Source organism: Vreelandella aquamarina (assembly GCF_020075495.1).
GTDB classification, from domain to species: domain Bacteria; phylum Pseudomonadota; class Gammaproteobacteria; order Pseudomonadales; family Halomonadaceae; genus Vreelandella; species Vreelandella aquamarina_A.
Genome location: NZ_JABYQT010000013.1, coordinates 1 through 55,325 on the forward strand (window position 1 = coordinate 1; position 55,325 = coordinate 55,325).

A 55,325-nucleotide genomic window follows, 5' to 3' on the forward strand; every position below is an offset into this window, starting at 1 on the left:
TACGCCTGACGACCATAGCGAGCGTGAACCACCTGATCCCTTGCCGAACTCAGTAGTGAAACCGCTTAGCGCCGATGGTAGTGTGGGGTCTCCCCATGCGAGAGTAGGTCATCGTCAGGCACTTATTCAACGAAGAACCCAGCCACCCGGCTGGGTTTTTTGTATGCGTGAAAGAAAGCTCAAGCACCATGAAGTTAAACGAATCAAGCACCATGAGGTTAAACGAAATCCATAGTGTCGGATAAATGCTATGATGCGCTCCGAATGAGTATATCGAATACCGGCTGCTTGGCGCGCTGGACGCGAATTGAGGTGAGAAGGTGAGTGAAACGGTCCCTACGTCATGGCTGGTCTATTGTCGGCCTGGCTTTGAAAGTGACGCACTGGCAGAAATGCAGCATCATGCCAAACGCCACGGCGTTTCCTGCGAGCCGGTCTATGGAGAAGGGTGGGCGAGCCTGACACGCACAGACGGCGAGCCGGTAAATGATCTCCACCGCCAGGCTGCATTCAATCAGTTGATTTTTGCTCGCCAAAGCCTTGCCGCATTACCGGCACTAGCGCTTTCACGTGATGACCGTCTGACGGCTATTCTTGAGCAGATCAAGAATAGCCGCTGGAGCTTTGAAGAGATCTGGCATGAAACGCCGGATACTAACGACGGTAAAGCGCTGGCTGGCTTGATCAAGGCACTGACCAAGCCACTACAGAGCATGCTGAAAAAGCGTGGTGCGCTGCGCGGCAAGGCCGGCGGTCGGCGCCTGCATGTTTTCTGGACCGACGGTGACCGGGTACAGCTGGGCATGAGCTTTCCCGGTAATCGCAGTGAGTTGCTCAACGGCATTCGACGCTTGCGCTTTCCCTCGCGTGCACCTAGCCGCTCGACGCTGAAACTGGAAGAAGCCTGGCACGAGTTTATTCCTCGGGAAGAGTGGGATGCCCGGCTAGGTGAGCATATGCAGGCGGCAGACCTGGGGGCAGCCCCCGGCGGCTGGACATGGCAGTTGGTGCAGCGCGGCATGTATGTATACGCTATCGATAACGGGCCTATGGACAAGCAGCTCATGCAGACCGGCCAGATCGACCATCTAAAAGAGGATGGCTTTATCTGGGAGCCGCCTCAGCGACTGGATTGGCTGGTATGTGATATTGTCGATAAACCCGTGCGCGTGCTGGCGATGATAGAGCGCTGGCTGACTCGCAAGTGGTGCCGAGAGGCTATCTTCAATCTCAAGCTGCCCATGAAAAAGCGTTGGGACGAAGTGACCCGCTGCCTCACAACGCTGGAAGACGCGCTGGAAAATGCTGGCGTGCGCGGCAGTATCACCTGTCGGCACCTTTACCACGACCGGGAAGAAGTCACCGTGCACGTTCGGTTGACGAACTAAGGCTTTAGTAACCTGTTTCATAGATACGGATAGTTTCATCTTCCGTCAGTAATGGCAGAATGCGTTGCATGGCAGTGGCGCGCGCTTCGCTGGCGTGCCACTCTTTCCAGGCGCGTAGATCGCGCCACTTGGTAATCATCAAGCGGCGATCGGTATGCCCCAGTTGAACCAGGGTTTCGCCACCAACAAAGCCGCTGATGCCAAGCGACACGCGCATCGCCTCTAAAGCTGCCTGTTCATACTCATCTTCCAGGCCGGGCGTAATACGTCGTTCGATGATAACTTTAATCATGCTATCTACTTCCTAGACCGAGGACATGAATGGCCGTCACTACCGATGCCTTACCCCCGCACGATACCGAGCTCGATACCAGTGGACTCTACTGCCCTGAGCCAATCATGCTGATGCATAACAAGGTGCGCGATATGCACTCAGGACAGGTGCTGAAAGTCGTTGCGACCGATCCTGCGACAACGCGGGATGTGCCTAAATTCTGCCAATTTCTAGGGCATGAGCTTATTCAGCGCGATGAGTCGGCAGACGGCTACGTTTACTTTATACGTTTAGCATAGCGTTGAGCAGCCCGCTCACGGTCTTGATCGACTAATGTCGAAGGCCGCTGCGGGCTGGCGATCATGCAGAGGCAACCGAAAAGCAGCTTATTCGCTGGGCACTATCATCATGGCAAGTGCTTCGAGCGTGGCCGGGTCCTCCTCCAGAATACGATTGGCGATATGACGCTGGAAGAAGTAGACGCTTTGGTGGCGGGTGCGAGCGCTGTAAAGGCATGCATCGCCCAGCAGAATAGGAGTCATGGTGGCTTTTAGCTCATCGGCGAGCAGAGCATCAATCGAGCCATCGCTGTAGAGCCGCCAGCCGTACACGGGCTTCATGCTCCAGGGCGCGTCGGGGTCATTCATGCACAGCGCGTGGGTGCCCAGGGTATCGGGAATCTGCTGGAGAAGCGTCACTTCACCTGAGGCCTCGTACTCGAAATATTCGGCCGCCGCAGTCAGTTCGTGATACTTGTGATCGGGAGGCGTATCGAATATTTCCTCGGTTTCAGGGTCACGGTAGCCAATGAAATAACCGTTCTCCTGACTGTCCACTTCATGGCAGGCTGTCAGGGTTTCCATCCACGGAACCAGCCCGATTACATGGCCATCTTCTCTCAGCCCCCAGGCCAGAACAGGCATCCCGTAATAGGTATCAGGGCTCGCAGCGAGCTGATATACCATCTCCAGCCCATCCAGTTCAGGGGCCAGGCGAACCAGATGCTTCTGCGCCTGTTGACGCTTACGCATGGCGTCCAGGTCAATGACCTGGGCAGAGCGGGGTGACTGGGAAGCGCCCATGATGTCCCTCCTTGTACTGCGTGGTCATGACATTGGCAAACAGTCATTGATGCCTGCTGCATGGTTCACCAATAGCACAGGTTGCCTACAAGGTTAAAGGGGGAGTGTGAATTTTAATCGTCTGCACATTGAGGGTAGGTGCTTCTTGTCGCCTCGTGATGTGCTCGGGCTTTCTGGTAGGCCGGCCACGGGGCCTGGTCATTTTCAAGCGAAAGCCAGCGTTCCCTATAGTGGCTTATCGCATCGGGCGGTTCGATAGTCTGGCTTGTGATCAGTCGATTGACGGCATCAAGCCACGTCTTGGCATTCTGCTCGAACTGGTCCAGAGAGGCGCTTTCCCAGGCTGACAGGCAGACAGCTGATTGCGGGTCGTGGTTGACCAGATAAGCACTCGCCTCGTTCAGTCGCTGGGTAGCAAGCATCAGCGTGCGCAGAAACTCGGCGGTCAATGGACGCTGATGCAGACCTTTCAGATGGTTCTCGAGCCGCGAGGAGTCCTGCTGCCAGCGATGACTGAACTGAGTATCCATCATCTGCTGAAGGTAGCGTATGGCCGCAAGGGGCTGGTCGATGGAAGGCAGCATGCCAATATCCAGCGCGCTGCTTGCCCGTGAAAAGCTCCTTTCCCACTCCTCGGAGCCCATCAGAGCATTCCAGCTGACCGCGGGCAACTGCTCGGTCTTTAGCTGGGTCAGCTGCTCGAGACGTGCGCGATGTTCAGAACTCAAGCCATCGGGAATATCGCTGTTCAAGCAGGTATCCAGGCGTTGCCAAAGCTCGCGCTCGTAAAGCCAGTGCTGACTGGGTGGCGCTACACGGCCAAGCTGATTGTTGCGCGCAGCAATCAGCGATGTGATCTGGCACTCGCGCAGCGCATAGATATTGAGCATTCCCTCGCGAGTCTCCTCGACGGGAATGAGCCGTTCGCGCTGTGGTGGAAATGCACCGATATTGTCGATGGCGGCACGCTCAATGGGCGATGAGGAGAGATCCTTGGCTATCTGCTGATGATACGCAACCCAAGACTGCTCGGCGTCGTCCCCCTGGCAGCCGGATAATACCAGGCTGGCACCAAGCGTAAGCAGGCTCAGTATCCTCATCGCGTTGCTCATTTTACCCCTGCCGACTGATCCATTTTAGCCGCCAGCCAAGTAGAAGCGTGGCAGTGCTTAACCCGATAATCAGGCCCATCCAGTAGCCATGAACTCCCAGTGGTCCAGTCACGCCGTCTATGCCTTGCGTGCCTAACCAGTGGCCCCCGCCAAGACCCACTATCCAGTAGGAGAGCACGGTGATGACCATGACGATGCGTGTATCCTTGTAACCACGTAGCGCACCGGCCAGGTTGACCTGGAGTGAATCGGACAGCTGGAAGATGACGGCCAAGGCAATGATCGAAAGTGTCAGTGCCTGTATCTCGGCATTCGAGGTATATAGCGCAATTACCGGTTTGGCGGTGACCCACAAGAACAGGCTATTGAAAGCCGCGATGAGTATGCTCACCACGACGCCATTCCAGGCGACCTGCCGCGCCAGTGACAAGCGGTGCTGGCCCAGAGTATTGCCTACGCGTACCGTCAGCGCCATGCTTAACGAAAGCGGCAGCATGAACAGGATGGAGGTATAGCTGAGAGCGATCTGGTGCGCACCCACGGTAACCTCTCCCAAGCTTGCGATAAACAGGGCGATCAGGGTGAACAGAGTCACCTCAACAAAGATGGCCACCCCGATCGGCATGCCTACAAAGATGAGTTCCTTGATTCCTGCAAGCTTGGGCGGCGTAAAGCGATGCCATAGCGACACGTTTTTATAAGCACGCCCGCGACGGGTGTACAGCAGCATGATCAACATCATGGTCCACATGGAGATGGCAGTGGCAATGCCGCAGCCAAAGGCACCCAGGGCCGGAATTTGCTGCAGGCTCTCGGGAACAGCGTTGCCCAGAAGGCTGACCAGTCCCTCGCCACCGTAGATCAACAGATAGTTGGTCGGAATGTTCACGCCCAGGCCGACCACACTGATCCAGAGTGAGGGCCGAGTATGGTTCATTCCGTCGGAAAAAGCGCGTAACGCCTGAAAAAGAGCGATTCCAGGCATGCCGAACGCCACGGCCGAGAGGTAAGCTGCCGACTCCTGCGCCACCTGAGCGGGTACGTCCATCAACTCGAAAATGGGCATGACGCTGGTCTTGAGCAAAAACGCGGCGATAAGACCTAGTACCAAGGCCACCCATAATCCTTGGTGCACTGCCGGGCGTATGGCGTCGCTGCGCTGTCCACCCAGATGATACGCCACGATAGGGGTCAGTCCCATCAACGTACCGGTCATGAATAACATCAAGGGGGCCCACAAGCTATTGCCCACGGAGACCGCCGCCAGTGACGTCGCGTTGAAGCGCCCCGTCATCATGACATCGACAACCCCCATGCCTGCCTGGGCAAGCTGCGCCCCGCAGATAGGCAAGGCCAGAAGGATCAGGGCGCGCGTTTCGGGCCAGTAGGTGGTCTTGAAGTCGTTAGCAAAGCCGGCCAAGGAAGGGCTCTCCGTCAATAAGATGATCTAGAAATGTCGCTAGGTTAGCAGGACTCGCTGGATTTTGCCGATCACGCTTCAGCCTGCTCCGGGCGGGCCGCTATACTAGGCAAATTGTGCTTGAATAACGAGGATATTGTGACCGACGAACGTGACCGCTGGACCCTTGAGGATATAACGGCGTTATTTGATGGACTGTTCATGTCGCGCTATCAGACTCGGCTCGTGCGCGGCGATGACGAGCCTCTCTATCGACCGGCAAGCCAGGCAATGCCTTATCATCAGGTGATCTTCGCACGCGGCTTCTACGCCAGTGCCCTGCATGAAATCAGCCACTGGTGCATTGCAGGTGCCAAACGCCGCGAACTGGAAGACTACGGTTACTGGTACCTGCCCGATGGGCGCAATGCCGAGCAGCAGCAGGCGTTCGAGCAAGCCGAGATCGCCCCCCAGGCGCTGGAGTCACTGTTTACAAGAGCTTGTGGACGAGTGTTTCACGTCAGTGTGGACAATCTCGGCGGAGACGTGGAGGTTGACCGGGAAGCATTTGCAGCCAAGGTGCTTGCTCGCGCACAGCGTTATCAGCGCGAAGGGTTGCCTCTGCGCGCCAACGCCTTTTTCGAGGCGCTGACGGCGTTTTATCAGCGAAATGAACCGCTTAGGGATGCCATCGCGCAAGGCCTGGACATTCTGGAGCAAATACCGGAGCGCTCGAGCAGTTGACCGCCAGCCTCTAGTCCTGCTCCGTCAGGCGCTGATGCAGCGAGAGCATCACTTCAAGCTCGTGTTCCGGGCGCATGGGCTCAAGGCCCAGCTCGCTGAAGGTTTCACGCCGCTGGCGGTGCCATTCACCGGGGGCAAGCGAAGGGTAGAGTACCGGGGCGGGGGCGAGCTCGACGAACGGGTCCAGCCCGTAGGTATCAAACAGCCGTGCAAGCGCGGCTTCTTCATCGCCATTGTCGCTTGTATAGAGCGTGGCTGAGAAGTGGTCGTTCTCGAGTTCGCGAATCACTTCGAGAGGGCTTACGCCCAGGCTCTCCAGCTCCTCGATGCTGTAGGCGCCCATGGCATTGGTATCTTCCTTGATCCAGCTGTCATCGGGCTGAATCAGTGTCTCCTTGACGCGCCCATCGGGCAGCGACCAGGCAATGGCCAGTGGCAGGCCATCATCGTCGCCGGTTTCGATGGCAATGAATCCTGGGTAATCGGCCACGCTCGTACTCCTTTCAAGATTGGGTGGGCAGGCGGAAAAAACGCTGCGCTGTTTGGGTGGTGGCCCCGGCCAGCTCGGCTTCGCTGACGCCATGCCACTGGGCAATTTCCTTGACGATCCACGGCAGCAGAGCAGGCTCATGGCGGCGACCCTTGAGCTTGGCCGGCAGATTGCGAGGCAGAAGGTAAGGGCAGTCGGTCTCGACCATCAGCCGCGCAAGCGGAATATCCTTGACCAGCGGGCGAAGGTGATGACCGCGGCGCTCATCGCATATCCAGCCGGTCAACCCGATGTGCAGGTCCAGATCCAGGTAGCCATAGAGCGTATCGCGCTCGGCGGTGAAGCAGTGAATCACGGCGTCGCTGATATCATCACGCCAGGCGGCGAGCATTTCACGCATCCTCGAGCCCGCATCGCGCTCGTGAAGAAACAGCGGCAATCCGCTCTCCGCCGCCAGGCCAAGCTGCGCTTCAAACGCTTGCTCCTGCTCTTTGGGGGTCGAGAAATTGCGGTTGAAGTCCAGCCCGCACTCGCCCACGGCCACTACTTCCGGCTGCTCGTGCAGGGCCGCCATCCTTCCGGCAAGCTCGGTATTCCAGCTGCTGGCATCATGGGGATGAACGCCCGCGGTGGCGTAAAGGCCAGGGAAACGTCTGGCAAGCTCGATAGCCTGTTCAGCATGAGCAAGGTCGGTTCCGGTGACGATCATTGTATTGACTTGTGCCGCCTGAGCGCGGGCAATCACGTCATCAAGGTCACGATCAAAACTTTCGTGCGTCAGGTTCGCGCCGATATCCACCAGAGTGGCCGGCGAACGAAACCGAAGCGCCTCGGGTAAAAAGGTATCCACCGTTGATGCAGCCAAGCGTCACTCCTTCAGCGCAGGGATAAAACGCCATTGTAACGCCAAGCGCAAACATCGACTAATAGCTGAGATGCCAAGCGTGGCACAACATGCCACTCTGCGTGCAAAGGCCAAGGGTTCAGGCCCTGACCCAATAGACTTCAACGAGCACGTCAAGGAGCGCTGCATGTCGACGAAAACGCCGAAAATTCTACCTGCCACGTCCAGCGCGACGAACCCGCCGCTCATGATTGGTGATCTGCTGGACGCCGGATTGAGCGTGGCGGGCGATAACTCAATCGTCTACCGTGACCAGCGCCGCCACGACTACCCTACGTTTCGTGAACGTGTTCACCGGCTGGCCCACGTGCTCACCCAACAAGGCGTCGGGGCAGGGGACGTAGTGGCAGTGCTCGATTGGGACAGCCATCGTTATCTGGAGTGCTTCTTCGCGATCCCCATGATCGGTGCCGTTTTGCATACCGTGAACATTCGGCTTGCGCCCGAGCAGGTGCGCTATACCATGGACCACGCCGAAGACGTGTTCGTGCTGGTACACGAGGATTTTCTACCGCTTCTCGAACCACTCGCCAGTGATTTACCCCAGGTGCGTGGCTACCTGCTTTGCCAGGAAACGCCAGCCGAGGTGGAAACGACACTGCCGCTGGCGGGCGAGTACGAGCGCCTTTTGAGTGAACAGCCCGCGCACTTCTCCTTCCCGAGCTTCGATGAAAACGCGGTGGCGACGCTGTTCTACACCACAGGCACCACGGGCAATCCCAAGGGCGTCTTTTTTACCCATCGCCAGCTGGTGCTGCACACTCTGGGCGAGGCCAGCGCGTTTCAGGCCCCGGGGTTTGCGCTGCTCAATCGCGACAAGGTCTACATGCCGATCACGCCCATGTTTCACGTTCATGCCTGGGGTGTGCCTTATACCGCGACGCTTCTGGGTGCTACCCAGGTGTATCCGGGGCGCTACGAGCCCGAGATGCTGGTGTCGCTTTTGGTCAAGGAGCGGGTCGACTTCTCCCACTGCGTGCCGACGCTTTTGAACATGATCGTCAACGCCGAGGCGGTGACATCACGAAAGGTGGATCTGGCCGGCTGGAAAGTGCTGGTCGGAGGCAGTGCGCTGACGCCATCGCTGGCGCGCCGAGCATTGGCGCTGGGCATTGATACACGCAGCGCCTATGGCATGTCGGAAACCTGCCCACTGCTGACTGCCACCATCCTGCCCCGCCATATCGAGCAGGCAGATACCGAGGCACAGCTTCCCTGGCGCTGCAAGGCGGGCCTGCCCGTGCCGCTGGTCAAGCTGCAGGTGGTCGACCCCGACGGCCAGCCGCTGCCCCACGACGGCGAAAGTGTAGGCGAAGTGCGTGTACAGGCGCCTTGGTTGACCCAGGCCTACTACAAGGAAGAGGCGCGCAGTGAAGAGCTCTGGCGCAACGGCTGGCTGCATACTGGCGATGTGGCAACCCTGGACCAGCACGGCTATCTCACCATCAGCGATCGTATCAAGGATGTGATCAAGACCGGCGGGGAATGGCTCTCCTCGCTGGAGCTTGAAAGCTACATCAGTCAGTGCCCTGACGTTGCAGAGGTCGCGGTGATTGGCGTGGCAGACGACAAATGGGGCGAGCGCCCGGCCGCACTCATCGTGCCTGCCGATCTCAACTGCCCACCGAGTAACGAAAGTATTGCCGCCTTTCTGGAACAGTTCGTCGATCAGGGCAAGCTCAACCGTTGGGCCATCCCCAAGGTGATGCGGTTTGTCGACGTGATCCCCAAGACCAGCGTCGGCAAGCTCGATAAAAAACGCATTCGTCGCGAAATATAGCCGGTCGGTGACCTGTTGGGCATCGCGTGGCAGGGTCGGCAATTCTGCGTATATGGATCACACGGGCGGGGGGTGCATGCGTTACACTGTGCGCCTCACGATTAAGGAGGACACCGCGTGACCCTGCTACGACTCGAACAGCTGCAACTCGCCTACGGCACCCATGTACTGCTCAATCGCGCCGACCTGACGGTGGAAAAGGGCGAACGGCTGGCACTGGTCGGGCGCAACGGCACCGGCAAGTCCACGCTCCTTAAACTGGTGGCCGGCGATATCGTGGCCGATGACGGAGCGATCTGGCGCGCGCCGGGCCTGAAGATCGGCGTGCTGGCACAGGAACTTCCCGAGTCATCGGGAATGACCATCTTCGACATGGTGGCCCAGGGCTTGCCGGAAGCCGGTGAGCTTCTATCCGAATACGATCACCTGATCAACGACCCCGACCCGGACATGGACCGCATGGCGACGCTGCAGACGCGCCTGGAAGCCATTGACGGCTGGTCGTTTCATCAGCGTATCGACACGGTGCTGACCCGCCTGGGCCTGCCGCCCGCCGCCGAGATGAACTCGCTCTCCGGTGGCTGGCGCCGCCGGGTAGCACTGGCCCGCGCGCTGGTGTCCGAGCCGGACCTGCTGTTGCTCGATGAGCCCACCAACCACCTGGACCTGGACACCATTGCCTGGCTCGAGGAGCAACTGCTGGCGTTCAACGGCGCGGTACTGCTGATTACCCACGACCGGGCGTTTCTCTCCAAGCTTGCCACCAACATTCTTGAACTCGACCGCGGCCAGCTGGGCCGCTACCCCGGCAAGTACGAGGAGTATCAGGCGCGCAAGCAGCACGAGCTAGAAGTCGAAGCCCGTGAGAACGCCGAGTTCGACAAGAAGCTCGCCCAGGAAGAGGCCTGGATTCGCCAGGGCGTCAAGGCGCGGCGTACCCGCAACGAGGGCCGCGTGCGCGCACTCGAGGCCATGCGTGCCGAACGCAGCCAGCGCCGCGAGCGCCAGGGCACGGCCAATCTGACCGTGGATCGCGGCGAGCGTACCGGCAAACGGGTGGTCGAACTCAAGGGCGTGACTCAGCGCTTCGGTGATGAGGTGATCCTGCGCGATGTGAACCTTGAGGTGATGCGCGGTGATCGTATCGGCTTTCTGGGCCGCAACGGCGCGGGCAAGACCACGCTGCTCAAGATTCTGCTGGGCGAGCTTGAACCCACCGAGGGCAGCGTTCAATTGGGCACCAACCTCAAGGTGGCCTATTTCGATCAGCTGCGCGCCGGTCTCGAGCTCGAAAAGACCGTCTATGACAACGTGGCCCAGGGCAGCGACCGGGTCAGTATCGGCGGGCGTGATCGGCATGTGATGAGCTATCTGCAGGATTTCCTGTTCACCCCGGAGCGCGTTCGCCAGCCGGTCAAGGCGCTTTCAGGTGGTGAATCCAATCGTCTGCTGCTGGCCAAGCTCTTTACCCAGCCCGCCAACGTGCTGGTGCTGGATGAACCGACCAACGACCTGGACATGGAAACTCTGGAGCTTTTGGAAGAGCTGCTGCTCGATTTCGACGGCACGCTCTTGCTGGTTTCCCACGACCGGACCTTCATGGATAACGTGGTCACCAGCATGCTCGCCTTTGAAGGCGACGGCGTAGTGCGCGAGTATGTGGGCGGCTACACCGACTGGATTCGCCAGGGCGGGACGCTCCCGCCCGCTCCCTGGGAAGGCGCGGCGCGGCAGAAGACCGAACCCACCTCCAAAGCGTCCAAGCCTGCTGCCGAAACGCCGGCCGCGGCCCCTGCCAGGAAATCGGTCAAGCTCTCCTACAAGCTGCAGCGCGAACTCGATGCGCTGCCTGCCGACATCGAGCGTCTGGAAAGTGAAGTGGAAGTGCTCGAGCAGGAGATAGGCGACCCGGCATTCTATCAACAGGAGGCAAGCCGAGTGACCGCCAGGCTTCAGGCGCTTGAAACCGTACAGCAGCGCCTTGAAAGCGCCATGGAGCGCTGGATGGAACTTGAGGCAATGGCGGCAGGCGACTGACGCTAGAACCCAAGCAAGGCGCCCAGGGGCGCCTTGCTTGGTAAAAGGGTGGGTGGATTACTCGTCGCTTTTCTCGCCTTTCTTGCCAACCCGAACCGCCAGCACATCGCACTGGGCTCCGTGCAGCACGCCGGTCGAGGTCGAGCCCAGCAGCAGGGCAAAGCCATGGCGGCCATGAGAGCCGACCACGATCAGATCAACGTTGTGCTCGTCGGCAAAACGGTGAATTTCCGTATCCGGCATGCCCACCACCACGTGCTGGTCGGCATGAGCAATATGAGGGGCGGCAATTTCAGCCAGGCGCGCCTTGGCGTGGTCATCCAGTTGATCCTGAATGCTGGTCAGGTCCATGGGGATATCGCCACCGTAGGCAAAGCCGAGCGGCTCCAGGGTATGCATGATGGAAATCTTGGCGCCATCGTTGCGTGCTGCAATGGCAATGGCCCGCTCCAGCACCTTGTGGGAGTCCTTGGTTAAATCAACGGCAACCAGAATGTGATGGTAGCTCATGACCTTTCTCCTCAGCAGTGAGTAACAAGAGAAACTTCTTGTTTAATAATTATTACTTTAGGCGGCGCATCTGGTCTTCACAACGATCTGCGTCATGGTTTTACGTGGTTTTATTCAACACCCGGCAAGTGTGACTTAAGTGAGGTTGGAGTAGCAATGGAATGGTTGATTATCGGTTTTATCCTGATGTTCGTCATGGCACCGGTCATGTGGCTAAAGCCCAGCCCGCGCCAGAAGCGTCAAGGAAGGCTGCGCGCCAGCGCCGCTGGGCAGGGCGCCAGCGTCAAGCTCGAGAAGCCGCCGCTGCACCATTTCAAGGGAGTGATGCCCGCCTATCGTTGGCTCTACCCGCAAGCCAACCCCGGTCCGGATTTCCTGCTGGTTCGGGATAGCCATGCAAGCAGCGCGCTTCAAGCCTACTGTGCTGGATGGCGCTGGCGAATTGCCCCGCTGCGCCCACTGCCTGACGCCGCCGAGCAGGTGCTGAAAGAGCTTCTGGAAAGACTGCCGCAAGATGCGCTGGTGGTAGAATCAACGTCTTCAGGGCTGACGCTATGGTGGTGGGAGTCGCAAACCGCCGAGCGATTTGGCGTGTACGCAACATCCTTCAACGCGCTGCGTGACATGCTCGGCGGGTTGGCCGATCAGGCGGCGAAACCCTCGGTTGCGCCATGAAAAAGGCGCCTCTGTGAAGAGGCGCCAGCGCGGTTCTGCAATCGGTGGTCATCAAACAGGCACTAGCCAGGTGTTTCCTGATCACGAGCCTGAATCGCCAGTCCGTTTGACTCGATGATCGCAAGCCATTCATCCAGCTGTTCGATATTGTCGGCACTGAGTCCTTCAAACATCTCCGCACGGGCTTCCTGGGCAACGCTGTCGATCTTTTCAAGCAGCGGCATGGCCGCCGGAGTAAGGTGAATACGCTTGCTGCGCCGATCATTATCACACGCGCGGCGCTCCACCAGGCCCTGCTCTTCAAGCTGACCAAGGGTGCGCACTAGAGAAGGTGCCTCGACGCCAATCACTCGCGCCAGGTCGCACTGCGGGTGGCCTTCGCCCAGCCGCCAGATATGATAAAGAGTGACCCAACGGGTCTGGGTCAGCCCCAGCGGGGCCAGCCTTCGGTCCAGAATGGAACGCCACAGGTGGGGCAGGCGTGCAAGACGAAAACCAATCGATGAAGCCATGGGCAACTCGCTACCAATAAAGAAAGTAAGTGGATTGTCATTAGCTGCGACGTTGAATGCAAGCCATTGGCACGCTAGTCATCCACAGGCTCGTCAGTACGCTTTCGATTTCCCGGCACGAAGCGGCGCAGATTCAATGCACTCAAGCCGCTGGGCATGATCGCGCTGTCGGCCACGGTAGCCAGTTGCGGGTCATCTGAAACGGTAAAGCGGATCAGTCCCAAGCGTTGACCACTGTCGGTCAGTATATCCACTCGCCAGTCACCGGTGGGGTCGCTTGGAAAATTGAGCTTGTGACTCCAGGCTCGATATCCTTGCTCTCGTCCGCCATTGATGTCGAGTTCGACGGTATCCAACGCTACGCCATTATGACGCCAGGCATGGTAAATAGTTTCGCTCAACCCGCGAGGGGCGCGGATGGCGGTATACACATAAAGCCCGTTTTCACGGATAGCCTGGGGCGTCAGGGCGATCTCGCCCTGAGGCGTTCGTTGCTGGATATCCAGCGAAGGTGAAAGGGCGGTGCTGGTCATCCAGAGCGTTGCCGGCGGCACCCAGATGCGTCCAAGCCAGGCCCCATAGGCCAGCGCCAGCGTCAGGGCGAGAAAAGCACACCAGCGCTTCAAGGAGCGGCGCTTGAGCAGATGCCAGAAGCTGGGAGCGGCGATGAGTACCATGAACGTCATGGCCAGCAGCAGGCTCTGTCCAGTGGTCAGGTGAAGCATGATGGGTAGCGTCACCAGTACGACCAGAAAGACGCACAGCGCGTGAAAGGCAAAATAGAGGCTGCGCCATCTGCCTGCTACCTTGTAATAAAGCGGATCAATGATCGAGAGCAGGGCCATGCCGATCACCATTACGGCAAACAGCGTCTGGCCGCTGTTCCATACCGTGGTGATCAGAATGAAGGGCAGGGTAAAGAACAGCGTTTCCTGGTGAATCATCTGGGCGATGAAGGTGGTGATACCTCTTGAAAGCGTCGGATGGCCGCGCTTCGCAAGCCAGCGACCGATCAGGCTTTCAGAAAGCAGTAATATCCAGGTTAACAGCAGCCCCAGTGCCAGCGCCGCGCCCAGCCACTGTTGGCGGTCGACCAGAAAGAAGCTGCCCAGGCCTGCGCCGAAGGCCATGGGCGGCCATAGCCAACTCCAGGGTTTGAGCCGCTCGATCCCGCGTTCGACAAAATGTTGTATCGCCTTGACGCGTGACGGTGTCAGAAGTGCACCCATCGATGGTATACCCGTGAACAAAAAAACATATGATCCTAGGCTTTTTGATAAATGTCGACGAACGTTGCACAAGCGCTCGAAAGCTAGGTGGTTCACTGAACGCTGAACGCACTTTCGACATCGTATCAGGACGGGGATTAGCCAAAAGTCAGGGGTTGACGTTGTTCATCAACTCAACCAAGCTTACGCTATCAAACGACCGTATGAAATGCCGGCGAGCCGGTAGGGGCGCCAGTCCAAACTTGTGGAGAGAGCACGGATGATCTATCAAGGCAACGCCATCACGGTGGAGCGTCGTGACACCCTGGGTGGCCATCACATTGCAAGGCTTACTTTCGATCTGAAGGATGAGTCCGTCAATAAACTGTCAAGCGCGGTAGTCAACGAACTCGGTGAGGCGGTAAATGCTCTGCAGGCGGAAAACGATCTGCAGGGGCTGGTGCTTGCCAGCGGCAAAGATGCCTTTATCGTTGGCGCCGATATTACCGAATTTCATAGCCTTTTCACCAAGGGCGAAGCGTATCTGGAAGAGATGAACCTAAAGGTTCACGATATCTTCAATGCGATAGAGGATCTTCCTTTCCCGTCGGTTGCGGCCATCAACGGGTTGGCGCTGGGCGGTGGATGCGAGGTTCTGCTGACCGTTGATTTTCGCGTCATGAGTGAAAAAGCCAAGATCGGCCTGCCGGAAACCAAGCTGGGCATCTTGCCTGGGTGGGGGGGCTGTGTGCGCCTGCCGCGCCTGATCGGTGCCGATAACGCCGTCGAGTGGATCGCCGGCGGTAGCGAAAACCGCGCCGACGCTGCGCTGAAAGTCGGCGCGGTAGATGCGGTCGTGACGCCCGAGCAGCTTGACGAGGCGGCGCTGGACATTCTCGACCGCGCGATCAGCGGTGAGCTCGATTACCAGGCGCGCCGCGCCGAGAAGAAAGCGCCGCTGAAGCTCAACGCCATCGAACAGATGATGGCCTTCGAAACCGCCAAGGGCTACGTCGCCGGCAAGGCCGGGCCGCACTACCCGGCGCCGATTGAAGCCATCAAGGTCATCCAGAAGGGCGCCGGCGAAGAGCGCGGTCGTGCTCAGGCCATCGAGGCCAAGGCGTTTGCCAAGCTTGCAATGAGCGGCGTGGCATTCAATCTGGTCGGTCTGTTCATGAACGATCAGGTGGTCAAGAAGAAAGCCGGCAAGTATGAAAAGCAGGCCCAGCCGGTCAAGCAGACAGCGGTGCTGGGTGCCGGCATCATGGGCGGCGGTATTGCCTACCAGAGCGCTTCCAAGGGTACGCCCATCCTGATGAAGGATATCAAGGACGAGGCCATCGAGCTTGGCCTCAAGGAAGCACGCAAGCTGTTTGCCAAGCAGGTAGAGCGTAACAAGCTCACCAACGAGCAAATGGCGGAAAAGCTGTCCAACATTCGGCCGACGCTCTCCTACGGCGACTTCGGCAATGTCGATCTGGTGGTTGAAGCCGTGGTGGAAAATCCCAAGGTGAAGGATGCGGTGCTCACCGAAGTGGAAGGCATGGTGAGCGAGGACACGATCCTTGCATCAAACACCTCGACGATTTCGATCAATCGCCTGGCCAAGAATCTCAAGCGCCCCGAGAACTTCTGCGGCATGCACTTCTTCAACCCGGTGCACCGCATGCCGCTGGTAGAGGTCATTCGCGGCGAAAAGACCTCCGACGCCGCCGTGGCCGCCACCGTTGCCTACGCGCGAGCCATGGGCAAGACGCCTATCGTGGTCAATGATTGCCCCGGATTTCTGGTCAATCGCGTGCTGTTCCCCTACTTTGGCGGCTTCAGTCATCTGGTCGAGCAGGGCGCCGACTTCCAGCGCGTCGACAAGGTGATGGAGAAGTTCGGCTGGCCCATGGGCCCGGCGTACCTGCTCGACGTGGTGGGCATGGATACGGCGGTTCATGCCAACGAGGTCATGGCGGAAGGCTTCCCGGACCGCATGGCGCGGGAGGGCAAGACCGCCATTCAGGTAATGTATGAAAACGATCGCCTGGGCCAGAAGAACGACAAGGGCTTCTACGCCTACGAAGAAGACAAGAAGGGCAAGCCCAGAAAGGTCAGCGACGAGCAGGCTTACGCGCTGATCAAGGACGTGGCCAAGCAGAGCAAGGAGTTCTCCGACGAGGACATCATTGCCCGCATGATGGTGCCGTTGTGTCTCGAGACGGTGCGTTGTCTTGAAGACAACATCGTGGATACGCCGGCTGAAGCCGATATGGCACTGATCTATGGCATCGGTTTCCCGCCTTTCCGCGGAGGCGCACTGCGCTATATCGACGCCATGGGCGTTGCCGAATTCGTCAAACTGGCCGATGGCCTGGCTGATGAGCTCGGTCCACTTTACGCGCCCACCGAGAAACTGCGCCAGATGGCTCAGAATGACGAACAGTTCTACAGCGCCTCGGCCAAGGCCTGAATCACCGCGAACAGGAGCAATACGATGAGTTTGAATTCCCGAGATATCGTGGTGGTCGACGGTGTACGTACCGCCATGGCAAAAGCCAAGAATGGTGCATTTCGCAACGTACGAGCGGAAAATCTGTCCGCGGCGGTCATGCAAGCGCTGTTTACCCGCAACCCGAATCTGGACCCTGGCGAAGTGGACGATGTGATCTGGGGGTGTGTCAATCAGACCCTCGAACAGTCCATGAACATTGCCCGTAATGCGGCCATCATGACCGGCATTCCACGTTCGGTGCCCGCCCAGACGGTCAATCGACTGTGCGGCTCATCAATGACTGCGCTGCATATCGCTGCAGCCAACATCAAGGCGGGCATGGGTGATTTCTATGTGATCGGTGGTGTCGAGCACATGGAGCACGTCCCCATGGCGCACGGGGTGGACGTCAACCCGGCCATCAGCAAGTACGCCGCCAAGGCGTCCATGATGATGGGGTTGACCGCGGAGCTTCTGGGCAAGATGCACGGCATCACCCGTGAGGACCAGGACGCGTTTGGCGTACGCTCTCACCAGCGTGCCCAGGCAGCGATGGAGAAGGGGTACTTCGACCACGAAATCATCGGGGTGGAAGGCCATGACCAGCGCGGCTTCAAGGTGATGGTGAAAAATGACGAAGTCATTCGCGCCGATGCCAGTCTCGAGTCCATGGCACAGCTCAAGCCGGTATTCGACCCACGAAGCGGCACGGTGTCGGCAGGCACCTCTTCCGCGCTTTCGGTCGGCGCCTCGGCCATGGCCGTCATGAGCTACGAGCGTGCTCAGGCGCTGGGCCTCGAGCCGATCGCTCGCGTACTCTCGACCGGGGTGGCTGGCTGCGATGCGTCCATCATGGGCTACGGCCCGGTACCTGCCTCGAAGAAAGCGCTCAAGGCGGCCGGTCTCTCATCCGGCGATATCCAGACCGTCGAACTCAACGAAGCCTTTGCCGCGCAGAGTCTCCCTGTGCTGAAGGATCTGGGCTTTCTGGACGCCATGGATGAAAAGGTCAACCTGCACGGTGGTGCGATTGCGCTCGGCCATCCGCTGGGCTGCTCGGGCTCGCGTATCTGCACCACGCTGCTGAATGTGATGCAGCAGCAGAATACCACGCTGGGGCTTGCCACCATGTGTATCGGCATGGGGCAGGGGGTAGCGACGGTGTTCGAGCGGCTTAAATAGCGCTGGTAGCAAATCCTGTCGCAGTGAAACGGCATCCTTCGGGATGCCGTTTTCTATTGTTCGGGGCAAGAGTGTCTAGAACAGGCCGTTGTCCAGCCCTGCGGCCATGTACATCCCAAGCTCCTCGGCCTGCTCGATAAACGTCTCATCCCATGTGCCGCGCAGTATCAGCGGCGCCTGTGCCCAGCGCCAGCCAAGCCCCGTGACGATGCTCTCGATGCCACGCTGTGTGCCCGTGCCGTCATGCCCTGCCCGCACGTATAATCCGCAGGGCAGGCCCTGCGTGCGATCACACAGTGCGTAGAAGCTTCGATCAAAGAAATCCTTCAGGGCGCCGCTCATGTAACCCAGGTTCTCCGGCGTGCCCAGCAAGATGGCGTCGCAAGCCAGCACGTCCTGTGGGCCTGCCTCGAACGGGTTCATGACGCGGCAGGTAACCATCTCGATAGCCTGGTGGTTCGCCCCACGCTCGACGGCCTGGCGAAGCGCGAGCGTGTTGGAAGAGGGCGCATGGGCTACGATCAGCAGCTGTTTCATGGTAAACCTTGGTGTTGTTTGCGTCGTGCAGATGAAGTGCCAAACTGGATAGATGTCACCTACCCTGAGCCTATATGTCGACTCACGCTTGTATCAAGGTATATTACGACGCGGTCTGCCCTAGCTGCCGCAGGGATCGTCGGCGTTACGCGCGCTGGGCTGGTGAGCGCGCGAGCGATATTCAGTGGTGTGATGTAAGCGAGCATCACGATGAACTACGGGCCAGGGGCGTGGCACCCGATGAGGCGCTCAAATCACTGCATCTAGCGCTGCCCGATGGGCGTCTTGTGCAAGGGATCGATGCTTATCGAGTGTTGATGGCGCGCGTGGCATTGCTGCGCCCGATCGCCTGGCTGATCGGGTTGCCACTGGTCAAGCCGGCGCTGCGGGCGCTTTACGATGGTTGGGTGAAACGGCGCTTGAAACAGCAGGGCCGTTGGTCTTGAAAAAGTGCAAAGTGCATAGAGGGTATTGGAGCATGACGACGCAGCAAGCAGTAAGGTATATGTTGATTGCAGGGTGCATGGCCCTGGCCGGCTGCGCAGGTCATCAGCCCGAACGTACACCGTCTGCCAGTACGGCTGAACCGGCAGCGGCGCCTGCATCGGTCGCTACGCCAGCGGGTTACCCTACCACGGGGACGGCAACCGACTGGGTGCCGCCGCTTTATACAAGCCCTGAGGAGGAGGCTTATTACTACGTCAGCCGACTGGCAGATCGACGGTTCGTGTCAACCTACGGTGATCGTGCCAATCCGCGGATCTGGTATCTTGCTGCCGAGCGGCTGGGCGAGATTGGCATGCCCGCCGTCCCTCTGCTGTTTGCCCGCCTGGATACACAGGATGATTACGAACTGATGCTGGCGCTCTACGCGCTGCAGCTGGCTACCCAGGACCCGCTGCTGATGGCACGAACCGGTGGGAATTACGTGCAGCTACCCAGCGTTCTGAACGCTTCGAACAATGCTGACAATGTGCAGGTTGCCCGTCAGTGGTGGCAGCAGTACGCAGGTTATCTGGATTAATCTTTCCGGGCAGTATTGCTACGCTGTAGGGTGTCTTTACCAGACGTAGATATTTGACTTGTGATTGGCTCAATCAAGGAGGCCTTTATGGCATTTGCGCTCTCTTCCATGCAGGTAACCAGCACAGCATTTGGTCAGCTCGAGGCCATTCCTGCCCGTTACACCGGTGAAGGTGATGACGTTTCCCCGCCGCTTGCCTGGCACGGCGTGCCCGAAGGCACCAAAGGCTTTGCCGTCATCTGTCATGATCCGGATGCACCGCTGGTCAAGGAGGGCCGCTACGGTTTCGTGCACTGGATGCTATACAACTTGCCAGGCGATATCACCGGCCTGGACGAGAATACGCCCATGGGTACGGCGGGCCGCAATGATTTCGACAAGCCGGGCTACGGCGGTCCCATGCCGCCGGAAGGTCACGGCAAGCACCTTTACTACTTTCTTGTGCTGGCGCTGGATCACCAGACCTCACTCCCTGAAGGGCTGAGCGTGGCCGAGCTTCTCGAAGAGGTGGAGCCCCACTTGCTGGGTATTGACCGGTTGGTCGGCTTTTATCAGCGCAACTGAAGCTCCCGGCGCTGGACATTTGGCGCAGGGCGTGTAGGCTCCATCGCTTTCCAATGACCTGCGATGGAGCCGTCCATGAACGAACTGCCCAACTGTCCTGCCTGTACCTCCAGCTTTACCTACGATGATGGTCTGCAATACGTGTGCCCCGAGTGCGGTCATGAGTGGTCGAAAACGGCTGAAGCGGATGCATCGGATGAGGCTTTGAGCGTGCGTGATGCCAACGGCAACCCGCTATTCGACGGTGACAGCGTAACGGTCATCAAGGATCTGAAGGTCAAGGGCAGCTCGCTGGTGGTCAAGGTGGGTACCAAGGTGAAGAGTATCCGCCTGGTCGAAGGTGATCATGATATCGACTGCAAGATAGAGGGGATTGGCCCCATGAAGCTCAAATCCCAGTTCGTCAAGAAAGCGTGAAACCGGCAGATACTGCCCGTTCACAGCCTGTCCCGAAAGGACAGGCTTTTTTTATGCGAGCAAGCCAATAAAAGTTTTAAATGATAATGATTGGCATTTTTGATGGTATCTGCGTCGAACGTGCGCGGATCGAGGGCGATTTGCCAATGATTTCGCGAAAGGGCTTCACATCGATTTTATACAGGACTAAAATGGTACCCAATTGATACGCACGCCAGCACGATGATTGACTGGCCAAGGGGGGTCCATATGCTCAAGCTTTCCCGGCTGACAGATTACGCCGCTGTCGTGATGGCCCAGATCGCCCGTCATCCGCAGGCTTCACATGCTGCCGCGGATTTGGCTGAAACCGTGCAGTTGCCGCATCCAACGGTCAGCAAGACGCTCAAGATGCTGGTCAAGGCAGGTCTTTTAACCTCCCAGCGCGGCGCACAGGGTGGCTACCGGCTCGCTCGGTCGGCCTCGCAGATTACCGCTGCCGATATCATTTCGGCCATTGAAGGCCCGGTGGCGATGACCGAATGCAGTCAGGCCCAGGGGGAGTGCGAGCTGGCGGCCACTTGCGGCGTGGCAGACAACTGGCAGCGTGTATCGCTTGCCATCCGCACGCTGCTGGAGAGCGTGACCCTGGCCCATCTGGCCGCGTCTACGCCGATCAAGCTGCCCGTGCAACTGCCGATCCAATCTATCAGCCTGTCGGCGGTGTCAGCGTAAAACCGGATGACCAGGCAATTTATCCCTATTGACGGCGAGAGTACTCGCCACCAACTGCCCGGAGGGTAACACCATGGCAAGCGAAGAAATGGAACAGTTGGTTCGTCGCGAATACAAAGATGGTTTCGTAACCGACATTGAAAGCGACACCCTTCCACCCGGTCTGGACGAGAATACCATTGCGTTCATTTCCAAAAAGAAGGGCGAGCCGGAATGGATGCTTGAATGGCGTCTCGACGCCTACCGCCAGTGGCTGAAGATGAAAGAGCCTTCCTGGGCGCATCTTGACTATCCGCCGATCGATTATCAGGAAATCTCCTACTACAGTGCTCCAAAGCGTCCTGAAGACCGTCCGCAAAGCCTGGATGAAGTGGACCCCAAGCTGCTGGAAACCTACGAAAAACTGGGTATTCCGCTGCACGAGCGTGCAGCGCTTGCCGGGGTTGCCGTGGATGCGGTATTCGACTCGGTATCCGTGGCCACCACGTTCAAGAAGGAGCTTGCCGAGGCGGGCGTCATCTTCTGCTCCATTTCCGAGGCAATTCGCGATTACCCGGAGCTGATCAAGCAGTATCTAGGGACCGTGGTACCGGTAGCGGATAACTATTTCGCCGCCCTCAACTCGGCGGTCTTTACCGACGGCTCCTTCGTATTCGTACCTGAAGGCGTTACCTGCCCGATGGAGCTGTCCACCTATTTTCGTATCAACGCTGCCAATACCGGACAGTTCGAGCGTACCTTGATCGTGTGCGAAAGCCGCGCCCAGGTTTCCTATCTCGAGGGCTGCACCGCGCCCATGCGCGATGAAAACCAGCTGCACGCCGCCGTTGTCGAGCTGGTAGCGCTGGACGATGCCTATATCAAGTACTCCACCGTTCAGAACTGGTACCCCGGTGATGAAGAGGGCAAGGGTGGTATCTACAACTTTGTGACCAAGCGTGGCGACTGCCGCGGCGAGCGTTCGCGCATCAGCTGGACCCAGGTGGAAACCGGCTCGGCGATCACCTGGAAGTACCCCTCCTGCGTACTGCGCGGCAAGGACAGCATCGGCGAGTTCTACTCCGTTGCCGTTACCAACGGCCGCCAGCAGGCGGATACCGGCACGAAGATGATCCATATCGGTGAAGGCACGCGCTCTTATATCGTGGCAAAAGGGATTTCGGCGGGTAAAAGCGACCAGTCCTACCGCGGTCTGGTCAAGATTGGCCCGCGTGCCAAGGGCGCGCGTAACTTTACCCAGTGCGACTCGCTGCTGATTGGCGACACCTGTGGCGCGCATACCTTTCCTTATCAGGAGATCGGCAACAGCACGGCGACCATCGAGCACGAGGCAACCACCTCGAAGATCGGTGAAGATCAGCTGTTCTACTGCCGCAGCCGGGGGATCAGCGAGGAAGACGCCGTCAGCATGATCGTCAACGGCTTCTGCAAGGATGTCTTCCAGGAGCTGCCCATGGAGTTTGCGGTCGAGGCCGAAGCACTGCTGAATGTGACGCTTGAAGGCGCGGTGGGTTAAGCGTTTAACCGGTTTTTACAACAGGTTTTTACAACACTACTTTGATTAGCGTCGCACCAGCGACTCGCCAGAATTGGAAGGTTGATAACTATGCTGCAAGTTACTGATTTACATGTCACCGTTGAAGACAAAGAGATTCTCAAGGGTCTGACCCTGACCATCAATGCCGGTGAAGTACACGCCATCATGGGCCCCAACGGCGCGGGTAAATCGACCCTGTCAGCGGTGATTGCCGGCAAGGATGGCTACGAAGTCACCCAGGGCAGCATCACGTTCGAAGGCCAGGATGTACTGGAAATGGAGATCGAGGAGCGCGCCCAGGCGGGCCTGCTGCTGGGTTTCCAGTACCCGGTCGAAATCCCGGGCGTCAAGAACATCTATCTGCTGAAATCCGCGCTTAACGCTCAGCGCAAGGCCCAGGGCCTTGACGACATACCGGCGCCGGATTTCATGAAGCTGGTGAAAGAGAAGCTTGGTTTCATGAAGATGGACGCCAGCTTTTTGCAGCGTGCCGTCAACGAAGGCTTCTCCGGTGGTGAAAAGAAGCGCAACGAGATCCTGCAGATGCTGGTACTCCAGCCCAAGCTCGCCATGCTCGACGAAATCGATTCCGGCCTGGATATCGACGCCATGAAGGTCGTGGCCGATGGCGTCAACAGTCTGCGCGCTGAAGAGCGGGCGATTCTGCTGGTCACCCACTACCAGCGTCTGCTCGATTACATCGTGCCGGACAAGGTGCACGTTCTGGTAGACGGTCGCATCGTCAAGACCGGTGACGCCGAGCTTGCCAAACAGCTAGAGGCCAACGGATACGAAGGTATCGAGGAGTCCGCGGCATGAGTGATACGCAAACCTTTCTGGACACGCTGAAAACGCGCAGCCAGCAGCGTGAAACGGAGCCTTCATGGATCGCGGCACGCCGCCAGGCGGGCGCTGCGCGCTTTGAAGCGCTCGGGTTTCCGACCCGTCGCGATGAAGAGTGGAAATACACCGACGTGCGCAGCATCGCCCAGGGCAACTTCGCCCTGACCGACAATGCGGATTTTTCGCCGGCCCAGGCCGCCGCGCTGACGCTGCCCCTCGATGCCTACCGGCTGACGTTCGTGGATGGCGTCTATGCACCGGCGCTCTCGGATCTTGACGCGCTGCCTGACACTGTGCACGTGCTGCCGCTCTCCAAGGCGCTGAGCGAAAACCACGAAGCGGTCGGCGGCCCGCTGGGGCGTTTGACGGGGGTGGATTTCTCTCCTTTCGCGGCGCTCAACACCGCGTTTATGGAAGAGGGTGCCGTGGTGCGTATCGCCCCCGGTGCGGTGATCGAAAAGCCCATCCTGCTGCAGTTCCTCTCCCGGGCCAACGCCACGGCGGTGATGAGCCATCCGCGTATTCTTGTCGAGGCAGGCGGGCGCAGTGAAGCGACCCTGATCGAGCACTACTGCGGCGATCTGGAGGCAGCCAACTTCACCAATGTCGTCGGCGAGTTCATGCTGGACCGTGGCGCCATTCTGAATCACTACAAGCTGCAGGAAGCGCCGCTCAATGACATGCACGTGGCCAGCATGCATGTCGAGCAGGGCCGCGACACGCGCTACACCTCCTATAACCTGAATCTGGGCGGTGCGCTGGTGCGCAATGACCTGATCAGTGACCTGAACGGGCAGGGCGCCGAAACCAACTTCTTCGGTCTGTTCTTCGGTCAGGGTCGCCAGCACGTGGATAACCACACCAAGGTCAACCACAATGCGCCGCTGACGTTCTCCAACGAGAACTACAAGGGCATTCTGGATGACCGCGCTCACGGCGTCTTCAACGGCAAGGTGTACGTCAAGCGCGACAGCCAGAAGATCGAAGGCTTCCAGAGCAACCAGAACCTGCTGCTCTCGGATCGCGCTCAGATCGATGCCAAGCCTGAACTCGAGATCTATGCCGATGACGTGAAGTGTTCTCACGGCACCACTACCGGCCAACTGGATGAAGAGGCGATCTACGCGCTGCGTACTCGCGGCATTGATGAGGCGACCGCGCGTGGGCTTCTGACCCTGGCGTTTGCCGGCGAAGTGCTGGAGAAGGTGACGCTGGACGCCGTGGCCGAGCGGGTAGAGCTTGCCGTTGCCGGCAAGCTGCCCGAGCGTTTCAATCTGGCCGGGCTGGTGGAAACCGCCGTCGCGCTTAACGACTAGGCCTTTGCCTGTAAAGGAGTGAATCATGCCCTCGACTGTCCTTGAAAAGGCCAACGCGTTTGCCCAGGCGCCCTATGACGTGCTGGCGCTGCGTCAGGATTTCCCGATCCTTGATCGGGAGGTCCACGGCAAGCCGCTTGTCTATCTGGACAATGCGGCGACCAGCCAGACCCCGCGGCAGGTGATCGAGGTCTTCAACGCTTACTACTCGCGCTGCAACGCCAATATCCACCGGGGGCTGCATACGCTGGCTGATGAAGCAACGGCGGCCTTCGAGGGCACGCGTCACAAGGTCAAGGCATTTCTCAACGCAGAGGATGCACGACAGATCATCTTCACCCGCGGTACTACCGAGGCCATCAATCTGGTCGCCCAGACCTGGGGACGTACCCACCTGGGCGCGGGCGATGAAGTGCTGATTTCAATGCTCGAGCACCATTCCAACATCGTGCCCTGGCAGTTGCTGGCCGCCGAACGTGGGTTCAGCATCAAGGTCATTCCGGTAGACGAGCACGGTGCGCTGGATATGCAGGCCTACCGTGAGCTGCTAAACGAGCGCACCAGACTGGTGGCCGTGAACCATGTTTCCAACGCCTTGGGTACCATCAACCCGGTAAAAGAGATGGCGGCGTTGGCGCATCAGCAAGGTGCCTTGATATTGGTAGACGGAGCGCAGGCCACGCCACACCAGGCGGTAGATGTACAGGCCATCGATGCTGACTTCTACGCCTTTTCGGGGCACAAGGTTTACGGACCCACCGGCGTTGGCGCGCTCTACGGCAAGAAGGCGCTGCTAGAGGCCATGCCACCCTGGCAAGGCGGTGGTGAGATGATCAAGACCGTCTCGTTCGATGCGGGCACCACCTTTGCGGGCATCCCGCACAAGTTTGAAGCGGGTACGCCGGCAATCGCCGAAGTAGTCGCCCTGGGGCGCGCCCTTGAATGGTTGCAAGAGGTAGGCGTGGGCGCGATTGGGCAGTGGGAAAACGTGCTGCTTGAGCATGCCACGCATGCGGTCTCGTCCATTGATGGCTTGCGCATTCTGGGAACGGCGCCTGACAAGGCGGGGGTACTCTCGTTTGTGGTGGAGGGCGCGCATTCCCAGGATATCGGCTTGCTGATCGACCAGCTGGGTGTGGCGATTCGCACCGGCCATCACTGCGCTCAGCCGCTGCTGCATCATTTTGGTGTGGATGCCACGTGTCGTGCGTCATTTGCCGCGTATAATACCCTTGATGAGGTGGATACCTTCGTGGAAGCTCTCAATCGGGTCATTGGTATGGTGCGTTAAGGAATCCTATGAATATCGAGCAAGTCGCAAGCCTTGAGCGAGGACAGAAACTGCCGCTTCAGCGTGATGTCGAGGCGATTGCGATTCCGTTTGGCAAGACGGAAACCCTGGCCGAAGATAGCGTGGTCAGCGTTATGCAGGCGAAGGGCAGCTCGGTCAGCGTTGGTCATGAAGGGCGTCTGTACCTGGTGGAAGGGCGCAACCTGGACGCGCTGGGCCTTGAATCGCTGCCGCGCCCGACCCTGCATGAGGACGCCAGCGAAGAAGAGATCGAGCAGTTCGTGTGGGATCAGTTGCGCACCTGCTTCGACCCGGAAATTCCGGTCAACATCGTGGACCTTGGGCTGGTGTATGGCTGCCGGATCGAGCGTCTGATCAGCGGTGAGCGCATGGTTACCATTCGCATGACCCTGACAGCCCCGGGCTGCGGCATGGGGGATGTGATCGCCGCTGATGCCCGCAACAAGATTCTGGGGGCGCCGCAGATCAATAAGGTACATACCGAAATCGTCTTCAGTCCTCCCTGGAGTCGTGACATGATGAGCGATGAGGCAAAACTTGAGCTTGGCATGTTCTAAGCGCCATTGGGCTGCAAGATGCACAACGTGCTGTTGATCTGGGCAAGGCGTCTGTTGATGTCGCTAGGAGCGTTACTGCTGCTGGCGGCATTGCTGTTTTTGGCCGGTAATTTATGGGTATTGGCGACCACGGCGCGCTATATCGACAAGCAGGTGCTTGAGTGCCGGCCAGCCGATGTGGGCATCGTGTTCGGTACCTCGCACTGGACACGCAGCGGGCTGCGTAACCCGCATTTTCACGCGCGCATGCGCACCTCCGCCTCGCTGATTGCCGAATCGCGCGTATCGCATCTGCTTCTTTCCGGGGATAACCGGACTCAGGCCTATAACGAGCCCCGTGCCATGTGGCGCGACCTGCACCGGCGCGGTGTGCCCGCCCAGAAACTCACCATGGATTTCGCCGGGTTCAGTACCTACGACACCCTGGTGCGAGCTCGCGACGTGTTTCAACTCGAAAAAGCGCTTTTAGTGACTCAGAGCTGGCATCTACCGCGCGCCGTCTTTATCGGCCGTGCCCTGGGCATGGAGGTAACCGGATGTGTAGCGGAAGATAAGCCCGCAGCAGGAGAATGGCGCTTGAGAATGCGCGAATGGGCTGCTCGGGTGGCAACGCTCGGCGATATCTACGTCTGGTCCCGAAAACCTTATTTTCTGGGCCCGGCCGAGCCGATCGAGCTTGACAAGGTGCTGGAGGATGCCGAGCCGGCCGTCATGCCGACGCTATACCCTCTCCCTGCAGGGGAACTCGAGGTGCATGAGTCCATGGTAGATGAACGCGAGCAAAGCGAGCCCGGAACAGGCAGCCCCTGAGCCATCAGCGGTGCGGCTTGCGTTTTTGCAAGGCGTAGAGTTCACGAATCAGCTGGCGGCATCCCTGCATGCACTCATCTACCACCGGTTCGATGGGGTCGGGCAGCGGGTGGGTGAAAAGGGTGGACAGCGCCTGCATCAACACACGTTCCTGCTCCAGAAGCTCGTTGATCAATACCTGGCTGTCGTTACCGACAAAGCTCTTCAGCCGGCTCCAGAGCCACAGGAAGTCATCGCGCTCGACATCAGCATCGCGGGGTAGCATCTTCAGGTGCGCACGGGCAAGTTCCTGCAGCTTGCGCATCTGTTTCAGGCGGGCCGTATAGTGGGGTTTCAGCGCATCGCGCAGCGATGGGCGCAGGCGTTCGATATTGTCCTGGAAATAATCAATGCTGTCGGCCAGCGCTTCCAGCACGCTGTCCATCGCCACTTGGCGATTGTCGAGAAACATGAGCGTCTACCTCCTTCGGTGACGCAGATTGTGGGGGTGGCAGCGACGATTTGCCACCCCTAATGCGGATTATTTTTCGGTTTTGCTCTTAGCCTTTAGGCTTGGGGGGCGCTTTGCGCATGGGGGAGGCGTTCTTCTCGATATGCTCGATGATCATGCCCGCGATATCCTTGCCCGTGGAACTCTCGATGCCTTGCAGGCCGGGCGAGGAGTTGACCTCCATGATGACCGGACCGTGATTGGAGCGCAAAAGATCCACCCCGGCAACGCTCAGCCCCATGGCCTTGGCGGCACGAATTGCCGTCGAGCGCTCCTCGGGAGTAATCCGGATGACGCTGGCGGTTCCGCCACGATGCAGATTGGAGCGAAATTCGCCTTCGGCGGCCTGACGCTTCATCGAAGCCACCACCTTGTCACCGATCACGAAGCAGCGAATATCGGCGCCACGCGCCTCCTTGATGTACTCCTGCACCATGATATTGGTCTTCATGCCCATGAAGGCCTGAATGACCGACTCCGCCGCCTGATTGGTTTCCGCCAGTACCACACCGATGCCCTGGGTCCCCTCCAGAAGCTTGATGACCAGCGGTGCCCCCTTGACCATGGTGATCAGGTCGGGAATATCGTCAGGGGAGTGGGCGAAGCCGGTAATGGGAAGCCCGAGTCCCTTGCGCGAAAGCAGCTGCAGCGAGCGCAGCTTGTCTCGCGAGCGAGTAATGGCCACCGAGTCGTTGATCACGTAGGTGCCCATCATTTCAAACTGACGCAGCACCGCGCAGCCGTAAAACGTGACCGAGGCGCCAATACGTGGAATGACCGCATCGAACGGCTCGATCTCCTGGCCCTTGTAATGAATCGAGGGGTGATGCGAGGCGATGCTCATGTAGCAGCGCAACGTATCCACCACGCGCGCCGTATGCCCGCGCGTCTCGGCCGCCTCGATAAGGCGTCGCGTGGAGTACAGGTTGCGATTACGAGAAAGAAGAGCGATGTGCATTCAGGACTCCGGGCCAAATAAAGGACTGATCATTGTTGAGTTAAGGCTCGCCATGGAGAAATGCGGCGCCTGGAGCAACCAGCAGGCGGCGCATGGCGCGGCGTCCAAGTAACATGGGATGACGCATATTGCTGCGATCGGTCAGGGTCAGCTCAACGAAGAAGTTCAACTGGCCCATCTGCATGGGTGTGCGAATCACGTAGCGCCACTCGCTGTGCCCGTTTGAACTGGTGACTCGACGCCGGTCATGAAGATGCAGCTTGAGACGGTGTTCAGGCGTTGCTGGCCCGCCACTGTGAGTAATGAAGCTCACCCAGAGCTGGCCCTGTTCATCTTCATGAGTTTCAATGCTTTCGGCATGCAGCGCTGACGTCCGGGCACCCGTGTCTGCTTTACAGCATAGGTGAAGACCCAGTTCAGGCAACGTCACCATTTCACGGCGGCCAATGACCGCTTTAGCCTGATAGGGGAGTTCCTTCACGATACACTCCTTCCTTGCAATTCGTTGAACATGTCCAGGGTCAGCGTTTGGCCGCCTGCGTCATGGCGGCGAGCCTGCGTCGCACAGCCGAGCCTTCCGGGGCGTCGCGCAGTGCCAGCATGACAGGCAGACGCAGACGGGGAATCAGAGCGATATCGCGAACCACGCTGGCAAAGTTGGTGCGTTCGTCTTCAGCCAGGCGATCAAGAAAAAGCGGCAGCCGGTTCGCATCTTCGAGCAGTGGCCAGCCCCGTCCGGCAATGGCTGCCAGAACATCAGGGCCGCAGGCATGCGGATCCTCCAGCAGGCTCGAGTACCACGTGGCAACGTCTGAGGAGTCAGAGCTTCCCACTGCACGAATGCAGGCGCACAGTGTTTCCATGTCGCCTTCATCCGCTGCTTGTTCACCGCGCAGGCGAAGCGCCGCTACCAGCGCCGGGGCAAGCGCCTGATGCTCTAAACAGTAGCAGAGTGAATGGACAACGCCAGCAGGCAGTGCAGCAAGCCTTGATGCCAGTACCTCTGCCTGCTCGGCGTCCAGGCGCACCGCGTAATCGGCGATCCCCTGCAGCCCCAGGGCCTGCCAGTCGATGGCCTGTTGACCGGTCAGGTAGGCATCGACCGGTTCGAAGTGCTGGCTTGCCGGCAGCTCACGCTCGCGGGTGGCATGTGCGTTCAGCATCGCCTGGAAGGTCACGCTGGGTGTAAACGCGAGCGGATTATCCTTCATAAAGTGATCCGCGTCTTTAGCGTTTTGACCTATCGTGGAAACATTTTTACCCAGTGTTTCCATGAGTCGATTCAGAAAGCCATCGCGCTGGGCGGGGGAGAGGAGCCCCTGCTCATCCAAGGGCAGCGCCAAAAACCAGATGGCAGGCTCTGGCATGTCGCCCAGGGTGAATATGGCGGCCAGGCGCGCCTGACCTTGCCAGGGTTCGGGCCATGGACGTTGGCCCTGTTCGAATTCGGCGAGTATCTGGCGTGAAAGAGGCGCCACGCGACGGCCCATATGGTAGAGCGAAACGTCAGCGCCGCTGCGTGTAAAGAATTCTTCAATGGTCTGAATTGGTTGCATGATGTCCTTCCGCATTGCAAGTTTGCACTCTACCTTGCCCCTTTCCCGGTGTCAGCCGAAATGGCTGATAAATCCTTGCCTTGTCTGGTGAGCGATCAAAAATTGAGCAACCTTGCGAAAACCTTCTGAGAGTAGCGTTAGCGAGACCTTTCCATAGTTTATCCACAGGCTCTTGCAGGTTTTCTGTGAATCTGTGAGTAAGGATCTTCTGACTGGGTATAAGTGGCAACTCGGCTGCAGAGTTGGGATAATGGAGCAACCGAAAACGATCTGATCAAGGTGTCTATGAGCGTCCATCAACAGCTTCAAACCGCACTCATCGAGCTTGAAGCCGCCATGAAGGCCGCCAATCTGTGGCGTGTCCCGACTCCCGACCCCAGTGCTTTTGCAAGCCATGAGCCATTTTGCATCGATACCATGTCGCTGCCCCAATGGGTACGCTTCGTGTTCGTCGCTCGGCTCAACGCGCTTGTAGACGCGCAAGCGCCCATGCCCGCCAAGTGTGATGTTGCCCCGGCCATGGTCGCCTACATGACGCAGGAGAAGGTGCGCGCCAGCGACCAGGTGCTGGTAGCGCGCGCTTTTGAAAGGGTCGACCAGCTGGTGACCGATAACTAGACGATGAAGTAATCGGGCCTACGCTTGCAGGCCCGGTTGCACAAAACGTGCAGTGCGTTTTGACAAAAACGGTCGCTTGTCAAAAACGATCGCTTGTCAAAAACGGTAGCTTAGCCCGCCCATGACCACGATCGGGTCGATATCCACAGAACCCGCGGCTTCGCCATTGATAGTGGCATCGGTGTTGATATCCAGATACCAGGCGGCGGCGTTCAGCGCCCAGTGATCGTCGATGACCAGGTCAACGCCTACCTGACCGGCTGCGCCCCAGGAATTGTCAAGGTCTAGCTCGCCAATGGCCAGGTGCTCACTCGAGAAGCGCGTGTAGTTGATGCCTGCGCCAACGTAGGGCTGCACGCGGGACTCGGTACCACCCAGCGGGTAGTACTGAAGTGTCAGCGTTGGCGGAAGATGCTTGGTAGACGCAAGGTTATCCCCATTGAGCTCGATGTCATGCTCGAACGGGCGGGCAGCCAGTAGCTCCAGGCCCAGCTTGTCGTGGAAACGATAACCAAGGGTAAAGGCAAAGTCGGTCTTGTCCTGCACATCGACTGAAAAAGCGCCGTCGGCGAGCGTGCCGTTGTCACTTTTAGGCGATACCTTGGCGACCCCCACACGGGTAAAGAAATCACCCGCACCGTAGGCGAGAGCCTGTGTGCTGGTCAGCAGTGACGCGGCGGCAATGCCGGTGACGAGTAAAGTAGGCAGTGATGGGTGGCGCATAGCGTTGCTCCTTCCGTCAGCATGATTCCGGTGAATGATGTAAGTCGTTGTGAATCATGGGGGTAGTGTATCGGCAGGAAAGAGCGCCGTTATTGACTTGAAGCAAAGAGCAGAGCGCTGTCCGAAATTAGCTTAATCAGAAGACTGCGGTCAGGCGAGGTGGGTTGCATCGAGGGTTTCTTTGGAGGCCCCAGGCCTTCTCGCGTAATACCGCGAGAAGGCCTGGGGCCAGCGGTAGGGCCTAGCGCTCGATGTGCTGGTATTCGCCAGCGTCAGCCGTCATGGCGCTTACCACCATGATGGCGATGAACGATGCAATGAAGCCAGGAATGATCTCGTAGATACCAGGGCCGCCCAGGAACGCGCTGCTCCAGCCCAGCGAAATCCAGATCATGACCGTGGCGGCACCGACGATCATGCCCGCGATGGCGCCGGCACCGTTGGTGCGCGACCACATCAGCGACAGCAGAATCAGCGGACCGAACGCGGCGCCAAAGCCAGCCCAGGCGTTGCTCACCAGGCCCAGTACCTGAGAGTTGGGGTCCGAGGCGATCAGCGCCGCTACCAGGCCTACCAGCACCACGCTTATCCGGCCAACGGTCACGGTCTGCTTCTCGGACGCCTGCTTGTTCAAGAACAACCGGTAGAAATCTTCCGTCAGCGAAGACGATGCCACCAGCAACTGGCTTGAAATCGTGCTCATGACGGCGGCGAGCAGCGCCGCGTACAAGAAGCCGGTAACCAGCGGGTGGAACAGGAGATCCGCCAGGATGATGAAGATCGTCTCTGCGTCCTGAATCTCCATGCCGTTGCGAAGCGCATAGGCGCGACCGAAGATGCCAAGCGAAATCGCGCCGATCATTGATACTGCCATCCAGCCCATGCCGATGTTACGCGCAGTCGGTACATCCTTGAGATGACGGATGGCCATGAAGCGGACGATGATATGTGGCTGTCCAAAGTACCCAAGCCCCCAGGTGACTGCAGAGAGCCAGCCGATAAAGGTCAATCCGTCGGTCCAGGATAAAAGTGTTGGATCGAAGCTGTTGAGCGTTTGTGACGCCTGGCTGAAGCCGCCGCCACCTTCACCGAACAGCACCACCGCTGGCATGATGACCAGAGCAAGCATCATGATGCAGCCCTGCACGAAATCCGTCATGCTCACGGCCATGAAACCGCCTACCACGGTATAAAGAAGTACCACCGCCAAGGTGATGATGATGCCCAGCGCGTAGTCGCTCATGCTGCCGATATTGATGATGCCGGCAAAAGCGTTTTCAAACAGCTTGCCGCCCGCGACCAGGCCGGAGGCTGTATAAACCGCAAAAAAGATGACGATAACGATGGCCGATACCGTTCTCAATGACATTGCCCGGGTGGGAAACCGGTTGGCCAGAAAGGCCGGAATGGTAATCGCATTGCCATAGTGAGCGGTCTGCTCACGCAGTCGCGGAGCCACCAGGATCCAGTTGAGAAAGGCACCTGCAAACAGGCCAATGCCGATCCAGGCCGCTCCCAGTCCGTTATCGAAAATTGCCCCCGGCAGACCCAGCAGCAGCCAGCCGCTCATGTCCGAAGCGCCGGCCGAAAGTGCGGCTACCTTGGGACTCAGCGTCCGGCCCCCCAGCACGTAGTCTTCCGAGGTGGATGTCGAGGTGCGCATGGCATATACGCCAATCCAGATCATGAGCGCAAAGTACGCAAGAAGACTGATCCAAACACCAATAGCCATGAAGTTCTCCCGTTATCATGTCGGATGGTTCCGACAGGTGAGGGCGCCTTCCCGTATACATCGGGTAAGGCGCCGCCTTGTTGTTGTTAACCCTGTTATCTTTTTAGGTTGCCAAGGTCAGTGTACGCCTTGCCGTTTACTCATCACCCAGCGCGAGCAGGGATGCATTGCCTCCCAGCGCCGCTGTATTGTTGGTAACGGTCTTTTCCGTGATGAAGCGTTGCAGGTAGTGCGGGCCGCCCGCTTTCGGGCCAGTGCCCGAGAGCCCTTGGCCGCCAAAGGGCTGAACGCCTACCACGGCCCCGATGATATTACGGTTTATATACACATTGCCTACTCGAATATTACGCGCTATTTCAGCGGCAAAGGATTCGTTGCGGCTATGTACGCCAAACGTCAGGCCATAACCCCGGCCATTGATGTCCTTGATCACTTGATCAAGCTCGCGGGCCTTGTAGCGAACGATATGCAGTACAGGGCCGAACTGCTCGCGGGTCAGTGAGTTGATGCTGTCGATGACAAAGGCAACCGGCGCCACGAAAGTGCCGTGCTGGGTGTGTTCAGCCGCCATGGGGGACTCGGCGACCATACGGTTTTCAGCCTTGAGCCTTTCGATATGCTCAAGCAGTCCCTTGCGTGCTTCCTCATCGATCACCGGGCCAACGTCAGTTCCCAGATCACGCGGGTCGCCCATGCGCAGCTCGTTCATTGCCCCTTGCAAGATGGTGATCACGCGGTCGGCAACGTCATCCTGCAGGTAAAGCACGCGCAGCGCCGAACAGCGCTGGCCGGCGCTTTGAAAGGCGGACTGAACCACGTCCACCACTACCTGCTCGGGCAGGGCAGTGGAGTCGACGATCATGGCATTCATGCCGCCGGTTTCGGCAATCAGGGTGGGCAGCGGCGCGTTTTCACGTGCGGCCAGGGCGCGGTTGATGACCTGGGCGGTGTCGGTGCCGCCGGTGAATACCACGCCGGTAATACGCGAATCCGAGGTCAGCACGTTGCCGACCGTCGGGCCGTCACCCGGAAGCAGCTGTACCACGTCGCGAGGCAGGCCAGCTTCGTAAAGCAGCTCGATCACTCGGTGGGCAACGATGGAGGTCTGCTCGGCGGGCTTGGCCAGCACCGTGTTGCCGGTAACCGTGGCGGCAACGATCTGACCGCAGAAGATGGCCACCGGGAAGTTCCAGGGGCTGATCGCGGCAAATACGCCTTTACCGCCCAGGATAAGCCGGTTGGATTCACCCGTCGGGCCGGGCAGTTCGATTGGCTCCCCCAACGACTCCTCGGCACGCATGGCGTAGTAGCGGCAGAAATCCACCGCTTCCTTGATCTCATCCACGCCATCGGTCAGAAGCTTGCCACCTTCGCGGGAGCAAAGGGCCATCAGCTCCGCCATGTTGTCTTCCATCAGCTCGGCCAGGCGACGCAGCACAGCAGCACGCTCGGCCACCGGCGTGGCTTCCCAGCGCGGAAAGGCTTCCCAGGCGGCGTCCACTGCCTTGGCGGCCTGCTCGTTCGTCGTCCACTGTACGTGGCCTACGCGCTGGCGACGATCAAAGGGCGAGGTCACCTCATGCGTATTGGCAGCGTCGTCGGCCACGTCAAAGGCCAGCAGCGGCTTGGCCAGGTACTGCTTGTCCATGAAGTCGGCCATCTTCTCCATCAGCGGGTAGAAGTGGCTGCGCACGTTCAGGTTGACGCCGCGCGAATTGGGCCGCTTCGGCCCGTAGATATCGCGGGGCAGCGGGATGCGCGTATTGGTCAGCGATTTCTGCTTGCGCAAGGTCTCGATCGGGTGCTGGCACAGCCACTCGACGGGCACTTCCGGGTCGACCAGCTGGTGGACGAAGGAGGAATTGGCACCATTTTCCAGCAGGCGGCGTACCAGATAGGGAAGTAGATCCTTATGGGCGCCAACCGGAGCATAGATACGGCAGTAGGTGCCTTGCGGGGCACGCGCGAGGGCCGCGTCATAAAGCGCTTCACCCATGCCGTGCAGGCGCTGGAACTCGAACGGGCGGCTATCGTGGTTGGCCAGCTCGAGAATGGTGGTCACCGTATGGGCATTGTGAGTGGCAAACTGCGGAAAGATACGCCCCAGGGTATCGTTGGAAAGCAGGAACTGGGCGCAGGCCAGATAGGCAACATCGGTGCAGGCCTTGCGGGTATACACCGGGTAACCATCAACCCCCAGCTGCTGGGATTCCTTGATTTCACTATCCCAGTACGCACCCTTCACCAGGCGCAGGGGAATTTCATCGCCCTGCTGGTCGGCCAGGCGATTGAGGTAGTGAAGCACCGGCAAGGCACGCTTCGAGTAGGCCTGTACTACCAGGCCAAAGTGGCCCCAGCCCCTGACGGCGCTGCTTTCGTAGACGGCACGGAAGACTTCCAGCGATAGCTCCAGGCGGTCGACTTCTTCGGCATCGATGGTCACGGCCACGTCCAGCTCGCGGGCCTTGGTGACCAGCTTGATGACTGTCTCGACCAGCTCCGCCAGCACCTGCTCGCGGCGGCCAAACTCGTAGCGGGGGTGAAGCGCGGAAAGCTTGATCGAGACTGACGGTTTGGGCGTCTTGTCGCTCAGACGCTGGGAGGTCTTGCCGACCTGCTCGATGGCGCGAGCGTAGTCGTCGAAGTAGCGCTTGGCGTCGTCGCGGGTGCGTGCGGCTTCGCCCAGCATGTCGTAGGAGTAGGTATAGCCCTTGTTGAACAGCGGCCTGGAGCGCTTAAGCGCTTCGTCGATATTCCGGCCCAGCACGAACTGCTTGCCCATGATCTTCATGGCTTCGACCATGGCGCGGCGAATGACCGGCTCGCCCAGGCGGTTGACCATGCGGTTGATGAAGGTGGCGGGCTGGCCGTCCCTGGGGTGGTCAAGCTTCAGCACCCGGCCGGTCATCAATAGCCCCCAGGTGGAGGCATTCACCATCCAGGATTCGCTTTTGCCGGCATAGGATTGCCAGTCAGCGGGGCCAAGCTTGTCTTCGATCAAGGCATCGGCGGTCGCTTTGTCAGGAATGCGCAGCATGGCCTCGGCCAGGCACATCAGCATCAAGCCTTCGTGGGTATCCAGGCTGTATTGCTGTAAAAGCTCATCGATGGTGTCCACGGCTGTGTCCATTTCGCGGACATCGCGGATCAGCGCCGCCGTGTTGGCCTCAATGCGAGCGAAGTCTTCGCGATCCGTATCCAGCAGCTTGATCAGCTCACCCACGTAGGTTTCTTCGTCCACGATGTAGTGATCGCTTACCCGTGCCATCAGCGTATCAAGATCAGTTTGCCAGGTGGCAGAGTCACGCATTTTTTTAGCGTTGAGCATTGAGGCCCCCGTGAATCCAGTTAAAGCGAATAGGTGGTCGGGCGGTTAGGCCCAGGCAGCGCTCGAATGTAGAGCGCCGCGCGCCTGGTTGTATGTCGTTTTCTCGGCAAAACGTGTCAATTTCATGGCAAGCACAAGGAGTTTTCAACTTTAGTAGTAGACGTTAGGGGCCGTCAGCGGGCTTTTTCCAGCTGCTGGTGAGGCCGGGGCAAAATGCGCCGGGGCGCCTTGGCGCAACGTGCGCGGCGAAACGCCGTAGCTACGCCGAAAAGCATGTGAGAGGGCACTTTGATTGGCAAAACCGGTTTGAATGGCGATATCGGTCAGCGGCAGGCGGCTTTGCAGGATCAACTGGCGCGCGGCGTGCAGGCGCTGGCGCTTGACGTACTGCCAGGGTGAAAGGCCCGTCTGGGCACGAAAGCGCTCGGAAAAGTGCGCCTCGCTCAGGCAGGCCAGCCGGGCCAGATCCGCGACTCGCAGCTCGTCGGCCAGGTGACGACGGATGAAACGGTCTATCTGGGGCATGTCGATGCGCCGCTGGCAGGCGGACGTGGCATCGCCCAGGCGCGCTTTCAATGAGCCAAGCAGCGTTGCTGCCAGACGATCCTGCTGAAACGAGGTGACGCAGGGGTCGAACCCCTGGGCCAGCTCGCTCTCCATGAAGGCAAGGTAGTGACGCAAAGGCGCATCGAGGGCAAAAAAACGTGGCGCATCGAACAGGGCCACCAGCTCGCGATGCTCGCCGGTCAGGGCCGGGGCGTCTTCGGGCAAGTCCAGAATCAACTGCCGATTGTGCCCGTGGCCTGCGTAGTAATGCTCGTGATTGGCTGGCACGATACAGCCTGAAAAGGCGTTGATACGCCCACCAAGCCCTTCGATCTCGAACTCCGAAGAGCCGCAGAGCGTAATCACGATCTGATGAAAGTCATGGGCGTGGTGATGAGTAGCGCTATCCAGCGGGATCTTGCGAATGGTGCTTGGCATGCGTGTGATCTCCTGGCGCTGCGGTTGCCGCTATTGCTGGCGCAGCGCCGTATGGGCCGCTAGATGGTCACGTAGCACTTGCAACTCCTCCTGCCCTTGGGCGTTCAACAGAGGTTTGCCCTGGGCAAGCTGCCAGCGCCGCCCGTGGAGTTCCATCAGGTGCGATGCACGACGGCGAACGCCTTCCAGATACTCGTCGTGACGTATCGGGTAACCGATAATCGCATTCCACTCGGTTTCACCTACCTGGCTATTCAACGCCTTGTCGAAAAGGGCCAGCAGATCCTTCGGTTCGGTGCGATAGCGGGGTGTCCCCACGGTCAAGAGCACCATCAGCACGCCACCGATCACCAATAGGCAAACCCCGAGTACCAGCAGGTATAGCGCCATGCGTTTACTCCCAGCCGTCGCTCATCATTTGGCTGTCAAGTATACGCGCGCGTTACCCAAGACGAAAATTTTACCGCCAGGCGAACTTTTTCAATGCAGGGTGTCTTAGGTAGTACAGGCAACGTAGCGATAGCAGTCGCTAATAGTGTTGTCCTAGCTACTGTTTCTCGATCCCTTGCTTCCGCTGCCTTCTAGGCAGCGGTTTTTTTTGCATGCTCGACACCCGCTGCACATCGACAGGTTTCGATGCCAGGCAGGTCAGCGTAAACGCTATCGTTTATGCTGACGCACAGAGTATAGCCAAGAGAGTATAGCCCAGTGAAAAGGTGGGTCTTCAACATTCATCGCCTGGCTATCACACCATCAAGGAGCCTTACATGGACGCACGTGAGTATCTGAATCGCAAGGGCATTGGCGTAGAGCGTGAGCCCGAGCGCCCCAATACGCTTGAAGAGAAAGCCTGGGAGCGTGCCCGTGGGGCAGGAATGCAGCGGCCCAGGTCCGGCACGCCCCATGATTGGGAGGACTGGGAGCGCCACCACGATGATATCGCCCAGGATGCCGAAAGCCTCGAACAAAAAATCGATAAACAGGCCCACCGCAAAGGGCATGCCGATACCCCGTCAGGTGCGAAAGCGCAGGACGCCGTCGGCCACTTTACACCGGCCGCCGTGACACCTCCTGGCGTCGCTGATGGTGATGTGGCTCGCGATACCGCCACTACCCCCAAGAGTGCCAGCCAAGAAGTGCGACAACCGCACCGCGTAGAAAACGAGACCGGCAGCCTTAAGGCGGCTTATTGCCTTCTGGCCGTTTTGCTCCCCCCGCTTGCACTTGGCTTGACCGATGCCGGTTCACGGCGGATCGGTATCAGCGTCATCCTGACTCTGCTTGGGTGGCTGCCCGGCGTCATCCATGCGTTGATGTGGCTGGCGCGTCGTTAACGTATAACCTGTTCACGGTTTACTGCTTGGCAGGCCCTTCAAAGTCCGTATAATCCATGTAAACTTTTTCAATATTATGGGGTTTACAATGGGCTATCTGGTAGGCGTGACAGCGCTTTGGGCATTTTCATTTTCATTGATCGGGGTATACCTGGCCGGGCAGGTAGACAGCTACTTTGCAGTGCTGGTACGGGTGACGCTGGCCATGCTGGTGTTTCTGCCCTTTCTGCGTCCAAGCCTTTTGCGTGGTAAGCAGCGGCTTGCCCTGATGGCCCTGGGGGCGCTGCAGCTGGGCGTCATGTACACCTTCTTTTACCAGTCGTTTCTGCTGCTTTCCGTGCCGGAAGTACTGCTGTTCACCATTTTTACCCCGGTCTACATTGCCCTGCTTGACGATCTGATGTTTGGACGTTTTACGCCCATGTACCTGATAACCGCGCTACTGGCGGTGATTGGCGCGGCGGTGATCCGCTACGACGGTATCGACAGCGGCTTCTGGGCAGGGTTTTTAGTGGTTCAGGGCGCTAACCTGTGCTTCGCGCTGGGGCAGGTGGGGTATCGCCGTCTGGCGGCGGATCTGCCGCCTACGCTTGCCTGGCACAACGTGTTTGGCTGGTTCTTCATCGGCGCCATGCTCGTTGCGCTGCCGGCCTTTCTGCTGTTTGGCAACAGCAGCGCACTGCCGGCTACCTCGCTGCAGTGGGGAGTACTTGCCTGGCTCGGGCTGGTAGCTTCAGGCATAGGGTATTTTGCCTGGAACCAGGGGGCGACGAAGGTGGATGCCGGGACGCTTGCCATCATGAACAATGCGCTTATCCCCGCCGGTTTGCTGGTCAACCTGCTGATCTGGAACCGGGACGCGGATATCCCTCGGCTGCTGATGGGCGCACTGATCATGGGCGCCTCCCTATGGCTCAACCACTGGTGGCTTGCTCGTCGCCGCACGGCACTTGCCTGAGGCGCGCAAGCGGGCATGAGCAGAGGCCCATTTGCCCGAAACCCTGGCTATCTCCATAATGGCAGGCTGATGCTAGCGAGAGCCGCCCATGCCTAACACTCCACCGTCATCTTCGATACCGCCGCCCGGCCAGACAACTGGGCAAGTGCGTGCCCGGCCCTTCAAAACGATTGGGCTGATTGGCCGCTTGGGTAGCGAAAAGGTCATCGACTCGCTGCAGCGTCTGATTGGCTATCTCGTCGAGCACGACTACCAGGTGCTGGTGGAAGACCGCACGGCAACAGCGCTTCCCCGGCACGGCCAGCCGGAAGCCAGTCGCCGAATGCTGGGCGAGCTGTGTGACCTGGTGATCGTGGTGGGCGGTGACGGCAGCCTATTGGGGGCGGCCCGCACCCTTTGCCGCAGCGGCACGCTGATCCTGGGTGTCAACCGGGGGAGGCTGGGCTTTTTGACCGATATCTCGCCGGATGAGCTGGAAAGCCGGGTCGGCGAGGTACTGGCCGGAGAGTTCGAGGTCGAAGAGCGCTTTTTGCTGGATGCGGTGCTTTATCGCAACGGTGTGGCCGTGGGTAACGGCGAGGCGCTGAACGAGGTGGTCGTGCATCCGGGTAAAGCCGTTCGCATGATCGAGTTCGAGCTGTTCATCGACGGTCAGTTTGTGTACAGCCAGCGCAGCGATGGCCTGATTATCGCAACGCCTACCGGTTCAACCGCCTACGCGCTTTCCGGCGGTGGGCCCATCATGCATCCCAAACTCGATGTCGTGACACTGGTGCCCATGTTTCCCCATACGCTTTCAAGCCGGCCCATCGTGATCGATGCGGCCAGCGAGATTCGCATCCATATCGGCGAAACCAACCAGACCTACCCGCATATCAGCTGCGATGGCCAAACGCGAGCGGTGGCCAAGCCCGATGACGTGCTGGTCATCAAGCGCAAGCCCGAGCGCGTGCAATTAGTCCACCCAAGGGGGCACAACTTCTACGATGTGCTGCGCAGTAAACTGGGTTGGAGCCATCGGCTAGGAGATTGAGCATGGCGGGTTACGACCTGATTGGCGACGTTCACGGTTGCGGGGCAACGCTGATTGCACTGCTTGAAAGACTCGGTTATCGCGAGCAGGAAGGCGTCTACCAACATCCAGAACGCAAGGTGATCTTTCTGGGGGACCTGATCGATCGCGGCCCACGTATTCGCCTGGCCGTGCGCGTGGCGCGGCGTATGGTAGACGCCGGGCAGGCGTTCATCGTGATGGGCAATCACGAACACAATGCGCTGGCCTATACCCACCCCGCGCCCCCCGGCAGCAACAAGCGCTGGCTGCGCGAGCACACCCCGCGCCACAACCGCATCATGGAAGACACGCTTGCTCAGTACCGGGATTACACCAACGAGTGGGACGATACGCTGGCCTGGTTCAAGACACTGCCGCTGTTTCTGGAACTTGACGGCATTCGCGTGGTGCACGCCTGTTGGGACGAGGCGCTTATCGAGCAGTTGAAAGCGCGTTTTCCCGATGGGCGCATCGATACCCGCTTCTTGATCGAGTCCACCGATCCCTCCACCCAGGCCTATGAAATCATCGACCGCTTGACCCGCGGGGCGAATATTCCACTGCCCGATGGCGTGGCTATTCAATCCGGCGATGGCTATACCCGGCAAAGCTTTCGCGCGCACTTCTGGGCCGCTCGACCCGAGCAGTGGGGCGATGTGGTCTTTCAACCCGACAACCTGCCTGGCGAGTTGGAGCAGCGGCCACTAAGCCATGGTGAACGCCAGAGGCTGAGCTATTATGGGCCTGAGCAGCCACCGCTGTTCGTGGGGCATTACTGGTGTGAAGGAATTCCGGCGCTGCCCACGCACAATATTGCTTGTCTGGATTACAGTGCAGTGAAGTATGGTCGTCTGGTGGCTTATCGATGGAGCGGTGAACGCCAGTTGAGTGCTGATAATTTTGTGTGGATTCAAGTAGTTAAAGATGATCGTGGATAAGCGGAAAAAACGGTGGACGGTAATGTTCGGGGGCTGCTCGGAATAGTTACAATCGCTTACATTATTTTTGCAAAAAGGCTGAACTAACTGTACGGCTGGCTATCAGAGTAGGTGTTCCCTTGAATGATCCCTTGCTTTGATCCGGCGGCCCCCTCCGCCGGATTTTTTTCGTCTGTGCGCCTAGCCTGCCGTTTTGCTTGACCTGAAGTTTTGTTGACCAGCTCCGTGCATGGGTTACCAGCCAAGGGCTACTACTGGGAGAGGCTATGCACCCCGTTGTGCGTTTACCAAGCGGTGTCGATACGCAGGAACTGCGCAAGGCACTGTGGCATTACCGAATAGGCCATCGCATTACCGACGAACCCGATGGTGCCTTGCTGTGGGTAGCCGACCCGCGCCAGCAAGCGCAGCTGGAAGCGTTGGTTGTACGCTGGGAGCGAGGGGAGCCACTGATTCTCGACCAGCCTGCCCACTCTCCTCGCGGAGTGGGCCTGGCCGCTACGCTGCGCCAGGTGCCGGTAACGGCGGTGGCGATTGCCATCAGTCTTGGCGTTTTTGCGCTCATTGCCGTACTGGGCGACAGTATCGTGATGGCGCTGACCATCGTGCCGGTCAGTGTCGTGGGTAATCAGCTGATGTACGCCAGCTTGAGCGATGCCCTGGCGACAGGCCAGTTCTGGCGGCTGCTGTCTCCGGCGTTTCTGCATTTTGGCTGGATGCACCTTATCTTCAACCTGATGTGGCTGTGGTATTTTGGCCGCCAGGTTGAAACGCTGCAGGGTAGCAGGGCCATGCTGCTGCTGATTCTGGTGGCGGGCATCGGCGCCAACATTGCTCAGTACGTAACCGGTACGGTGCTGTTTGGCGGTATGTCCGGCGTCGTATATGCGCTGCTTGGCCATGTATGGCTGATGTCGCGCCGGGTGCCGCACAGCGGTTTTTTCGTGCCTCAGATGCTGGTGGTCTTCATGCTGGGGTGGATGGTGTTTACCATGACCGATCTCGCGGGCTCCGTCGGGTTTGGCAACGTGGCCAACGAAGCACACCTGGGCGGCCTTCTGGTGGGGCTTGTCACCGGCTGGTGCTATTCCACGCGCCGTTTGAAAAAGAACTGAGAGGCTTTCAATGAGCGATATGACCTTCGACAAGATGATCAACCAGATGACCCCGGCGATTTATGAAAGCCTCAAGCAGGCCGTATCGCTGCGCAAGTGGCCAGACGGGCGCTTTCTGACCCAGGAGCAGACGGAACTCTGCCTGGAGGCGGTCATCCGCTATGAGGTGGAAAACAATGTTCCCGAAGCGAACCGGGTGGGCTATCTGGAGCAGCGCACCTGCGGCGCGGCATCGTCAGGTGCCAACGTGACCCCGGAAATGGCCGGACTTGCTCGGGATGCCACGCGTGACTGATGTGGTTAATCCCGTTCAAGGCTGCCTGAGTAAAATGGTGGCTACCTTGCCCGCAAGCCAGGGGGCACCGGTGGTGTATCATCTGCGCGCAGGCGAGCAGCAGGTGCCGCTCAACGCGCGCATTGGCACGCCGGTATCGCTTGAGTGGAGCGGCGCCATCGCCTGTACACACTGTGGTCGGGCCACCAGGAAGAGTTTTGCCCAAGGCTACTGCTACCCGTGTTTCAAGCGCCTGGCTCAGTGCGATACCTGCATCATGAAGCCGGAAACCTGCCACTTTTTCCAAGGTACCTGTCGCGAGCCCGAATGGGGCGAGAAGCACTGCTTTCAACCGCATATCGTCTATCTGGCCAATTCTTCCGGCTTGAAAGTGGGGATTACCCGCAAGACCCAGATGCCCACCCGCTGGCTGGATCAAGGCGCCATTCAGGCGCTGCCGATTCTGGAAGTCAACACTCGTCAGCAGTCAGGATTCGTGGAAATGCTCTTCAAGGAGCAGGTCAGCGACCGCACCAACTGGCGGGCCATGCTCAAAGGGGAAGTGGAAACACTGGATCTCGTCGCCGAGCGTGACCGGCTGCTGGAAGCGCTTGATGGCGGGTTGAATCAGCTGCGCGAACTGCACGGCAGCGACGCCATTCGCCATCTGGATGAAGCGCCGCTGGAATTCCACTACCCGGTCGAGGTGTTCCCCCGTAAGGTGGTGTCGCACAATTTCGACAAGCAGGCGCGGGTACAAGGTGTGCTTCAAGGTATCAAGGGACAGTACCTGATATTCGATACCGGGGTAATTAATCTTAGAAAATTCACGGGTTACGAAGTTACCCTGACATAATTCGCCTAGCCAGGGCGGCCGGTATTGGCTAAGGTTAAGGGCATATAACTCCTCCAAGTTACCGCAACGCAAGGAAGCCCTGATGCCCTGGCTAAAACTGTTGCACATAGCCGCGCTCGTTATCTGGTGCGGCTCACTTCTATACCTGCCAGCGTTACTTAGCTATACGTTACACCTGCGTAAAGATGCGGGCTTTGCTCAGGGCTCGCCCCCCATGCCGCGCTTTTTCTATAACTCCATCGCCACACCCGCTGCCCTGGCCGCCATCTTTTCGGGTACGCTGCTGTTCTTGTTTCATGGGTTGATGGGCGGCTGGCTGATTTTCAAATTGGGGGCGGTGGTTGCCATGGTCATCGCCCACGGATGCTGCGGCTGGCTGATCCTGCGCCTGGAAATGGGTATTTACCGCGGGGTCAAGACCGCCTCCGTACTGGCGCTTTTGTTGGCGTTGGCGGGCATTCTCGGCGTGCTGGGGTTCGTGCTTGCCAAACCGCTGGACTGGAGTTGACCCGCCATGTCCTGTGATCTGCTACTTCTCCACCTCGACGCCGACGGCGTGTTCGTACACCAACTGACCGCCCAGCCAGCCGGTCAGTGCAACAAGACCTCCGGTCACCAGCGAAACCAGAATGCCCCAGGGCAGTACCAGGGTCGGGTCGTTGAATCGAATCAGCCAATTCAGCGAGGCAAGGGACAGCATGACGACCGCGATGATGGCGTGGCTCCAGCCGGTGATCAAACGGCGAATCTGACCCACGCTTACCAGATCGACAATGCCGGCAAGGCTTGCAAACCATCCACCAAAAGCGCCAATGCCCGCCAGCCAAAGGCCCACCCGCAACCAGAAGGGGTCACTGGTGTACCAGTAGCCCAGATCGCAGGCGACCAGGGCCATGAGCGCGGCAACGGGAAAGTGAACCATCAAAGGATGCAGCGGGTGGCCAGCAATAGCAGCGCGGCTTGTGATTTTAGGCCTGTCGGAGTTTGCCATTGTCACTTCCTGTGGGCAGAAAAAGGAATAAAAGTATGAGGGAACGCTTTCTAGATCACGCCGCCTTGCCCTGTATTCAACGTGCTGCGCTGCGGCGGGTCAACCGGTTAATGGTGATTCTTGTCGTGTTGGGGCTTGCCGGTTGTGCCGGTGATAGATCCATTCTAGACCCTGCCGGACAAGCTGCACGTGATGTGGTGCTCATCTGGTGGGTCATGCTCACGTTTGCCACGGTGGTATTCATCGCGGTCATTTCCCTTTGGCTCTATGCATTCAAGCGCAAGTATCGCGAGCGTACACTGCAGCAGGAGCGCAGGATCGCCCGCCGCTGGGTCATCGGTGGCGGTATTTTACTGCCCGTGTTCAGCGTCAGCGCCTTGCTCATGTTCGGCGTCCCGGCAGGCAAGCGCATGCTGCCGCTGCCGATTGGCCAGCCGGTGGAAGTCATCGAAGTCATCGGCCATCAATGGTGGTGGGAGGTTCGTTACCCAGGCGCGCAAGGGGGCGAGGTCGTGACGTCCAATCAGCTCGTACTGCCTGCCGGCGAGCCGGTCGATTTTCACGTCACGTCCGCCGATGTTATCCACGCCTTCTGGATCCCGAGGCTAGGGGGCAAGATCGACATGCTGCCGGGACGGGTCAACGTGATCCGCCTTGAAGCCGATGAGCCGGGCGTCTATGGCGCCCAATGCGCCGAGTTCTGTGGCGCGCAGCATACCCACATGGATCTTCATGTAGAGGCGCTCGAGCGCGAGGCGTACGAGGCGTGGCTTGAAGACCGCCAGAGCGAACGCCTGGCCGAGCTTGCCCTGGCAGGCGATGACTTTACCCAGGCGCGTGAAACGTTCGCCTCGAACTGTGCCGTGTGCCACAGCGTGGCCGGTCTTTCATCGGCCACTATCGGGCCGGATCTTTCCGATATCGGCGCGCGCCCTATGCTGGGAGCTGGCGTACTGCCCATGGAAGAGGGGGCTATTCAGTACTGGCTCGAAAATCACCAAACGCTTAAGCCGAGTAACAAGATGCCGTCACACGACTATATGGACACTGCCACCTTGGAGTCCCTGGGTGCCTGGCTGGAGAGCCTGACCCCATGACCACCATCAACCGCGAAGTCACACCCCAGGACCCCCAGGACCTGCACAACGATCTGCATGAAGTATGGGGTAACCCGCGCGGCCTGAAAGCGCTGACCATCGTGAACCACACCACGCTTGGTCTGCGTTTCATGGTGACCGGCGTTGCCTTTTTCCTGGTCGGCGGCATATTGGCCATGCTGATTCGTACGCAGATTGCCACGCCCGACCAGAACTTCATGACCCCGGAAATCTACAGCCAGGTCACCACCATGCACGGCACGGTGATGATGTTCCTGTTCGCCATCCCCATCCTGGAAGGGCTGGCGATCTACATGATCCCCAAGATGATTGGCGCTCGTGATCTGGTCTGCCCGCGACTGACCGCACTGGGCTACTGGTGCTATCTGTTCGGCGGCATCATCTTGTGTTTCAGCATGGTTCTCGAGATGGCGCCGGACAGCGGCTGGTTCATGTACACGCCGCTTAGCAGCAGCGAGTACTCACCAGGCCTGGGCTCTGACTTCTGGCTGCTGGGCATCACCTTCGTCGAGATTTCCGCGCTTTCGGCGGGTGTCGAGCTGATCGTCTCGATTCTGCGCACCCGCACCGAAGGCATGGCGCTGCACAAGATGCCTATCTTTGCCTGGTACATTCTGGCCATGGCACTGATGATTGTGGTGGGTTTCCCGCCCTTGATCCTGGGCAGTATCCTGCTCGAGCTTGAACGAGCGGTCGGCATGCCGTTCTTCGATGTGGCAGGCGGGGGCGACCCGCTGCTCTGGCAGCACCTGTTCTGGCTTTTTGGCCATCCCGAGGTCTACATCATCTTCCTGCCGGCGGCCGGCGTCGTCTCGACACTGATTCCGGTATTCGCCGGGCGCCCTCTGGTGGGGTATGGCTGGGTCGTCTTTGCCGTTGCCGTCATGGGTTTCATCAGCTTCGGGCTGTGGGTTCACCACATGTTTACCGTGGGCATACCGCAGCTGGCCCAGGCGTTCTTCTCGGCGGCCAGCATGCTGGTCGCCATCCCCACGGCCATTCAGATCTTCGTCTGGCTGGCGACGCTGTGGCTTGGTAAGCCCAGGTTCCAGCTGCCCATGCTATGGATCGTCGGCTTTCTGGTGATCTTTGTCTGCGGCGGCCTCACCGGGGTGATGCTGGCGTTGGTGCCGTTCAACTGGCAGGTGCACGATACGCACTTCGTCGTGGCGCACATGCACTACGTACTGGTCGGCGGCATGCTCTTTCCGCTGATGGCCGGCATCTACTACTGGCTGCCGCTCTTCTCCGGGCGTATGCCCTCGGAAACCATCGGCAAGTGGGGATTCTGGCTGGTGTTCGTCGGGTTCAATGCGACTTTCCTGATCATGCACTGGACAGGGCTTCTGGGCATGCCGCGGCGAGTCTACACCTACGATACCGGGTTTGGCTGGGATATCTTCAACCTGCTCTCGTCGATAGGCAGCTTTGTCATGTCGGCCGGCTTTGCCATGGTGATCATCGATATTGCGCTGCATTTCCGCTACGGCAAGCCAGCCAAGCACAACCCCTGGAAGGCCGATACGCTGGAGTGGGCAAACTCCATGCCGCCCAGCGCCTACAACTTTGTCAGCCTGCCAGCTATCGAGACGCGCCATCCGCTATGGGATAACCCGGATCTGCCCCGCACGATGCGCGAAGGCAAGCATGGCCTGCCCACCATCAGCAATGGTCGCCGGGAGATGTGGGGTACCGACCCGCTGACAGGCAAGCTACGCGAAATCATCCACCTGCCGGGCAACTCCTGGTGGCCGCTCTTTGCTGCCCTGGCGCTCGCCGTGGTGTGTATCAGCCTGCTGCTGCGCTGGTACCCGGTGGCCGGGGTCGGGGTAGTGATTGCCTTCGGTTTCATACTGCGCTGGTCGTGGGAAAATGGTGCCCACCCCGCCGCCGCGCCGGATGCGAGAGTGAAGGCTGGCGATCCGCCGCTGCATTCGCGCACCATGGATGGCCCGGGCCTCTGGGCCATGACCACTGCCATGATCGCCAACGGCTCCTTCTTTCTGTCGTACCTGTTCGGCTGGTTCTACCTCTGGACCGTATCGCCCGAGTGGCGTATGCCCGATGAGTCGCCGCTGTCACTGGTCGGACTTTGCGTGGCGGGCGTGGCAGCCATTCTGGGGGCAGGCCTGCTGGAAAAGGCGATTCGCGGCCTGCGCGAAAAGAATGACAAGGGCTTGGCGGCCAACTTGTACGGGGCTGCGCTGCTGGGCGCTGTTCAGTTCGGGCTGGTGCTATGGGTATTGCTGAATGCCAATCTGGCCGTCACCCAAACCACGCACGATGCCGTTATCATGGTTGGCCTTGCCTATGCACTGCTGCATAGCGGGCTGGGGGCCGTGATGGCATTGCTGCAGGGTATGCGAGTCGGTTACCGGTTTGTTGGCGCCCATGCGCCTTTCGAACCCTTGGTGGTGACTTACTTCTGGCGCTATAGCGTACTGGTGTTCTGGATGCTGGTCGGAGCACTGGCCATCTTGCCCAGAGTGATAGGGAGCTAGCGACCGTGAAAGCAATGACTCAACGAATGACTCAACGCCTGCATCTTACTCACCCCGGTCACTTTGTAGGCGGTCTGATTCTCTGGAGTATCTGGTTTGTAGCGGCTTACGGCGGGCTCTCGGTGGCCTGTGCCGTGGTGCCGCCTGATGCTGCCCGGGGAGCCTTCACGCCAATCAACGCTTCGCTGCTGCTGATGAGTCTGCTTACCGTGGTACTGATTGCGGCACTGGCCTGGGGCTGCTTCAGAGAAGCCAGGCTGCACCGGGCGCGGCGGCATTTCAATGCCAAGCTATCGGCATGGCTGTACCTGTTTTCGGCCCTGGCCGTTGTGTTCGTCTCTACGCCGATGGTGGGCTTGCCACCGTGTCTTTGAGCGAATTGTCTGAATGAAGGGTTCGGCGGGATCGGTGGGCAACAGCGACGAAGCACTTTATACCCTCCATGGCATGTGGTGCACCAGTTGCGCGCTGGCCGTGGAGGGCGTCGTCGCCCACCGCCCAGGGGTCGAGAGCATCAGCGTTCATTACCCCACCGCTACGCTCTGGATCAAGGGCGCGGCGCCCGCCATCACGCTTGACATCCTTGCCCCCCAGATCAAGCGCCTGGGGTATCGGTTGACCGCGCTTGAACCCAGCAGCGACGCCCATGCGCGCCTCGAACAGGAGAGCCGTTACTTGAGCCTGCGCCTGCTGGTAGGGTCGGTATTCGGCATGTGGACCATGCTCGCTTCCATCTTGATCTACGCCGGCGCCTTGCCCAACCCGACGGTGGAGTGGGTAGTGGCCTGGGTATCCGGGGCGTTTGCCGTCCCGGTGATCACCTTTGCCGGCTGGCCGTTCTATCGTGCAGGCCTTCGCACGCTGCGCGCCAAGCGCCCCGGCATGGATGTACTGGTGACGCTGGGCGTCTGGTCAGCGGTCGTGGTATCTCTGGGGCTTCTATGGCGCGGCTCGGCACAGGTGTACTTCGACACCGCCGTCATGCTGATCGTGCTTCTGCTAGGTGGGCGGCTGGTAGAAACGCTATGCCGCCATCGCGGGTTGAAGGCGCTGGATATCCTGCCCGAGCCCAGAGAGGAGATCCTGGCCTGGCAGGATAAGCAGTGGCTGGCTACGCCGCTGGCTGATGTCGCACCGGGCGCTCGGGTAATGCTGGGCGCAGGCGAGCTTATCGCGCTGGACGGTGTTCTGGAAAGCGCGGCCTGGGTGGATACCGCCTCGCTGACCGGTGAGAGCGTGCCGCGTCACTTCCCCAAGGGAGAGCCGGTGTATGCCGGCTGTCGGCTTCTGGGGAGTGAAGATGCCCCCATGACCGTTACCCACGCCATGGGCCAGCGACGCCTGGACCGTCTGCGTAACCAGATGCGTCATTACCAAGCCCAGAAGGGCGAGCTGCACAAGCTGGCCGACCGCTTCGCTGCCTGGTTAAGCCCGGTGGCGCTACTGCTGGGCGTGGCCGCCTTGCCGGTAGGGCTGCTGCTCGGTCTCGGGGTGGAGGAGGCGGCGGTTCGAGCGCTCTCGGTACTGGTGGTTGCCTGCCCCTGCGCCGTGGGGCTTGCGGTGCCGCTGGCAAGCCTTGCAGGCAGCGGCCGTATGCTGAGCCAGGGCATTGCCCTGCGCGACCCGGCTGCGCTTGAAACGCTTGCCAAGGTAACATCCATCGCGGTGGACAAAACCGGAACCCTGACCCGTGGCGAGCCCACGCTAGTCAGCTGGGAGTGCCGCGAGGGCATTTCTGAGTCACTACTAAAAGCCAGGCTTCATCAGGTTGTCACCAGCAGCCAGCACCCATTGGCGCAAGCGCTCAAGCGCTGGGCAGATGGAAGCGAGGCGTCTGTGCCAAGTGCACAGGTAATCAATGAGGTGCCGGGGCAGGGTGTGCAGCTGGAACTGGCAGGGCAGGGGCGCTTCTGGTTGGGCAGCCGGCGGTTTCTAACCAGCCAGGGCGTTGCGCTTGGTGAGATAAGCCCCGATACGCCACATCAGGCAGCCTCTGAAGTGCTTCTGGCCGACGAGCAGGGCTGGCTGGGCAGTTTCTATCTTGAGGATATGCCCTACGCGGATGCTGCCTCGTGCATTGCGCAGCTGCGGGCCGACTACTGGGTCATCATGCTGAGCGGCGACCGCCCAAGTGCGGTAGACGCCATGGCCAGTCAGCTGGGAATGGCGAACGACGTCTGTTTTGCCGAGCGCTCGCCGGAGGCCAAGGCGCGGCTGGTTCAGGGGTTGCCCGCACCGACGCTGTTTGTAGGAGATGGCGTCAACGATACGCTGAGCCTGGCCGCGGCGGATGTGGGGGTGGCGCCCTTCAATGCAAGCGACGCCGCCCGGGAAGGAGCGGCAGCGTACCTGCTCAAGCCCGGCCTTGCCAGTCTGGTAGAGGGGCTTTCTAGCGCGCGGGCCACCCGCCGTGTCATGGTCCAGAACCTGACGCTTTCTGCTGTGTACAACACGCTGGCGCTGGGGCTTGTCATCGTCATGGCCATTCCACCGCTGGTGGCTGTACTGGCCATGGTAGCAAGCTCATTGAGCGTGACGCTCAATGCCGCGCGGCTTGCCTGGCGCGAATGATGCTCGATCTAGCTGGCCACTGGAGCCAGCGGTGGGTAGCCCAGCGCTTCGGCCAGTAATGCTGCCTGCGTTGCCACCCAGGTCGGGTCGATCGGCCCCCAACTGACGATTCGGTATGCACCGCTGTTGTGGCGCTCGCCCTGGGCAGGTTGAAACTGGCATTCGATATCAAGCTCCGCCAGAGAGGTGATGGTGTCCTGCGCCGTGCGCCGCGGCATGCCGGAGGTGCTCATCAGCGCCGGCACGCTGGCTACACCTGAGTCGATCAGGTAGGCAACGTACAGGCGGCGGTAGAAACTGGATTTTGTCTTGCTCAAGGTGTCGGTCATGAAAAAGCTTCTCCTCGTTTTATCAATGCCTTGACCGGTTGGCGACGCATTGGTTTTGTTTTGCCATACACTGGTCACGGTTGTGTCACTTGGGGTTGCCATGCTGGCAAGTGGGTAGTTCCTACTTCCAAGAGGGTATGGCAAATGACCGATACGACCAACAGCGCCGGGCGGGACACGTTCTCCCGACATGGCGCGGAGACACAGCGTAAAGGAAAGCTCAGGCATTGGCTGACGCTTGCCTTGCTGGTGTATTGCCTGATTTGTGCGGTATCCATCGTGGGCGATGGCTTCCAGTTGGCTACTGGCGACTACGCCGAGCAATTGTTCGCCTTTGCCGTCAACCCGTTCGTGGGCCTGATGATCGGCATCACTGCCACCGCCTTGATTCAATCCTCCTCCACCGTGACCTCGGTCATTGTCGGCATGGTGGCGGGCGGGCTGCCCGTCGGCCTGGCAGTGCCCATGATCATGGGGGCGAACGTGGGGACCACGGTGACCAATACGCTGGTAAGTCTTGGGCACGTCAAGAACAAGGATGAGTTTCGCCGCGCCTTTGCCGCCGCCACGGTGCATGACTTCTTCAATCTGCTGGCGGTAGTGATTCTACTCCCCCTTGAAATTCTGTTCAGCCCCCTGGAGCGTCTGGCCGAGCGTATCGCCGTTATCTTTTATGGCGATTCCGATCTTTCCATGGACAATGTCAATCTCATTGGCCAGGCGACGCAGCCGATCACCGAGACCATCGCGCGCGCGCTTTCCAGCCTGCCGGAGGCAGCAGGCGGTATTGCCATGATCATCATTGGCGTGGCGCTGATATTTCTGGCCATTCGCTATATCGGCATGCTCTTGAAGACACTGATGGTCGGACGCGCCAGACAGATCATGCTCAACGCGATTGGTCGAGGCCCGGTGACCGGCGTCATTTCCGGGGCGTTGGTGACGATGCTGGTGCAATCGTCATCGACTACTACCAGCCTGATGGTTCCCATGGCTGGCTCCGGCGCGTTCACCCTGCGCCAGATCTATCCGTTCACGATCGGCAGCAATCTGGGCACCACCATGACGGCATTGCTGGCAGCCACCGCGGTCACGGGATCGACGGCCTTGCTGGCGCTGGAAATCGCGCTGGTGCATCTGCTGTTCAATCTATTCGCCGTGCTGATCATCGGCGGCTTGCCATTTTTACGTCTGCTTCCCGTGAAAGGTGCCCAGTGGTTGGGCAGGACAGGGGCCGAGCGCAAGACCCTGGCCGCCGGATGGGTGCTGGGCGTATTTATCGCACTACCCGTTTCGTTAATTGCCGTGACCGTCGTTGCAGGATAACGCCATGAGTATTGAACAGAACATTCACACCACGTCGACCGCAGAACTGAAGGCGATGTTGAACGATTCGGTCGAGATCATCGACGAAATCAGAGCCGAGCTCGATGCACGGGAAGCCCAAGCCCAGGAACTTGAAAAGATGGACTCGCTGGTCATCGAGGCGCGTCCCAGGCTTCAAGAAATACGCGGCTTTTTCGCGCTGGTGCTCGACGAGCTACGCGCGCGCCGCCGTTAAGCGCTGAAAGCGTGGTCAATCGAACAGGTCGCCCTGAGCGTGGGGCGGCCTGAAATCGCGGGTGTTGAGCCCCTGTTCGGTGCGCGACTGGAAATTCCACTGGCGGCTGGCACGAGCAAAACGCTGAGCAATCAGGTCGGCAAACACGCCCTCGCCGCGAAAGCGAGTGCCGAACTTGGCATCGTAAGCTTTGCCGCCACGGCACTGGCGCATCAAGCTCATCACCTTGGCCGCGCGTTCGGGGTAGTGAGTTTCAAGCCATGCTTCAAACAGTGGCGCCACCTCATGGGGCAGGCGCAGCAGCATCCAGGTGGCGGTTCGTGCGCCTGCCCGGCTGGCGGCCTCCAGCAGCCGCTCGATCTCATGGTCGGTCAGGCCGGGGATGACTGGCGAAATCAGCGTACCTACCGGAATACCAGCCGTGTTCAGCTCCTTGATCACTTTCAAGCGTGCCTGGGGCGAAGCTGCTCTGGGCTCCAGGGTACGCTTGAGGTTCGCATCCAGGCTGGTCAGGCTCACGAATACGCGCACCAGACGGTGTTCGGCCATCTCCGCGAGCAGCGGTAAATCGCGCAGTACCAGCGTACTTTTGGTCACGATAGTGACCGGATGGCGGCAGGCCAGCAGCAGTTCGAGCAAACGGCGGGTTAACTGCCGCCTGGCTTCCAGAGGCTGGTAGCAATCGGTATTGCCAGAAAGATTGATAGGCCGACAGACGTAGCCCGGCTTGCAGAACTCCTCGCTCAAGCGTTCCACCAACCCGTTACGGGCAATCAGCCGGGTTTCAAAATCGAGTCCTGGCGAGAGGTCCCAGTAGGCATGAGAAGGGCGCGCAAAGCAGTAGACACAGCCGTGTTCACAACCACGGTAAGGATTCAGCGAACGATCGAATGGAAGGTCTGGTGAGGTATTCCAGGAAAGCGCACTTTTGCTGTTTTCTTCGCGCACTTCGGTGGCAAGCGTGGCAGAGGCCTCCTCCCGCCACCAGCCGTCGTCTTCGTCAACGCTATGGGTAGGCGAAAACCGGTTGGCCGGATCATAGGTCGCCCCACGGCCTTTATAGATGCGTGCCTCTTGATGCGGTTTGCCAAGAGAAGCCATCAGCCTGCCTCTATCTCAGGATATGTTTATTTATACAGTATAGGCGATGTGACTATGCATGCAAACGCATACGCCTCGTAGCAGCGCTTGCCTATTGTCTGGGAAAGCCGCCACCAGGTGATGGGTAAAAATGCCTAACTCTATCAGCATTCACGAAAATGACATTTTTACTCGCTAGGCTTATTCAAACATCGAATTAGTTAAATTTAGCCTGAGGGGCAGGAATGAAGAATTTCAAGCGGAACGCACTTGCATTGGCGCTGGCGTCGGTCATGGTAACACCGGTAGTTGCGCAGGAAGAGGCGGCTAAAAACGTCATCCTGATGATAACCGACGGTACGGGCATCGAGACATTTCGTGCCGCGAGCTACTTCCGCCACGGTGCGCTGGGCCATGAAATCTATGACGAATTCGACGTGCAGCTGTTCATGGCAACTCATCCTTTGAATACCTCCAACACGCCCACTCATAGTGATGATGGCACGGTCACGTTCGAGGCGGCCGAGCTTTGGAATGACGAAGCGGTGGACACCGTCTACGAGGGTAGCCTTGGCAACTACAAGGGGTACTTTGCCGGCTACGACTACGCTCGCACCGATTACACCGACAGCGCCGCGGCAGCCACCGCGCTGTCCACAGGGCAGAAGACGTACAACAACGCCATCAACTGGTCCAACGAGGACGAGGCGCTCAAGCATATCGGCGAATACACCGTCGAGAGCGGCCGGGCACTGGGCGTCGTCTCTTCCGTACAGATTTCCCACGCCACACCAGCCGGTTTCCTGGCCCATAACGTAAGCCGCAACGATTACAGTGCCATTGGCCGCG

Annotated in this window: 57 protein-coding genes and 1 rRNA gene (1 of these 58 running past the window's edge); 36 read left to right on the plus strand and 22 right to left on the minus strand. The window is 59.2% G+C overall.

Annotation, left to right across the window (positions count from 1 at the left end):
* The first annotated feature begins 4 nt into the window (after positions 1-4).
* Both rrf and rlmM read left to right on the plus strand, forming a co-directional pair.
* Positions 5-120 (plus strand): 5S ribosomal RNA (gene rrf, locus HW452_RS15340).
* 200 nt (positions 121-320) lie between these two features.
* Complete coding sequence (rlmM, locus tag HW452_RS15345; RefSeq protein WP_224106973.1) at positions 321-1,388, plus strand: 23S rRNA (cytidine(2498)-2'-O)-methyltransferase RlmM; 1,068 nt, start codon at positions 321-323, stop codon at positions 1,386-1,388.
* A 4-nt stretch (positions 1,389-1,392) separates the two neighbouring features.
* On the opposite strand, the gene HW452_RS15350 is transcribed toward rlmM, so the two are convergent.
* The gene (locus HW452_RS15350) at positions 1,393-1,680 is read right to left on the minus strand and encodes an antibiotic biosynthesis monooxygenase family protein (RefSeq protein ID WP_224106974.1); all 288 of its coding nucleotides are present in this window, start codon (positions 1,678-1,680) and stop codon (positions 1,393-1,395) included.
* Between the two features lie 29 nt (positions 1,681-1,709).
* Here HW452_RS15350 and tusA point away from each other — a divergent pair, with 29 nt between their 5' ends.
* The gene (gene tusA, locus HW452_RS15355; RefSeq protein WP_224106975.1) at positions 1,710-1,961 is read left to right on the plus strand and encodes a sulfurtransferase TusA; all 252 of its coding nucleotides are present in this window, start codon (positions 1,710-1,712) and stop codon (positions 1,959-1,961) included.
* An 87-nt stretch (positions 1,962-2,048) separates the two neighbouring features.
* On the opposite strand, the gene HW452_RS15360 is transcribed toward tusA, so the two are convergent.
* The 3 genes from HW452_RS15360 to HW452_RS15370 all read right to left on the minus strand — a co-directional run bounded on the left by HW452_RS15360 (position 2,049) and on the right by HW452_RS15370 (position 5,276).
* Positions 2,049-2,744 carry a hypothetical protein gene (locus tag HW452_RS15360; protein ID WP_224106976.1) on the minus strand — a complete coding sequence of 232 codons (696 nt, stop codon included), beginning with the start codon at positions 2,742-2,744 and terminating at the stop codon, positions 2,049-2,051.
* Positions 2,745-2,857: 113 nt separating this feature from the next.
* Complete coding sequence (locus tag HW452_RS15365; protein ID WP_224106977.1) at positions 2,858-3,844, minus strand: DUF3080 family protein; 987 nt, start codon at positions 3,842-3,844, stop codon at positions 2,858-2,860.
* A gap of 13 nt (positions 3,845-3,857) precedes the next feature.
* Complete coding sequence (locus HW452_RS15370; RefSeq protein WP_224106978.1) at positions 3,858-5,276, minus strand: MATE family efflux transporter; 1,419 nt, start codon at positions 5,274-5,276, stop codon at positions 3,858-3,860.
* A gap of 135 nt (positions 5,277-5,411) precedes the next feature.
* Here HW452_RS15370 and HW452_RS15375 point away from each other — a divergent pair, with 135 nt between their 5' ends.
* Complete coding sequence (locus HW452_RS15375; RefSeq protein ID WP_425348116.1) at positions 5,412-5,999, plus strand: elongation factor P hydroxylase; 588 nt, start codon at positions 5,412-5,414, stop codon at positions 5,997-5,999.
* A 10-nt stretch (positions 6,000-6,009) separates the two neighbouring features.
* On the opposite strand, the gene HW452_RS15380 is transcribed toward HW452_RS15375, so the two are convergent.
* Both HW452_RS15380 and HW452_RS15385 read right to left on the minus strand, forming a co-directional pair.
* The gene (locus HW452_RS15380) at positions 6,010-6,489 is read right to left on the minus strand and encodes a hypothetical protein (protein ID WP_224106980.1); all 480 of its coding nucleotides are present in this window, start codon (positions 6,487-6,489) and stop codon (positions 6,010-6,012) included.
* 13 nt (positions 6,490-6,502) lie between these two features.
* Entirely contained in the window at positions 6,503-7,354 is an 852-nt protein-coding gene (locus HW452_RS15385) for a TatD family hydrolase (protein WP_224106981.1), read from the minus strand.
* Between the two features lie 166 nt (positions 7,355-7,520).
* Here HW452_RS15385 and HW452_RS15390 point away from each other — a divergent pair, with 166 nt between their 5' ends.
* Both HW452_RS15390 and HW452_RS15395 read left to right on the plus strand, forming a co-directional pair.
* A complete protein-coding gene (locus HW452_RS15390) occupies positions 7,521-9,173 on the plus strand; it encodes a fatty acid--CoA ligase (RefSeq protein WP_224106982.1) in 1,653 nt (550 codons plus the stop codon).
* A gap of 117 nt (positions 9,174-9,290) precedes the next feature.
* Positions 9,291-11,210, plus strand: a complete 1,920-nt coding sequence (locus HW452_RS15395) for an ATP-binding cassette domain-containing protein (RefSeq protein WP_224106983.1) — start codon at positions 9,291-9,293, stop codon at positions 11,208-11,210.
* A 57-nt stretch (positions 11,211-11,267) separates the two neighbouring features.
* On the opposite strand, the gene HW452_RS15400 is transcribed toward HW452_RS15395, so the two are convergent.
* Positions 11,268-11,720 carry a universal stress protein gene (locus tag HW452_RS15400; protein WP_224106984.1) on the minus strand — a complete coding sequence of 151 codons (453 nt, stop codon included), beginning with the start codon at positions 11,718-11,720 and terminating at the stop codon, positions 11,268-11,270.
* A 156-nt stretch (positions 11,721-11,876) separates the two neighbouring features.
* Between HW452_RS15400 and HW452_RS15405 the strand changes: the two genes are divergently transcribed.
* Positions 11,877-12,395, plus strand: coding sequence for a preprotein translocase subunit YajC (locus tag HW452_RS15405; protein WP_224106985.1), 519 nt, complete (start codon positions 11,877-11,879; stop codon positions 12,393-12,395).
* Between the two features lie 62 nt (positions 12,396-12,457).
* Here the strand turns inward: HW452_RS15405 and slyA are convergent, their stop codons facing one another.
* Complete coding sequence (gene slyA, locus HW452_RS15410; protein ID WP_224106986.1) at positions 12,458-12,907, minus strand: transcriptional regulator SlyA; 450 nt, start codon at positions 12,905-12,907, stop codon at positions 12,458-12,460.
* 74 nt (positions 12,908-12,981) lie between these two features.
* Complete coding sequence (locus tag HW452_RS15415) at positions 12,982-14,136, minus strand: DUF5924 family protein (RefSeq protein WP_224106987.1); 1,155 nt, start codon at positions 14,134-14,136, stop codon at positions 12,982-12,984.
* Positions 14,137-14,395: 259 nt separating this feature from the next.
* On the opposite strand from HW452_RS15415, the gene fadB reads away from it, so the two are divergent.
* Both fadB and fadA read left to right on the plus strand, forming a co-directional pair.
* The gene (gene fadB, locus HW452_RS15420; RefSeq protein WP_224106988.1) at positions 14,396-16,573 is read left to right on the plus strand and encodes a fatty acid oxidation complex subunit alpha FadB; all 2,178 of its coding nucleotides are present in this window, start codon (positions 14,396-14,398) and stop codon (positions 16,571-16,573) included.
* A gap of 24 nt (positions 16,574-16,597) precedes the next feature.
* A complete protein-coding gene (gene fadA, locus HW452_RS15425; RefSeq protein WP_224106989.1) occupies positions 16,598-17,776 on the plus strand; it encodes an acetyl-CoA C-acyltransferase FadA in 1,179 nt (392 codons plus the stop codon).
* A 75-nt stretch (positions 17,777-17,851) separates the two neighbouring features.
* Here the strand turns inward: fadA and HW452_RS15430 are convergent, their stop codons facing one another.
* The gene (locus HW452_RS15430; RefSeq protein WP_224106990.1) at positions 17,852-18,313 is read right to left on the minus strand and encodes a flavodoxin family protein; all 462 of its coding nucleotides are present in this window, start codon (positions 18,311-18,313) and stop codon (positions 17,852-17,854) included.
* A 74-nt stretch (positions 18,314-18,387) separates the two neighbouring features.
* Between HW452_RS15430 and HW452_RS15435 the strand changes: the two genes are divergently transcribed.
* The 11 genes from HW452_RS15435 to HW452_RS15485 all read left to right on the plus strand — a co-directional run bounded on the left by HW452_RS15435 (position 18,388) and on the right by HW452_RS15485 (position 27,407).
* On the plus strand, positions 18,388-18,759 hold the full coding sequence (locus tag HW452_RS15435; protein WP_224106991.1) for a thiol-disulfide oxidoreductase DCC family protein: 372 nt from the start codon (positions 18,388-18,390) through the stop codon (positions 18,757-18,759).
* 59 nt (positions 18,760-18,818) lie between these two features.
* Entirely contained in the window at positions 18,819-19,337 is a 519-nt protein-coding gene (locus HW452_RS15440; RefSeq protein WP_224106992.1) for a hypothetical protein, read from the plus strand.
* Positions 19,338-19,424: 87 nt separating this feature from the next.
* Positions 19,425-19,901, plus strand: coding sequence for a YbhB/YbcL family Raf kinase inhibitor-like protein (locus HW452_RS15445; RefSeq protein WP_224106993.1), 477 nt, complete (start codon positions 19,425-19,427; stop codon positions 19,899-19,901).
* A gap of 75 nt (positions 19,902-19,976) precedes the next feature.
* Positions 19,977-20,318, plus strand: a complete 342-nt coding sequence (locus HW452_RS15450; RefSeq protein WP_224106994.1) for a zinc ribbon domain-containing protein YjdM — start codon at positions 19,977-19,979, stop codon at positions 20,316-20,318.
* Between the two features lie 249 nt (positions 20,319-20,567).
* Positions 20,568-21,032, plus strand: coding sequence for an SUF system Fe-S cluster assembly regulator (locus tag HW452_RS15455; RefSeq protein ID WP_224106995.1), 465 nt, complete (start codon positions 20,568-20,570; stop codon positions 21,030-21,032).
* A gap of 73 nt (positions 21,033-21,105) precedes the next feature.
* Positions 21,106-22,548, plus strand: a complete 1,443-nt coding sequence (sufB, locus tag HW452_RS15460) for a Fe-S cluster assembly protein SufB (RefSeq protein ID WP_224106996.1) — start codon at positions 21,106-21,108, stop codon at positions 22,546-22,548.
* A 90-nt stretch (positions 22,549-22,638) separates the two neighbouring features.
* Positions 22,639-23,388, plus strand: coding sequence for a Fe-S cluster assembly ATPase SufC (sufC, locus tag HW452_RS15465; protein ID WP_224106997.1), 750 nt, complete (start codon positions 22,639-22,641; stop codon positions 23,386-23,388).
* Positions 23,385-24,728, plus strand: a complete 1,344-nt coding sequence (gene sufD, locus HW452_RS15470) for a Fe-S cluster assembly protein SufD (protein ID WP_224106998.1) — start codon at positions 23,385-23,387, stop codon at positions 24,726-24,728. Before sufC ends, sufD begins: the two co-directional genes overlap by 4 nt.
* A 25-nt stretch (positions 24,729-24,753) precedes the next feature.
* Entirely contained in the window at positions 24,754-26,019 is a 1,266-nt protein-coding gene (locus HW452_RS15475; protein WP_224106999.1) for a cysteine desulfurase, read from the plus strand.
* Between the two features lie 8 nt (positions 26,020-26,027).
* Positions 26,028-26,597 carry a putative Fe-S cluster assembly protein SufT gene (gene sufT, locus HW452_RS15480; RefSeq protein WP_224107000.1) on the plus strand — a complete coding sequence of 190 codons (570 nt, stop codon included), beginning with the start codon at positions 26,028-26,030 and terminating at the stop codon, positions 26,595-26,597.
* An 18-nt stretch (positions 26,598-26,615) separates the two neighbouring features.
* Positions 26,616-27,407: a SanA/YdcF family protein gene (locus tag HW452_RS15485; protein WP_224107001.1), complete on the plus strand. Its 792-nt coding sequence runs from the start codon at positions 26,616-26,618 to the stop codon at positions 27,405-27,407.
* 4 nt (positions 27,408-27,411) lie between these two features.
* On the opposite strand, the gene HW452_RS15490 is transcribed toward HW452_RS15485, so the two are convergent.
* From HW452_RS15490 to HW452_RS15505, 4 genes are all read right to left on the minus strand, one after another.
* On the minus strand, positions 27,412-27,858 hold the full coding sequence (locus HW452_RS15490; protein WP_224107002.1) for a hypothetical protein: 447 nt from the start codon (positions 27,856-27,858) through the stop codon (positions 27,412-27,414).
* 88 nt (positions 27,859-27,946) lie between these two features.
* Positions 27,947-28,855 (minus strand): 30S ribosomal protein S6--L-glutamate ligase, encoded by a 909-nt coding sequence (gene rimK / locus HW452_RS15495; protein WP_224107003.1) that lies wholly within the window; start codon positions 28,853-28,855, stop codon positions 27,947-27,949.
* 40 nt (positions 28,856-28,895) lie between these two features.
* The gene (locus tag HW452_RS15500) at positions 28,896-29,336 is read right to left on the minus strand and encodes an ATP-dependent zinc protease family protein (RefSeq protein ID WP_224107004.1); all 441 of its coding nucleotides are present in this window, start codon (positions 29,334-29,336) and stop codon (positions 28,896-28,898) included.
* A gap of 40 nt (positions 29,337-29,376) precedes the next feature.
* Positions 29,377-30,411, minus strand: a complete 1,035-nt coding sequence (locus HW452_RS15505; protein WP_224107005.1) for a DUF3549 family protein — start codon at positions 30,409-30,411, stop codon at positions 29,377-29,379.
* 285 nt (positions 30,412-30,696) lie between these two features.
* On the opposite strand from HW452_RS15505, the gene HW452_RS15510 reads away from it, so the two are divergent.
* Positions 30,697-31,029, plus strand: coding sequence for a YqcC family protein (locus HW452_RS15510; protein WP_224107006.1), 333 nt, complete (start codon positions 30,697-30,699; stop codon positions 31,027-31,029).
* 96 nt (positions 31,030-31,125) lie between these two features.
* Here HW452_RS15510 and HW452_RS15515 read toward each other — a convergent pair whose 3' ends face one another.
* The 5 genes from HW452_RS15515 to HW452_RS15535 form a co-directional block, all read right to left on the minus strand.
* Positions 31,126-31,752, minus strand: coding sequence for an OmpW/AlkL family protein (locus HW452_RS15515; protein ID WP_224107007.1), 627 nt, complete (start codon positions 31,750-31,752; stop codon positions 31,126-31,128).
* A 241-nt stretch (positions 31,753-31,993) separates the two neighbouring features.
* Positions 31,994-33,484 (minus strand): sodium/proline symporter PutP, encoded by a 1,491-nt coding sequence (gene putP, locus HW452_RS15520; protein ID WP_224107008.1) that lies wholly within the window; start codon positions 33,482-33,484, stop codon positions 31,994-31,996.
* 136 nt (positions 33,485-33,620) lie between these two features.
* Positions 33,621-36,812 carry a bifunctional proline dehydrogenase/L-glutamate gamma-semialdehyde dehydrogenase PutA gene (gene putA, locus HW452_RS15525; RefSeq protein ID WP_224107009.1) on the minus strand — a complete coding sequence of 1,064 codons (3,192 nt, stop codon included), beginning with the start codon at positions 36,810-36,812 and terminating at the stop codon, positions 33,621-33,623.
* A 150-nt stretch (positions 36,813-36,962) separates the two neighbouring features.
* On the minus strand, positions 36,963-37,796 hold the full coding sequence (locus tag HW452_RS15530; RefSeq protein ID WP_224107010.1) for an AraC family transcriptional regulator: 834 nt from the start codon (positions 37,794-37,796) through the stop codon (positions 36,963-36,965).
* 30 nt (positions 37,797-37,826) lie between these two features.
* Entirely contained in the window at positions 37,827-38,186 is a 360-nt protein-coding gene (locus tag HW452_RS15535; RefSeq protein ID WP_224107011.1) for a hypothetical protein, read from the minus strand.
* A 377-nt stretch (positions 38,187-38,563) separates the two neighbouring features.
* On the opposite strand from HW452_RS15535, the gene HW452_RS15540 reads away from it, so the two are divergent.
* From HW452_RS15540 to HW452_RS15575, 8 genes are all read left to right on the plus strand, one after another.
* Entirely contained in the window at positions 38,564-39,130 is a 567-nt protein-coding gene (locus tag HW452_RS15540; protein ID WP_224107012.1) for a YqaE/Pmp3 family membrane protein, read from the plus strand.
* Between the two features lie 88 nt (positions 39,131-39,218).
* On the plus strand, positions 39,219-40,088 hold the full coding sequence (locus HW452_RS15545) for a carboxylate/amino acid/amine transporter (RefSeq protein WP_224107013.1): 870 nt from the start codon (positions 39,219-39,221) through the stop codon (positions 40,086-40,088).
* Between the two features lie 88 nt (positions 40,089-40,176).
* Positions 40,177-41,121 (plus strand): NAD(+) kinase, encoded by a 945-nt coding sequence (locus HW452_RS15550; RefSeq protein ID WP_224107014.1) that lies wholly within the window; start codon positions 40,177-40,179, stop codon positions 41,119-41,121.
* A 2-nt stretch (positions 41,122-41,123) separates the two neighbouring features.
* The gene (locus HW452_RS15555) at positions 41,124-42,080 is read left to right on the plus strand and encodes a metallophosphoesterase (protein WP_224107015.1); all 957 of its coding nucleotides are present in this window, start codon (positions 41,124-41,126) and stop codon (positions 42,078-42,080) included.
* 266 nt (positions 42,081-42,346) lie between these two features.
* Positions 42,347-43,195 (plus strand): rhomboid family intramembrane serine protease, encoded by an 849-nt coding sequence (locus HW452_RS15560; RefSeq protein WP_224107016.1) that lies wholly within the window; start codon positions 42,347-42,349, stop codon positions 43,193-43,195.
* Between the two features lie 10 nt (positions 43,196-43,205).
* Positions 43,206-43,490: a YeaC family protein gene (locus HW452_RS15565; RefSeq protein WP_224107017.1), complete on the plus strand. Its 285-nt coding sequence runs from the start codon at positions 43,206-43,208 to the stop codon at positions 43,488-43,490.
* The gene (locus HW452_RS15570) at positions 43,474-44,325 is read left to right on the plus strand and encodes a DUF2797 domain-containing protein (RefSeq protein WP_224107018.1); all 852 of its coding nucleotides are present in this window, start codon (positions 43,474-43,476) and stop codon (positions 44,323-44,325) included. The genes HW452_RS15565 and HW452_RS15570 overlap by 17 nt, the downstream gene beginning before the upstream one ends.
* 82 nt (positions 44,326-44,407) lie before the next feature.
* The gene (locus tag HW452_RS15575; RefSeq protein WP_224107019.1) at positions 44,408-44,833 is read left to right on the plus strand and encodes a CopD family protein; all 426 of its coding nucleotides are present in this window, start codon (positions 44,408-44,410) and stop codon (positions 44,831-44,833) included.
* Positions 44,834-44,854: 21 nt separating this feature from the next.
* Here the strand turns inward: HW452_RS15575 and HW452_RS15580 are convergent, their stop codons facing one another.
* Positions 44,855-45,316: a DUF2231 domain-containing protein gene (locus HW452_RS15580; RefSeq protein WP_224107020.1), complete on the minus strand. Its 462-nt coding sequence runs from the start codon at positions 45,314-45,316 to the stop codon at positions 44,855-44,857.
* Between the two features lie 35 nt (positions 45,317-45,351).
* On the opposite strand from HW452_RS15580, the gene coxB reads away from it, so the two are divergent.
* Genes coxB through HW452_RS15600 form a run of 4 tightly spaced genes read left to right on the plus strand, consistent with a single transcriptional unit; the run spans position 45,352 to position 51,506 of the window.
* Positions 45,352-46,413, plus strand: coding sequence for a cytochrome c oxidase subunit II (gene coxB / locus HW452_RS15585; protein WP_224107021.1), 1,062 nt, complete (start codon positions 45,352-45,354; stop codon positions 46,411-46,413).
* The gene (ctaD, locus tag HW452_RS15590) at positions 46,410-48,935 is read left to right on the plus strand and encodes a cytochrome c oxidase subunit I (RefSeq protein ID WP_224107022.1); all 2,526 of its coding nucleotides are present in this window, start codon (positions 46,410-46,412) and stop codon (positions 48,933-48,935) included. Before coxB ends, ctaD begins: the two co-directional genes overlap by 4 nt.
* Positions 48,936-48,949: 14 nt before the next feature.
* Positions 48,950-49,309 (plus strand): hypothetical protein, encoded by a 360-nt coding sequence (locus tag HW452_RS15595; RefSeq protein ID WP_224107053.1) that lies wholly within the window; start codon positions 48,950-48,952, stop codon positions 49,307-49,309.
* A gap of 13 nt (positions 49,310-49,322) precedes the next feature.
* The gene (locus HW452_RS15600) at positions 49,323-51,506 is read left to right on the plus strand and encodes a heavy metal translocating P-type ATPase (RefSeq protein WP_224107023.1); all 2,184 of its coding nucleotides are present in this window, start codon (positions 49,323-49,325) and stop codon (positions 51,504-51,506) included.
* Between the two features lie 8 nt (positions 51,507-51,514).
* Here HW452_RS15600 and HW452_RS15605 read toward each other — a convergent pair whose 3' ends face one another.
* On the minus strand, positions 51,515-51,835 hold the full coding sequence (locus HW452_RS15605) for a winged helix-turn-helix domain-containing protein (RefSeq protein ID WP_224107024.1): 321 nt from the start codon (positions 51,833-51,835) through the stop codon (positions 51,515-51,517).
* Between the two features lie 144 nt (positions 51,836-51,979).
* On the opposite strand from HW452_RS15605, the gene HW452_RS15610 reads away from it, so the two are divergent.
* Both HW452_RS15610 and HW452_RS15615 read left to right on the plus strand, forming a co-directional pair.
* Complete coding sequence (locus HW452_RS15610; RefSeq protein WP_224107025.1) at positions 51,980-53,161, plus strand: Na/Pi symporter; 1,182 nt, start codon at positions 51,980-51,982, stop codon at positions 53,159-53,161.
* Positions 53,162-53,165: 4 nt separating this feature from the next.
* Positions 53,166-53,396, plus strand: a complete 231-nt coding sequence (locus tag HW452_RS15615) for a hypothetical protein (protein ID WP_224107026.1) — start codon at positions 53,166-53,168, stop codon at positions 53,394-53,396.
* A 15-nt stretch (positions 53,397-53,411) separates the two neighbouring features.
* On the opposite strand, the gene HW452_RS15620 is transcribed toward HW452_RS15615, so the two are convergent.
* The gene (locus tag HW452_RS15620; RefSeq protein WP_224107027.1) at positions 53,412-54,497 is read right to left on the minus strand and encodes a PA0069 family radical SAM protein; all 1,086 of its coding nucleotides are present in this window, start codon (positions 54,495-54,497) and stop codon (positions 53,412-53,414) included.
* A 224-nt stretch (positions 54,498-54,721) separates the two neighbouring features.
* Between HW452_RS15620 and HW452_RS15625 the strand changes: the two genes are divergently transcribed.
* Positions 54,722-55,325: the beginning of an alkaline phosphatase gene (locus tag HW452_RS15625; RefSeq protein WP_224107028.1), read on the plus strand. Its footprint extends 836 nt past the window's final position; only the first 604 of its 1,440 coding nucleotides appear in the window; its start codon is at positions 54,722-54,724; its stop codon lies beyond the right edge, outside the window.

What these genes read in the sequence shown, in the direction of transcription:
- HW452_RS15350 (WP_224106974.1), bottom strand. Translation starts at nt 1,680, where the DNA reads ATGATTAAAGTTATCATCGAACGACGTATTACGCCCGGCCTGGAAGAT.
- tusA (WP_224106975.1), top strand. Translation starts at nt 1,710, where the DNA reads ATGGCCGTCACTACCGATGCCTTACCCCCGCACGATACCGAGCTCGAT.
- HW452_RS15360 (WP_224106976.1), bottom strand. Translation starts at nt 2,744, where the DNA reads ATGGGCGCTTCCCAGTCACCCCGCTCTGCCCAGGTCATTGACCTGGAC.
- HW452_RS15365 (WP_224106977.1), bottom strand. Translation starts at nt 3,844, where the DNA reads ATGAGGATACTGAGCCTGCTTACGCTTGGTGCCAGCCTGGTATTATCC.
- HW452_RS15390 (WP_224106982.1), top strand. Translation starts at nt 7,521, where the DNA reads ATGTCGACGAAAACGCCGAAAATTCTACCTGCCACGTCCAGCGCGACG.
- HW452_RS15400 (WP_224106984.1), bottom strand. Translation starts at nt 11,720, where the DNA reads ATGAGCTACCATCACATTCTGGTTGCCGTTGATTTAACCAAGGACTCC.
- HW452_RS15405 (WP_224106985.1), top strand. Translation starts at nt 11,877, where the DNA reads ATGGAATGGTTGATTATCGGTTTTATCCTGATGTTCGTCATGGCACCG.
- slyA (WP_224106986.1), bottom strand. Translation starts at nt 12,907, where the DNA reads ATGGCTTCATCGATTGGTTTTCGTCTTGCACGCCTGCCCCACCTGTGG.
- HW452_RS15415 (WP_224106987.1), bottom strand. Translation starts at nt 14,136, where the DNA reads ATGGGTGCACTTCTGACACCGTCACGCGTCAAGGCGATACAACATTTT.
- fadB (WP_224106988.1), top strand. Translation starts at nt 14,396, where the DNA reads ATGATCTATCAAGGCAACGCCATCACGGTGGAGCGTCGTGACACCCTG.
- fadA (WP_224106989.1), top strand. Translation starts at nt 16,598, where the DNA reads ATGAGTTTGAATTCCCGAGATATCGTGGTGGTCGACGGTGTACGTACC.
- HW452_RS15430 (WP_224106990.1), bottom strand. Translation starts at nt 18,313, where the DNA reads ATGAAACAGCTGCTGATCGTAGCCCATGCGCCCTCTTCCAACACGCTC.
- HW452_RS15435 (WP_224106991.1), top strand. Translation starts at nt 18,388, where the DNA reads ATGTCGACTCACGCTTGTATCAAGGTATATTACGACGCGGTCTGCCCT.
- HW452_RS15440 (WP_224106992.1), top strand. Translation starts at nt 18,819, where the DNA reads ATGTTGATTGCAGGGTGCATGGCCCTGGCCGGCTGCGCAGGTCATCAG.
- HW452_RS15445 (WP_224106993.1), top strand. Translation starts at nt 19,425, where the DNA reads ATGGCATTTGCGCTCTCTTCCATGCAGGTAACCAGCACAGCATTTGGT.
- HW452_RS15450 (WP_224106994.1), top strand. Translation starts at nt 19,977, where the DNA reads ATGAACGAACTGCCCAACTGTCCTGCCTGTACCTCCAGCTTTACCTAC.
- HW452_RS15455 (WP_224106995.1), top strand. Translation starts at nt 20,568, where the DNA reads ATGCTCAAGCTTTCCCGGCTGACAGATTACGCCGCTGTCGTGATGGCC.
- sufB (WP_224106996.1), top strand. Translation starts at nt 21,106, where the DNA reads ATGGCAAGCGAAGAAATGGAACAGTTGGTTCGTCGCGAATACAAAGAT.
- sufC (WP_224106997.1), top strand. Translation starts at nt 22,639, where the DNA reads ATGCTGCAAGTTACTGATTTACATGTCACCGTTGAAGACAAAGAGATT.
- sufD (WP_224106998.1), top strand. Translation starts at nt 23,385, where the DNA reads ATGAGTGATACGCAAACCTTTCTGGACACGCTGAAAACGCGCAGCCAG.
- HW452_RS15475 (WP_224106999.1), top strand. Translation starts at nt 24,754, where the DNA reads ATGCCCTCGACTGTCCTTGAAAAGGCCAACGCGTTTGCCCAGGCGCCC.
- sufT (WP_224107000.1), top strand. Translation starts at nt 26,028, where the DNA reads ATGAATATCGAGCAAGTCGCAAGCCTTGAGCGAGGACAGAAACTGCCG.
- HW452_RS15485 (WP_224107001.1), top strand. Translation starts at nt 26,616, where the DNA reads ATGCACAACGTGCTGTTGATCTGGGCAAGGCGTCTGTTGATGTCGCTA.
- HW452_RS15490 (WP_224107002.1), bottom strand. Translation starts at nt 27,858, where the DNA reads ATGTTTCTCGACAATCGCCAAGTGGCGATGGACAGCGTGCTGGAAGCG.
- rimK (WP_224107003.1), bottom strand. Translation starts at nt 28,855, where the DNA reads ATGCACATCGCTCTTCTTTCTCGTAATCGCAACCTGTACTCCACGCGA.
- HW452_RS15505 (WP_224107005.1), bottom strand. Translation starts at nt 30,411, where the DNA reads ATGCAACCAATTCAGACCATTGAAGAATTCTTTACACGCAGCGGCGCT.
- HW452_RS15510 (WP_224107006.1), top strand. Translation starts at nt 30,697, where the DNA reads ATGAGCGTCCATCAACAGCTTCAAACCGCACTCATCGAGCTTGAAGCC.
- HW452_RS15515 (WP_224107007.1), bottom strand. Translation starts at nt 31,752, where the DNA reads ATGCGCCACCCATCACTGCCTACTTTACTCGTCACCGGCATTGCCGCC.
- putP (WP_224107008.1), bottom strand. Translation starts at nt 33,484, where the DNA reads ATGGCTATTGGTGTTTGGATCAGTCTTCTTGCGTACTTTGCGCTCATG.
- putA (WP_224107009.1), bottom strand. Translation starts at nt 36,812, where the DNA reads ATGCTCAACGCTAAAAAAATGCGTGACTCTGCCACCTGGCAAACTGAT.
- HW452_RS15530 (WP_224107010.1), bottom strand. Translation starts at nt 37,796, where the DNA reads ATGCCAAGCACCATTCGCAAGATCCCGCTGGATAGCGCTACTCATCAC.
- HW452_RS15535 (WP_224107011.1), bottom strand. Translation starts at nt 38,186, where the DNA reads ATGGCGCTATACCTGCTGGTACTCGGGGTTTGCCTATTGGTGATCGGT.
- HW452_RS15540 (WP_224107012.1), top strand. Translation starts at nt 38,564, where the DNA reads ATGGACGCACGTGAGTATCTGAATCGCAAGGGCATTGGCGTAGAGCGT.
- HW452_RS15545 (WP_224107013.1), top strand. Translation starts at nt 39,219, where the DNA reads ATGGGCTATCTGGTAGGCGTGACAGCGCTTTGGGCATTTTCATTTTCA.
- HW452_RS15550 (WP_224107014.1), top strand. Translation starts at nt 40,177, where the DNA reads ATGCCTAACACTCCACCGTCATCTTCGATACCGCCGCCCGGCCAGACA.
- HW452_RS15555 (WP_224107015.1), top strand. Translation starts at nt 41,124, where the DNA reads ATGGCGGGTTACGACCTGATTGGCGACGTTCACGGTTGCGGGGCAACG.
- HW452_RS15560 (WP_224107016.1), top strand. Translation starts at nt 42,347, where the DNA reads ATGCACCCCGTTGTGCGTTTACCAAGCGGTGTCGATACGCAGGAACTG.
- HW452_RS15565 (WP_224107017.1), top strand. Translation starts at nt 43,206, where the DNA reads ATGAGCGATATGACCTTCGACAAGATGATCAACCAGATGACCCCGGCG.
- HW452_RS15570 (WP_224107018.1), top strand. Translation starts at nt 43,474, where the DNA reads ATGCCACGCGTGACTGATGTGGTTAATCCCGTTCAAGGCTGCCTGAGT.
- HW452_RS15575 (WP_224107019.1), top strand. Translation starts at nt 44,408, where the DNA reads ATGCCCTGGCTAAAACTGTTGCACATAGCCGCGCTCGTTATCTGGTGC.
- HW452_RS15580 (WP_224107020.1), bottom strand. Translation starts at nt 45,316, where the DNA reads ATGGCAAACTCCGACAGGCCTAAAATCACAAGCCGCGCTGCTATTGCT.
- coxB (WP_224107021.1), top strand. Translation starts at nt 45,352, where the DNA reads ATGAGGGAACGCTTTCTAGATCACGCCGCCTTGCCCTGTATTCAACGT.
- ctaD (WP_224107022.1), top strand. Translation starts at nt 46,410, where the DNA reads ATGACCACCATCAACCGCGAAGTCACACCCCAGGACCCCCAGGACCTG.
- HW452_RS15595 (WP_224107053.1), top strand. Translation starts at nt 48,950, where the DNA reads ATGACTCAACGAATGACTCAACGCCTGCATCTTACTCACCCCGGTCAC.
- HW452_RS15600 (WP_224107023.1), top strand. Translation starts at nt 49,323, where the DNA reads ATGAAGGGTTCGGCGGGATCGGTGGGCAACAGCGACGAAGCACTTTAT.
- HW452_RS15605 (WP_224107024.1), bottom strand. Translation starts at nt 51,835, where the DNA reads ATGACCGACACCTTGAGCAAGACAAAATCCAGTTTCTACCGCCGCCTG.
- HW452_RS15610 (WP_224107025.1), top strand. Translation starts at nt 51,980, where the DNA reads ATGACCGATACGACCAACAGCGCCGGGCGGGACACGTTCTCCCGACAT.
- HW452_RS15615 (WP_224107026.1), top strand. Translation starts at nt 53,166, where the DNA reads ATGAGTATTGAACAGAACATTCACACCACGTCGACCGCAGAACTGAAG.
- HW452_RS15620 (WP_224107027.1), bottom strand. Translation starts at nt 54,497, where the DNA reads ATGGCTTCTCTTGGCAAACCGCATCAAGAGGCACGCATCTATAAAGGC.